The organism is Pseudoalteromonas sp. SA25, from assembly GCF_011378705.1.
Classification (GTDB): Bacteria; Pseudomonadota; Gammaproteobacteria; order Enterobacterales; family Alteromonadaceae; genus Pseudoalteromonas; species Pseudoalteromonas arctica.
On the sequence record NZ_WTKV01000002.1, the window covers coordinates 57,672 to 115,342 of the forward strand.

56 protein-coding genes (2 of these 56 cut by a window edge) are annotated in these 57,671 nt (G+C 39.3%); 27 read left to right on the forward strand and 29 right to left on the reverse strand.

The window, feature by feature from the left end; translation table 11 throughout:
* A protein-coding gene (locus tag GQR45_RS01755) for a TonB-dependent receptor (RefSeq protein ID WP_165724933.1) crosses the window boundary here: on the forward strand, window positions 1-1,466 show its 3' end. Its footprint begins 1,684 nt before the window's first position; only the last 1,466 of its 3,150 coding nucleotides appear in the window; its start codon lies off the left edge, out of view; its stop codon occupies window positions 1,464-1,466.
* Between the two features lie 52 nt (window positions 1,467-1,518).
* On the opposite strand, the gene GQR45_RS01760 is transcribed toward GQR45_RS01755, so the two are convergent.
* Window positions 1,519-1,950, reverse strand: coding sequence for a MarR family transcriptional regulator (locus tag GQR45_RS01760; protein ID WP_165724934.1), 432 nt, complete (start codon window positions 1,948-1,950; stop codon window positions 1,519-1,521).
* A 152-nt stretch (window positions 1,951-2,102) separates the two neighbouring features.
* On the opposite strand from GQR45_RS01760, the gene hmgA reads away from it, so the two are divergent.
* Both hmgA and maiA read left to right on the forward strand, forming a co-directional pair.
* Window positions 2,103-3,404 (forward strand): homogentisate 1,2-dioxygenase, encoded by a 1,302-nt coding sequence (hmgA, locus tag GQR45_RS01765; protein WP_165724935.1) that lies wholly within the window; start codon window positions 2,103-2,105, stop codon window positions 3,402-3,404.
* A gap of 2 nt (window positions 3,405-3,406) precedes the next feature.
* A complete protein-coding gene (gene maiA, locus GQR45_RS01770; RefSeq protein WP_165724936.1) occupies window positions 3,407-4,036 on the forward strand; it encodes a maleylacetoacetate isomerase in 630 nt (209 codons plus the stop codon).
* Window positions 4,037-4,048: 12 nt separating this feature from the next.
* On the opposite strand, the gene GQR45_RS01775 is transcribed toward maiA, so the two are convergent.
* Complete coding sequence (locus tag GQR45_RS01775) at window positions 4,049-4,282, reverse strand: TIGR02647 family protein (protein ID WP_165724937.1); 234 nt, start codon at window positions 4,280-4,282, stop codon at window positions 4,049-4,051.
* 138 nt (window positions 4,283-4,420) lie between these two features.
* Here GQR45_RS01775 and GQR45_RS01780 point away from each other — a divergent pair, with 138 nt between their 5' ends.
* Both GQR45_RS01780 and GQR45_RS01785 read left to right on the forward strand, forming a co-directional pair.
* Entirely contained in the window at window positions 4,421-4,723 is a 303-nt protein-coding gene (locus GQR45_RS01780; protein WP_008134362.1) for a DUF1496 domain-containing protein, read from the forward strand.
* A 54-nt stretch (window positions 4,724-4,777) separates the two neighbouring features.
* Window positions 4,778-5,086: a VF530 family protein gene (locus tag GQR45_RS01785; protein WP_010553962.1), complete on the forward strand. Its 309-nt coding sequence runs from the start codon at window positions 4,778-4,780 to the stop codon at window positions 5,084-5,086.
* Between the two features lie 50 nt (window positions 5,087-5,136).
* Here GQR45_RS01785 and GQR45_RS01790 read toward each other — a convergent pair whose 3' ends face one another.
* Window positions 5,137-6,756 (reverse strand): diacylglycerol kinase family protein, encoded by a 1,620-nt coding sequence (locus GQR45_RS01790; protein WP_010553963.1) that lies wholly within the window; start codon window positions 6,754-6,756, stop codon window positions 5,137-5,139.
* A 349-nt stretch (window positions 6,757-7,105) separates the two neighbouring features.
* Between GQR45_RS01790 and GQR45_RS01795 the strand changes: the two genes are divergently transcribed.
* The 6 genes from GQR45_RS01795 (at window position 7,106) to GQR45_RS01820 (ending at window position 12,770) form a co-directional block, all read left to right on the forward strand.
* Entirely contained in the window at window positions 7,106-7,630 is a 525-nt protein-coding gene (locus GQR45_RS01795; protein WP_007582398.1) for a sigma-70 family RNA polymerase sigma factor, read from the forward strand.
* Complete coding sequence (locus GQR45_RS01800) at window positions 7,627-8,310, forward strand: anti-sigma factor (protein WP_165724938.1); 684 nt, start codon at window positions 7,627-7,629, stop codon at window positions 8,308-8,310. Before GQR45_RS01795 ends, GQR45_RS01800 begins: the two co-directional genes overlap by 4 nt.
* Before the next feature lie 158 nt (window positions 8,311-8,468).
* Complete coding sequence (locus GQR45_RS01805) at window positions 8,469-10,061, forward strand: DUF4331 domain-containing protein (protein ID WP_165724939.1); 1,593 nt, start codon at window positions 8,469-8,471, stop codon at window positions 10,059-10,061.
* An 11-nt stretch (window positions 10,062-10,072) separates the two neighbouring features.
* Window positions 10,073-10,582: an Ig-like domain-containing protein gene (locus GQR45_RS01810; RefSeq protein ID WP_165724940.1), complete on the forward strand. Its 510-nt coding sequence runs from the start codon at window positions 10,073-10,075 to the stop codon at window positions 10,580-10,582.
* A 53-nt stretch (window positions 10,583-10,635) separates the two neighbouring features.
* A complete protein-coding gene (locus GQR45_RS01815; protein WP_007582394.1) occupies window positions 10,636-11,661 on the forward strand; it encodes a hypothetical protein in 1,026 nt (341 codons plus the stop codon).
* The gene (locus GQR45_RS01820) at window positions 11,658-12,770 is read left to right on the forward strand and encodes a HupE/UreJ family protein (RefSeq protein WP_007582393.1); all 1,113 of its coding nucleotides are present in this window, start codon (window positions 11,658-11,660) and stop codon (window positions 12,768-12,770) included. Before GQR45_RS01815 ends, GQR45_RS01820 begins: the two co-directional genes overlap by 4 nt.
* 66 nt (window positions 12,771-12,836) lie before the next feature.
* Here GQR45_RS01820 and GQR45_RS01825 read toward each other — a convergent pair whose 3' ends face one another.
* From GQR45_RS01825 to GQR45_RS01855, 7 genes are all read right to left on the reverse strand, one after another.
* On the reverse strand, window positions 12,837-13,463 hold the full coding sequence (locus tag GQR45_RS01825) for a TetR/AcrR family transcriptional regulator (RefSeq protein WP_007582392.1): 627 nt from the start codon (window positions 13,461-13,463) through the stop codon (window positions 12,837-12,839).
* A 96-nt stretch (window positions 13,464-13,559) separates the two neighbouring features.
* The gene (locus GQR45_RS01830) at window positions 13,560-14,978 is read right to left on the reverse strand and encodes an efflux transporter outer membrane subunit (protein WP_165724941.1); all 1,419 of its coding nucleotides are present in this window, start codon (window positions 14,976-14,978) and stop codon (window positions 13,560-13,562) included.
* Window positions 14,975-18,109: an efflux RND transporter permease subunit gene (locus GQR45_RS01835; protein WP_165724942.1), complete on the reverse strand. Its 3,135-nt coding sequence runs from the start codon at window positions 18,107-18,109 to the stop codon at window positions 14,975-14,977. The genes GQR45_RS01830 and GQR45_RS01835 overlap by 4 nt, the downstream gene beginning before the upstream one ends.
* A 12-nt stretch (window positions 18,110-18,121) precedes the next feature.
* Complete coding sequence (locus GQR45_RS01840) at window positions 18,122-19,291, reverse strand: efflux RND transporter periplasmic adaptor subunit (RefSeq protein WP_010553970.1); 1,170 nt, start codon at window positions 19,289-19,291, stop codon at window positions 18,122-18,124.
* A gap of 289 nt (window positions 19,292-19,580) precedes the next feature.
* On the reverse strand, window positions 19,581-20,882 hold the full coding sequence (locus GQR45_RS01845; protein ID WP_007582388.1) for a hemolysin family protein: 1,302 nt from the start codon (window positions 20,880-20,882) through the stop codon (window positions 19,581-19,583).
* Between the two features lie 147 nt (window positions 20,883-21,029).
* Entirely contained in the window at window positions 21,030-21,719 is a 690-nt protein-coding gene (locus tag GQR45_RS01850) for an amino acid ABC transporter substrate-binding protein (protein ID WP_165724943.1), read from the reverse strand.
* A gap of 129 nt (window positions 21,720-21,848) precedes the next feature.
* Entirely contained in the window at window positions 21,849-22,958 is a 1,110-nt protein-coding gene (locus GQR45_RS01855) for an arginase family protein (RefSeq protein ID WP_165724944.1), read from the reverse strand.
* A gap of 454 nt (window positions 22,959-23,412) precedes the next feature.
* Here GQR45_RS01855 and udp point away from each other — a divergent pair, with 454 nt between their 5' ends.
* Entirely contained in the window at window positions 23,413-24,168 is a 756-nt protein-coding gene (udp, locus tag GQR45_RS01860; protein WP_007582384.1) for a uridine phosphorylase, read from the forward strand.
* A gap of 68 nt (window positions 24,169-24,236) precedes the next feature.
* Here udp and cdd read toward each other — a convergent pair whose 3' ends face one another.
* Window positions 24,237-25,163 carry a cytidine deaminase gene (cdd, locus tag GQR45_RS01865; RefSeq protein ID WP_165724945.1) on the reverse strand — a complete coding sequence of 309 codons (927 nt, stop codon included), beginning with the start codon at window positions 25,161-25,163 and terminating at the stop codon, window positions 24,237-24,239.
* Between the two features lie 135 nt (window positions 25,164-25,298).
* The gene (gene ppc / locus GQR45_RS01870; RefSeq protein WP_165724946.1) at window positions 25,299-27,944 is read right to left on the reverse strand and encodes a phosphoenolpyruvate carboxylase; all 2,646 of its coding nucleotides are present in this window, start codon (window positions 27,942-27,944) and stop codon (window positions 25,299-25,301) included.
* A gap of 120 nt (window positions 27,945-28,064) precedes the next feature.
* Between ppc and GQR45_RS01875 the strand changes: the two genes are divergently transcribed.
* The 8 genes from GQR45_RS01875 (at window position 28,065) to GQR45_RS01910 (ending at window position 34,081) form a co-directional block, all read left to right on the forward strand.
* Window positions 28,065-28,463: a DUF393 domain-containing protein gene (locus tag GQR45_RS01875; RefSeq protein WP_165724947.1), complete on the forward strand. Its 399-nt coding sequence runs from the start codon at window positions 28,065-28,067 to the stop codon at window positions 28,461-28,463.
* The gene (locus GQR45_RS01880; protein WP_165724948.1) at window positions 28,460-29,182 is read left to right on the forward strand and encodes an SDR family NAD(P)-dependent oxidoreductase; all 723 of its coding nucleotides are present in this window, start codon (window positions 28,460-28,462) and stop codon (window positions 29,180-29,182) included. Before GQR45_RS01875 ends, GQR45_RS01880 begins: the two co-directional genes overlap by 4 nt.
* 9 nt (window positions 29,183-29,191) lie before the next feature.
* Entirely contained in the window at window positions 29,192-29,800 is a 609-nt protein-coding gene (locus tag GQR45_RS01885; RefSeq protein WP_024605704.1) for a flavin reductase, read from the forward strand.
* 101 nt (window positions 29,801-29,901) lie between these two features.
* Window positions 29,902-31,122, forward strand: coding sequence for a Xaa-Pro peptidase family protein (locus tag GQR45_RS01890; protein WP_165724949.1), 1,221 nt, complete (start codon window positions 29,902-29,904; stop codon window positions 31,120-31,122).
* Window positions 31,123-31,236: 114 nt separating this feature from the next.
* Window positions 31,237-31,896, forward strand: a complete 660-nt coding sequence (locus GQR45_RS01895) for a DsbA family oxidoreductase (protein WP_165724950.1) — start codon at window positions 31,237-31,239, stop codon at window positions 31,894-31,896.
* Window positions 31,897-32,754: 858 nt separating this feature from the next.
* Window positions 32,755-32,994: a type II toxin-antitoxin system ParD family antitoxin gene (locus GQR45_RS01900; RefSeq protein ID WP_165724951.1), complete on the forward strand. Its 240-nt coding sequence runs from the start codon at window positions 32,755-32,757 to the stop codon at window positions 32,992-32,994.
* On the forward strand, window positions 32,994-33,287 hold the full coding sequence (locus GQR45_RS01905) for a type II toxin-antitoxin system RelE/ParE family toxin (protein WP_165724952.1): 294 nt from the start codon (window positions 32,994-32,996) through the stop codon (window positions 33,285-33,287). Before GQR45_RS01900 ends, GQR45_RS01905 begins: the two co-directional genes overlap by 1 nt.
* A gap of 50 nt (window positions 33,288-33,337) precedes the next feature.
* Entirely contained in the window at window positions 33,338-34,081 is a 744-nt protein-coding gene (locus tag GQR45_RS01910) for a DUF2971 domain-containing protein (RefSeq protein WP_165724953.1), read from the forward strand.
* 143 nt (window positions 34,082-34,224) lie between these two features.
* On the opposite strand, the gene GQR45_RS01915 is transcribed toward GQR45_RS01910, so the two are convergent.
* The 6 genes from GQR45_RS01915 to GQR45_RS01940 form a co-directional block, all read right to left on the reverse strand.
* Window positions 34,225-34,503, reverse strand: a complete 279-nt coding sequence (locus GQR45_RS01915) for a peptidylprolyl isomerase (protein WP_008171402.1) — start codon at window positions 34,501-34,503, stop codon at window positions 34,225-34,227.
* A 102-nt stretch (window positions 34,504-34,605) separates the two neighbouring features.
* Entirely contained in the window at window positions 34,606-35,028 is a 423-nt protein-coding gene (locus GQR45_RS01920) for a DCC1-like thiol-disulfide oxidoreductase family protein (protein ID WP_165724954.1), read from the reverse strand.
* Window positions 35,029-35,052: 24 nt separating this feature from the next.
* Window positions 35,053-35,580: a response regulator gene (locus GQR45_RS01925; RefSeq protein ID WP_165724955.1), complete on the reverse strand. Its 528-nt coding sequence runs from the start codon at window positions 35,578-35,580 to the stop codon at window positions 35,053-35,055.
* A complete protein-coding gene (locus GQR45_RS01930; RefSeq protein ID WP_206008497.1) occupies window positions 35,577-36,818 on the reverse strand; it encodes a sensor histidine kinase in 1,242 nt (413 codons plus the stop codon). The genes GQR45_RS01925 and GQR45_RS01930 overlap by 4 nt, the downstream gene beginning before the upstream one ends.
* Window positions 36,819-36,879: 61 nt before the next feature.
* Entirely contained in the window at window positions 36,880-37,284 is a 405-nt protein-coding gene (locus GQR45_RS01935) for a DUF4440 domain-containing protein (protein ID WP_165724957.1), read from the reverse strand.
* Between the two features lie 8 nt (window positions 37,285-37,292).
* Window positions 37,293-38,600, reverse strand: coding sequence for an amidohydrolase family protein (locus GQR45_RS01940; RefSeq protein ID WP_010553986.1), 1,308 nt, complete (start codon window positions 38,598-38,600; stop codon window positions 37,293-37,295).
* A 153-nt stretch (window positions 38,601-38,753) separates the two neighbouring features.
* Between GQR45_RS01940 and GQR45_RS01945 the strand changes: the two genes are divergently transcribed.
* A complete protein-coding gene (locus GQR45_RS01945; protein ID WP_165724958.1) occupies window positions 38,754-39,833 on the forward strand; it encodes a ketoacyl-ACP synthase III in 1,080 nt (359 codons plus the stop codon).
* A gap of 70 nt (window positions 39,834-39,903) precedes the next feature.
* Window positions 39,904-40,290, forward strand: coding sequence for a VOC family protein (locus tag GQR45_RS01950; RefSeq protein WP_121953611.1), 387 nt, complete (start codon window positions 39,904-39,906; stop codon window positions 40,288-40,290).
* 38 nt (window positions 40,291-40,328) lie between these two features.
* Here the strand turns inward: GQR45_RS01950 and GQR45_RS01955 are convergent, their stop codons facing one another.
* Entirely contained in the window at window positions 40,329-41,693 is a 1,365-nt protein-coding gene (locus GQR45_RS01955) for a leucyl aminopeptidase family protein (RefSeq protein WP_010553989.1), read from the reverse strand.
* 87 nt (window positions 41,694-41,780) lie between these two features.
* Window positions 41,781-42,203: a hypothetical protein gene (locus GQR45_RS01960; protein WP_007582356.1), complete on the reverse strand. Its 423-nt coding sequence runs from the start codon at window positions 42,201-42,203 to the stop codon at window positions 41,781-41,783.
* A gap of 112 nt (window positions 42,204-42,315) precedes the next feature.
* On the opposite strand from GQR45_RS01960, the gene GQR45_RS01965 reads away from it, so the two are divergent.
* The 3 genes from GQR45_RS01965 (at window position 42,316) to GQR45_RS01975 (ending at window position 47,063) form a co-directional block, all read left to right on the forward strand.
* Window positions 42,316-42,486, forward strand: coding sequence for an oxidoreductase-like domain-containing protein (locus GQR45_RS01965; protein ID WP_010553991.1), 171 nt, complete (start codon window positions 42,316-42,318; stop codon window positions 42,484-42,486).
* A gap of 310 nt (window positions 42,487-42,796) precedes the next feature.
* The gene (locus GQR45_RS01970; RefSeq protein WP_165724959.1) at window positions 42,797-45,379 is read left to right on the forward strand and encodes a TonB-dependent receptor; all 2,583 of its coding nucleotides are present in this window, start codon (window positions 42,797-42,799) and stop codon (window positions 45,377-45,379) included.
* A 250-nt stretch (window positions 45,380-45,629) separates the two neighbouring features.
* Window positions 45,630-47,063, forward strand: a complete 1,434-nt coding sequence (locus tag GQR45_RS01975) for a sulfotransferase (RefSeq protein WP_165724960.1) — start codon at window positions 45,630-45,632, stop codon at window positions 47,061-47,063.
* Here GQR45_RS01975 and GQR45_RS01980 read toward each other — a convergent pair.
* Window positions 47,011-47,964, reverse strand: coding sequence for an alpha/beta fold hydrolase (locus tag GQR45_RS01980; RefSeq protein ID WP_165724961.1), 954 nt, complete (start codon window positions 47,962-47,964; stop codon window positions 47,011-47,013). The genes GQR45_RS01975 and GQR45_RS01980 overlap by 53 nt on opposite strands.
* A 128-nt stretch (window positions 47,965-48,092) precedes the next feature.
* On the opposite strand from GQR45_RS01980, the gene rlmF reads away from it, so the two are divergent.
* Together rlmF and ltaE are read left to right on the forward strand one after the other, a co-directional pair.
* The gene (gene rlmF, locus GQR45_RS01985; protein WP_165724962.1) at window positions 48,093-49,025 is read left to right on the forward strand and encodes a 23S rRNA (adenine(1618)-N(6))-methyltransferase RlmF; all 933 of its coding nucleotides are present in this window, start codon (window positions 48,093-48,095) and stop codon (window positions 49,023-49,025) included.
* A 40-nt stretch (window positions 49,026-49,065) separates the two neighbouring features.
* Window positions 49,066-50,070 carry a low-specificity L-threonine aldolase gene (gene ltaE, locus GQR45_RS01990; protein WP_165724963.1) on the forward strand — a complete coding sequence of 335 codons (1,005 nt, stop codon included), beginning with the start codon at window positions 49,066-49,068 and terminating at the stop codon, window positions 50,068-50,070.
* On the opposite strand, the gene GQR45_RS01995 is transcribed toward ltaE, so the two are convergent.
* The 8 genes from GQR45_RS01995 to GQR45_RS02030 form a co-directional block, all read right to left on the reverse strand.
* Window positions 50,044-50,637, reverse strand: coding sequence for a thymidine kinase (locus GQR45_RS01995; protein ID WP_007582344.1), 594 nt, complete (start codon window positions 50,635-50,637; stop codon window positions 50,044-50,046). The two genes, ltaE and GQR45_RS01995, sit on opposite strands and share 27 nt — an antisense overlap.
* A gap of 82 nt (window positions 50,638-50,719) precedes the next feature.
* Window positions 50,720-51,448 carry an amino acid ABC transporter substrate-binding protein gene (locus GQR45_RS02000; RefSeq protein ID WP_240920110.1) on the reverse strand — a complete coding sequence of 243 codons (729 nt, stop codon included), beginning with the start codon at window positions 51,446-51,448 and terminating at the stop codon, window positions 50,720-50,722.
* Between the two features lie 138 nt (window positions 51,449-51,586).
* Complete coding sequence (locus GQR45_RS02005) at window positions 51,587-52,057, reverse strand: methylated-DNA--[protein]-cysteine S-methyltransferase (RefSeq protein ID WP_024591856.1); 471 nt, start codon at window positions 52,055-52,057, stop codon at window positions 51,587-51,589.
* Window positions 52,057-53,409: an AlkA N-terminal domain-containing protein gene (locus tag GQR45_RS02010; protein ID WP_165724965.1), complete on the reverse strand. Its 1,353-nt coding sequence runs from the start codon at window positions 53,407-53,409 to the stop codon at window positions 52,057-52,059. The genes GQR45_RS02005 and GQR45_RS02010 overlap by 1 nt, the downstream gene beginning before the upstream one ends.
* Window positions 53,410-53,483: 74 nt before the next feature.
* On the reverse strand, window positions 53,484-54,095 hold the full coding sequence (locus GQR45_RS02015; RefSeq protein ID WP_165724966.1) for a superoxide dismutase: 612 nt from the start codon (window positions 54,093-54,095) through the stop codon (window positions 53,484-53,486).
* Window positions 54,096-54,110: 15 nt separating this feature from the next.
* Window positions 54,111-54,617 carry a hypothetical protein gene (locus tag GQR45_RS02020; RefSeq protein WP_165724967.1) on the reverse strand — a complete coding sequence of 169 codons (507 nt, stop codon included), beginning with the start codon at window positions 54,615-54,617 and terminating at the stop codon, window positions 54,111-54,113.
* 79 nt (window positions 54,618-54,696) lie between these two features.
* Window positions 54,697-55,179, reverse strand: coding sequence for a GNAT family N-acetyltransferase (locus GQR45_RS02025; RefSeq protein ID WP_165724968.1), 483 nt, complete (start codon window positions 55,177-55,179; stop codon window positions 54,697-54,699).
* Between the two features lie 12 nt (window positions 55,180-55,191).
* Window positions 55,192-57,671, reverse strand: the 3' portion of a protein-coding gene (locus GQR45_RS02030) for a PAS domain-containing protein (protein WP_165724969.1). The gene runs 2,284 nt beyond the window's last position; the window shows 2,480 of its 4,764 coding nt (coding positions 2,285-4,764); the start codon falls outside the window, past its right edge — the gene reads right to left on this strand; the stop codon is at window positions 55,192-55,194.

Here is a 57,671-nt window from a genome sequence, read left to right on the forward strand (position 1 = left end):
TTACTGATTTTGATGCAACTATTCAGTTCGGTTTACGTTACGACAAGTACACAAGTGACGATGTACCAAACGCTAATGCAAACTTCACTAATCGCTATGGCTTTAGCAACCAAGCTACATTTGATGGTATTGACTTACTACAACCACGCGTTGGTTTTCAGTGGTATGCAACAGACGAACTTGAAGTACGTGCTGGCGTAGGCTTATTCTCTGGTGGTAACCCTAACGTATGGCTTTCCAACTCTTACTCGAATGACGGTTTTACACAAATCGCCACAAGAGAGGATCAATTAAGTAATTATGATTCGGATTCAGAAACTATTGATTTATTTAATACGCCAAATGTAAATGGCGGCACTCCTGGTTTTGAAGTTCCACAAGAGCTATTCGACATTATTGGTGATACAGAAGTAGGTTCTGGTGATGGTCCAGTTAATGCTGTAGATCCTGATTTTGAAATTCCTTCAGAGTGGAAATACTCAATTGGTGCAACATACACAACTGAAAATGAGTATGTTATTTCACTTGATTACCTATATTCTAAGAAGAAAGATGCTGCAGTATTGCGTGATATCTCAATTCAAAATAGCGGTGTAAACACATTTGATGGCCGCCCGATTTATGAAAAAATTGATGGACGTGACGGCGACCTTTTACTTACGAATGTAAGTGGTGACAGCGGCGATTCATCAGTTATCTCATTAGCTGTTAGCAAAACGTTTGATAGTGGTGTTAGCATGAACTTCGGTTATGCCTACACAGATTCTGATGATGTCAACCCAATGACTAGCTCTACAGCAAGTTCTAACTACGGTAACATTGCACTGACTGATCCAAATAATCCAGGTGTTGCTTCATCAGATTACGAAATTCCACATCGTTTTACTATGACGCTTGGTTACTCTCATGAGTTTGTAGATGGTTTCGCTACCCGCTTTAACCTATTTGGTGAAGCATACAAAGGCTTACCTTACAGCTTCACATTTGATGGCAGCGACGAAGATACATTCGGTGATATTAATTCAAATGATTCTCGCCAACTACTTTACGTACCATTAGTAAACGATCCTAACGTTGTTTACGACATGAGTGCTGCTGATATCAATGAATTCAATGAATTCATTGCATCAAATGGTTTAGAACGTGGTCAAACGACTAGCCGTAACGCTGAAAACTCTGATTGGTTTGTTAAGTTTAACTTTAAGTTAACACAAGAGCTTCCTGGTTTTATGGACGGACATAAAGGTGAAGCATTCTTTGTAATTGATAACCTTACAAATCTGTTAAACGATGATTGGGGCGTACTGAAAAAAGGTCCTTTTGTTGGCGCTAGCATGATTTCAACAGATATTGATGACCAAGGCCGTTACGTTTATTCAAACTTTAACGCAAATAACGCAAGCACTACAGTTCAACGTGACGCATCTGTATGGCAAATGCGTGTAGGTGTTCGTTACACTTTCTAATTTAGAACTGTAACCTAAAACATATTTTAAAAGCCCACTTTGGTGGGCTTTTTTATGCCTTTAATTTGTTATTTAACTTTTCAAAAATACTCACTAGCACTTCGTATTCTTCGGTGGTTAAAGTGCTCAGTAACTGTTTTTCCCAATTTAGTGCATCGGGCGCTATTTGCTCATATAAGCTTTGACCAGCTTTACTCAGTACAAGTAAGGCTGCGCGTTTGTCTTGCTTATTTAGCTCACTTCTCACTAAACCTTTATCTATTAAAACTTTTACCGCGCGTGAAACAGTCGACTTGTCCATATTTGCTTGCGTGCATAAATCCTTTGCGTTGCTTTGGCCATACTGCGCTAAATTAGCAAGTATTCGCCACTGGGGAATATTTAAACCGTATTTAGTTTGATAAACCTCGGCAAAGTCGTTACTTACACGTGTTGCTACATTCGTTAATTGATAAGGTAAAAACGTTGCTAAATCAATTTTCATTTTTGGTTATCCCAGCTTTATAAGGCTTACTTTGGTGTTCATTAATATTTACACAGGTGCATAGTTGCACATTTGATATTAGTCTCACTTGAGAGTATCTTAACTGAAATAAAAATAATATTAAACCAACCCCCCTCTCACAGGAGTCAGTAATGGCGACACTATTAAGTTATATGACAGGTTTTGGTAATGAATTTGAAACACAAGCGCTACCCGGTGCACTGCCAATAGGACAATTTAGTCCACAAAAGGTTAAATACGATTTATACACCGAGCAATTTAGTTCGACTGCATTTACGGCTCCTCGCGCTTCAAACCGTCGCACTTGGTTTTACCGCCTTCGTCCTTCGGTAGTACAAGGTGATTACCAAGCAATTGATAACGGCCTAATAAGAACAGCCCCAATCACTGAAGCCGTAACACCACCAACAATGCTACGTTGGAATCCTATTGATATGCCTTCACAGCCTACTGACTTTATTGATGGCTTGGTAACGATGGCTGCTAATGGCAGTGCTAATGGGCAATCTGGTATTGGCATTCATGTATATGTCGCTAATAAGTCAATGCAAGGACGTTACTTTTGCAATGCCGATGGCGAAATGTTGTTTGTTCCTCAGCAAGGTGAGCTATTAATTCACACCGAGTGCGGTAAGTTAAGCATTAAACCAGGTGAAATTGCTGTAATTCCCAGAGGAATTAAGTTCTCTGTGGATTTAATTGACGATACAGCCCGTGGTTATATTTGTGAAAATTATGGCCATGCGTTAGAGCTTGCAGAGCGAGGACCTGTTGGTGCCAACGGTTATGCCAACGACAGAGACTTTCAATACCCTGTAGCTGCCTTTGAAGATAAAGAGGGTGACTTTGAACTTGTTTCTAAATTCAACGGTAATTTATTTAGCTGTGAAATTAAGCACTCTCCTTTTGATGTAGTTGCATGGACAGGGAATAGCTCACCCTACAAATACGACTTATCGCGTTTTAATGTAATGAATACAGTGAGTTTTGATCACCCCGACCCGTCTATATTCACTGTGCTAACCTCTCCTTCTGCTACTGAGGGTATGGCAAATGTCGATTTTGTGATATTTCCACCACGTTGGATGGTAGCCGAAAATACATTCCGCCCGCCTTATTATCACCGCAATATTATGAGTGAATTTATGGGCTTGATTGAAGGTGTGTATGATGCAAAAGAGCATGGTTTTGTACCTGGTGGTGCAAGTTTACACAATTGTATGTCGCCACACGGACCTGAAGCAGACGTATTTGAAAAAGCGTCAAACGCTGAGCTTACACCACAAAAATACGAAAATACACTCGCCTTTATGTTTGAGTCGCGCTATATAATTTCACCGACAAAATATGCATTAGAAGGTAGGGAACGCCAACCAAACTACACCGATTGCTGGCGTACTATTAAAAAACAATTTACAGGTTCACAGGATTAATTATGAAATTATACAGCTACTTTCGCTCATCAGCGGCCTATAGGGTGCGTATAGCGCTTAACTTAAAAGCAATTGATCATGAACTTGTTATTGTTAACCTTTTAAAATCGGAGCAACTTGGGGAAGAATACTTAGCTACGAATTCGCAAGGGTTACTACCTGCACTTGAAACCGATGATGGTGTTTTAGCACAATCGCTTGCAATACTGGAATGGCTTGATGAAATTTATCCGCAATCGCCATTAATTACAGGAACTGCATGGCAAAAAGCACAAATAAGAAATTTAAGCTTTGCCATTGCTTGCGATATTCATCCTGTTAATAATTTACGCGTGCTGAAGTATTTATCGAACGAATTAGGTGTTGATGACGAGGCTAAAAATAAGTGGTATCGACATTGGATAGAAATTAGTTTTGAAAAAATAGAACTGATGCTGAACGAAAATGATGACTACTGTTTTGGTAACCAACCAACACTTGCTGACATTTGTTTAGTGCCGCAAGTATTTAATGCAATTCGTTTTAACGTAGATATGAGCGCTTACCCAAAAATTGCAGCTATTTACGAACACTGTAATAAATTAGCTGCATTTAATGATGCTGCACCGCAAAATCAACCCGATGCAAATTAAGCTAATTCAAAACTAACTTTGTAGCGCACTATGAATAACCGTAATGAGCTCAATTAAATCTAAGCCCAGATCAGTTAAATACCCGCCATCTGGGCTATCTATAATCCCTTTTTCAAATAAGCGTTGCGCTGCACTAAGTAAGCATGGCTCTGCGTCTGAGTGTAATTTAATACCCTGCATTTTGCTGTCGCGAGGAAACTTTGCTAATAGTGTGAATTCTTCGATCATTGTTTGATTAAATTGCATTGTGTGCACCTTTTTATTTGAATCCAAGTTGTTCTGTGAGTAACTAAGTTTATAATTAAAATCACTTTGTGTACTTTACACTAGCACGTTTTTTAGCTTAATGTATTATTTTTAACCCTCCCTATTTAAAGGCCTCTAATGCGTAACTTTTTAATTCTATGCTTTTGTTTTAGCAGCTTATCGTATTCAATACTTAGTGAAGCAACAACCCTTAAAACCCATTCAATTATTGATGCAAACCAGTTTGTAAATGAAGAATCAAACTGTTGGTACGACAACAAACGCTATAGCGAAGGCGCATTAATACAAATTCACTCATTTACACTTTTGTGCGGTGCTAAAACACCCCAGCACAGTAACAGCCAACTCATTTGGCTTAAAATAGATAAACAGGGTAATGCTATTTACCCAACAGCTCCTAAAACAATCACTGTGAATTAGCGCTAAAAGCTGATTTGAGCTACAATGCACGCAGTTTAAATAAGTAGTATGGCTATGGATAATCAACCTAAAAACCCTTTACATGGGGTAACGTTAGAACAAATACTTGTTGAGTTAGAACAGCGACTTGGCTGGAGAACACTTGGCGAGCAAGTAAAAATCAAATGCTTTACTGATCAACCGAGCATTAAATCGAGTTTAAAGTTTTTGCGTAAAACGCCTTGGGCTCGCGATAAAGTGGAAGCACTTTATATTCACACTATAAATAACAAACCTATTCGTAGACCAAAAAGTGCGCCGAGAGAAACATCTTCTCAAGCGCCGGATACAACAGGGTTTGTTTGGCCATCAATTAAAAAATGATGTAAAAAAGGAGCTAATTTAGCTCCTTTTTTGATTGTAATTAGCGCGATTTATTGCTCTTTGCAAATCACATTTAATGAGGCCGGCTCAATAGTAATAACGAGTTTGTGAGCAGTTTTAACTTCACCGTCAAGTACGTACTTAAGCTCTCCTTCGCCTGTCACCTCGACTCTTTTAGCATTTGTATGATGCGAATTTATAGCTAAATGTGTTTGCGTTAAACTGCTAAACATCAGTTCTGCAATGCTCAATATTGTCGTAGAATTTTCATTATTTGGTGTTAGCCAATTCACATCAAGAAGCCCGTCACTATGATTTGGCTGCCCACCACCTTGAGCCAATAACGTTGTAAAAGGCGCAGCATTAGCCACAATAAAGCTATTTGTACATATTTCTTTCGGCTCATTATCATCGAGTTTCACACTAAGTAACTGTGATTTTTGCTCGCCAAACGCTTCAAAAAAGCCATTTAAATAGGCAAGTTGCCCCGACTTATTTTTCGACTCTCTATCTGCTTTTTCTATCATAGATTGCTCAAAACCAATACCCGCGAGTAGTAGTACTAATTCGTTATTACAATAAGCGGTATCTATTGTGCTTGTTTGACCATCTATAATTAAGTCACAAGCTTGTTCAACAGGAATAAATTTAGAGCTAATCCCCATCAACACATGCGCAAGTGCGTTTGCAGTCCCCATTGGTATAATACCTAGCTTACATTGTGTATTTACAAGTACGCTTGCAACTTCGGCCACTGTACCATCGCCTCCACACGCTATTATCATGTCTGGTTTTTGCGTAATCGCTTGTTTAGCCAGCTCAATACCGTTTACGTCTTGTGAAGTAGTAAGTACTTTTAAATCGTAATAGGCCGATAACCGCGCAACAATTAAGTGCTCTTTTTCTTGCCATAATCGTGTACCAGATACTGGATTTGCAATTAAAACTGCTTTGTTTTTAATCAGCAGCTCGCCTTTTTTATGACGCTTAGCTAAATGACGAAGCTGATGCTTATTTAAGTTTGCGGTTTCGCGGGTTTCCTTTATTTGTGCAAGTACTTCATGTACATCTGCATTTTTGTTTTGACTCAATAAATAAGCCGCCATTACAAAAACAGAGCGCCCACGGCCTAAAGCACAATGTACAACTACGCGACGGTTTTCTTTAATATGATGATGTATCCAATTAATAGCCTGATTTAACTGAGAATGGGTAGGAATACTATGATCGAGCACCGGAATGTTTAAGTAATTTATATTCTCTTGTGTTGAACTCCACTCGAGTCCGTCGAATTCACACGTAACGTCTAAAATTGCAGTAATTCCGTTATCTTTTAATGTGTCTATGTCTGAGGGAAATAATCGGCAAGCTAAAAATAGGTTTTCGTTTATTTTTTGAATTGGCGGCACTTTATCGCGCTTACGTGACCAGGCATTATAAATTTGCACACCAAATAAAAATGGCACAAACGCCCAACGTATATAAAATGGGATCACCCCATTTTCACGTTTTCTAAATATTTTTGCTGTATTAAAAATATATGCGGTACTCACTAATAAAAGTGACAGTGCAGTCCAATAAAAAACAATAGCAAAGTAAACAGAGTTTACTTCCCAACCAATAAAAATAAGTAGTAATGCTAAAAGTGAATAACCAATTGCAGCCCACATAGTTTCTCCTTTGTGTAAATAATTCCGATTTTCTAATTTTAATTTAAACGGCTTTATGTACTCTTTTGCAAATATCACGCCATATAAATGGCATTTTAAATTCAAATTAAAATAATAAGTTATTGATATGTAATGTTAATAATAAAATAAATTTAAGTGCAATCTGCTCTTTGTGCATTTTTTACAAACATGTGAATAAATTATACTTACACGTCTAAATTTCAAACACTGATCGGTTATTGCTTGTACTAACGTATAAAGCAGCTAATCTAAAAATCAATTAAATTTTTTGCATCCAAATCACACTCTCAACCGTTTACTCAATGATAATAAGAAAAACAGGACCCCTATGGATAACGATGATTTACTCCCTCTTTTGTGCGCAACAGCACAAGGAGACAAAAATGCTTTCTCAAGTTTATATCAACAAACTAGCGGCAAACTTTTTGCTATTAGTTTAAATATGCTCACTAACAGAGCTTATGCGGAAGAGGCACTACAAGACGCTTTTATAAAAATTTGGCATAACGCATCTGAATATAACGCCTCTAAAGGCACCGTTATTAGTTGGATGATAAGTATAGTTAGGTATAGAAGTCTTGACTCACTGCGCTATCACAAAGTACGAAAAGAGCAGTCGTTAGGCGATGACGAATATGAAAATGAAAGTGTTGACGTTAATTACGATGAAGAAACGAAACTGGTTAATTGTATCGAACAGCTTGAGCCGCAACAAAAACAAGCTATTCACTTAGCTTATTATAAGGGGCTGAGTCATAGCGAGTTAGTGGATCATATAGAAACGCCATTAGGTACAGTTAAAAGCTGGATCAGGCGTGGGCTTATGCAGCTACAAAGGTGTTTAACATTATGAATTATAATAAACCCGAACTATTAGACGCGCTTGCTGGGCAGTACGTGCTTGGCACACTTAGAGGGCTTGCCCGTAAGCGTTTTCAGCGTCTGTTACTTAACTCAAATCAAGCACGTGAAGCAACAAGTCTATGGGAGCAAAACCTAAACAACTTAGCGAGTGCTATCACACCGCAAACGCCACGTGACGATGTATGGGTAAATATACTACAGCGTATTGAAAACAGGCCACAAACAAGTAAAACAGTCATACATACCAAGCCTTCAATTTGGCGTACATGGTCTTTTGTGGCAACTGCTGCGTGTATTGTTTTAGCCTTTTTGGTTATTCAACCTAGTACCAATGTTATGCACACGCAACAAATTGCTTTGGTTCAAAATCAAGATAAACAATCATTATGGTTTATTGATGTTAACGAGCAAGGGCTCTCAATTAAAGCCAGTAGCCAATTGGTTGCCCAAACTAACAAAGATTATGAGTTGTGGATGATTTTAAAAGGGCAAGATGCACCTATTTCACTGGGTTTACTTCCCAAGCAAGGCAGTAAAATATTATTAAAAGATAACCGTTTTAACGCAAGTGATATTGCATTGCTAGCCATAAGCTTAGAACCTATTGGCGGCTCGCCAAATGGATCTCCTACTGAGGTACTATACACCACAGAGCTGGTACTTTTATAACCCTACTATTATGACCAAAGTTGGCTGCTTAAATAAAGCAGCCAACCTTCTTCAAAACTTTTTTAACAAAAAATAAAAATAATTTAACTTTTTTGCATCCAGTTTAAATCCTGCCCCGTTATTAGCTATGACTTCAATCAAAACTAAAGGACAAAGTCATGAAAGCTTTAACTCCATCAATACTCGCAGTAGTAATATGTAGTACGTTTGTAAGTGCACCAAGTGAAGCATCAAGCCACAGAGAAGCGCCAAATATAAGCCGTTTCCCGACTTTAGACTCAACCGATTTTTATGTATTTAATAGTTACGAGCAAGGTCGTGATGATTTTGTAACATTAATTGCTAACTATATCCCACTGCAAGACGCATACGGCGGTCCTAATTACTTTGCAATGGACCCAGATGCTACCTACAGCATTCATATAGATAACGACGGCGATGCTGTTGAAGATATTACATTTGCGTTTAACTTTAAAAGCATGCTTCCTAATGATAACCAAGGTGTGCAATTAACTGTTGGACCTGAAGGTAATCAACGCACCGTGTCTGTACCGCTTAAAAATGTAGGCGGTGTATCTGCCGGTGATGACAGCGCTGCAAATTTTAGTGAATCATACACAATGAGCATGATTAGCGGCGCGCAGCGTACTGGCGAAACAACGGTATTAAACAACACAGCATCAAACTCAAGTACATTTTCTAAACCACTTGATTATGTGGGCAATAAAACATTTGGTTCAATGAGCGATTACCAAACTTACGCTGACCAATTTGTGTATCAGGTTTCAATTCCTAACTGTGAAAGCATGGCACAAGTTTTTGTAGGACAACGTAAAGACCCATTTGTAGTTAACCTAGGTAAAACATTTGATTTAGTTAACTATGTACCTGTAGAGGGTGATAGCGCCCCTGGTACTGGTGACGGCGGTGGTTTTCCAGGTGGTATAACACAATCAGCTGATAACGACGACCTTGCAGATAAAAACGTAACATCAATTGCTATCGAAATACCTAAGAGCTGTATTGTTGGTGAAGGTAACGGCGTAATAGGTTCGTGGACAACAGCAAGCCTACCTCAAGCTCGCGTATTAAACCCTAATGCTAAATTTGCTAATAACGCCGTTAATGGTGGTGCTTTAACACAAGTTTCACGCTTGGGTAGCCCGCTTGTAAACGAGCTTGTAATTGGCATTAAAGACAAAGACACATTCTCTACTGCTCACCCTAAAGATGATGCACAATTTTTAGATTATGTATCTCATCCAGCACTACCAGAGTTATTAAACATTTTGTTTAAAGATGCTGTTAATACGACCCTTGGCGCAAACTTAGAAACACTGGCACCCACAAACTTCCCGCGTACTGATTTAATCACTGCATTTTTAACAGGTTTTGCAGGCGTTAATCAACAAGCAACTGTAACACCTTCAGAAATGCTACGTTTAAATACAGGCATTGCAGCAACAGCGCAAGCTGTTCAATCTGCATTTGGTGTAGCGGGTAATGATTTAGCCGGCTTCCCAAATGGTCGTCGCCCGGGTGATGATGTGGTTGATATTGCACTTCGTGTTGTGATGGGTCGTTTATGTCATCCTATTCCTGTAAATGGTGAAGACACTGATTTAGGACTTTGTGCACCAGAGGATGCTAATACAGGCACAGTGCCATTTACAGACGGCGCACCTATTGATGCAACAATGATGGATTCATCATTCCCATACCTTGCAACACCGCTTGCTGGCTCTAAATAAGGAGTAAAATAATGCGTAATTTAAAAACTACCCATATTTGTGTTCTCCTCAGTGCATTAACATTGGGAGCATGTAGTAGCGATGATGATAAAAAACAGCCTACTCCGCTTGTAAACACAGCGCCTACAGCAAGTGATGCAATACTAACTACACAAACTGAAGTAAGCATTACCGATATGCTTAGCGCAACCGACAATGATGGCGATTCACTGACTTACTCGTTAACAAGTGAGCCAACTCTTGGAACTGTTACCGTTAATAGCGATGGTAACTTTACCTACACACCGAATAAAGAAGTGACAGGTTCAGATAGTTTTATGTTTGGTGTAAGTGATGGCGTTAATTCGCAAGTAACTGCAACAGTGAACATTACAATTGACGCACTACAAGTCGACTTTGCTCAATTTGCAACCGATGCATTTAATCAAGCCCCAAATGCAGAGCCGTTAACTGTTAACGGTCGGGTGTTTACAAACACCGATACCGATGTTGATGGATTAATTTCAACAAACGGTAACTAACCAAGTAATTAAGCTGACAGGCCATGGATGGCTTTTTTCAAAGGATATTTATAATGCATTTATCAATTTTTAAGTCCGTCGCATTTATTACTTTATGCCTAACACCCCTTGCGTTAAGCGCTGCGCCTTTTACCCCAAAAGATGATGCAGTTATTGCTAAAAGTAATTCAACGCTTAGTGCTTCCCTCTCTGTTGACGAGATAAATACATTAGTCACTAACAGCCAATATGCAGGCCAAACAGAGCGCTTACAGGGGCTACTTAAAACCCGTTTAGCCCAGCTATATAAACAAACACCCTCATCTCAAATTGGTTACTTATATGCTCGCGTTTTACAAAAAGAGCACCTTTTCAACGAAGCTATTGATATTGCTAACAACGTTTTGATTAAAGAGCCACAGCATAGTAATAGCCATTTATTGCTAGCCAATATATTTATGACTCAAGGTAAGTTCGCACAAGCAAAAAAACACTGCGTAGCCTTAATTGGGCAAGTAAGCACTATTACTGCTAGCACCTGTGTACTCGATGTACAAAGCCAACATGAAAGCGTTTTAGACAGCTACCAAGCATTAGTAAAAATTATAAATAATAATCAAACTAGCCTAGCTACAAACCATGTTTTAAGTGAAATGAGCTATCGTTTAAATAACTACAAACAAGCATTGTCTCACTTACAAAGTGTAGATTTAGTTCAAGCCCCTGTGAGCCTAATTGTTTTATGGGCCGATATTCAAATTGCTCTAAATCAACCACAACAAGTATTAAATACATTAAGCGTACTGCTTCCTGATAAAAGTAATTTAGAGGATGCTATTTTGCTAAGACTTTCAATCGCAGAAAAAAAACTAAATAAACGCGATAAAAAATGGCAAAATACAATGGCGCAAAGAGTTACACTACGAGAGCTTCGGAAAGATTCTTTTCATGCAAGTGACTTAGCTAAATATTACCTTGATGTACAACCAAATCGCGAAAAAGCACTTTACTGGGCTCATATTAATTGGCAACAGGCTAAAATGAGCACCGATGAGCAATTACTTATTCAAGCAAAAGCGATGCAACGAGACACACTATGAAAACGCCTTATCTATTTATACTCACTTTAATGCTGTGCATTTTTTCAACTTACAGCTTTGCCCATCAACTAAGTACAAGTTATATAACCTTAAATAGCGAGAACAATAACGACACCAACAAAAACCAATACACGGGTACCTGGCAAATTAATATAGCCGACTTAGAGCACGCAGTTCCTCTGGATTTAGATAAAAACGGGCAAATTTCGTGGACAGAAATAAAAGCAAAACGCAGCTCAATTAATAACTTCATTGAAGAAAATTTAAATATCACGCAAAACGCGCAATCATGCCCTTTAAAAAGTGAAGGTATCTATCAGCTAGATAACCATTTTAATCAGCCTTATTTGGTTATTCCGCTGCTGTTTAGTTGTGATGACAATGAAGCAATTTCTCTTTCTTATTCTGCTTTTTTTAATACCGATGCCAATCATAAATCCATCGTAAATATAAACGGTGTATCTCGTGTATTTAATATCAACGAGGCACAACAAACGTTCAGCTTTGAGCAAACAAGTTATTTAAGTACGTTTAATCAATACGTGTATCAGGGTGTTTTACATATTTGGATTGGTATTGATCATATTTTATTTTTAATCGCCCTGTTACTTACCTGTGTTTTAAAACGCAGCGATAAAGCATGGCAAGGTATTAGCTCTAAAAAACAAATTATTAAACACACAGCATGGATAGTAACCGCGTTTACGCTTGCGCACTCTATTACGCTTACCGCAACAGCTATGAACTTAGTCTCACCAAATAGCCGCTGGGTAGAGCTTGGAATTGCTATATCGGTTTTATTTGCAGCATTAAATAATGTGTGGCCGTTGGTACTTCGTTTAGGTTGGCTTACTTTTGCTTTTGGTTTACTACATGGGATGGGATTTGCGAGCGTACTTGGCGAGCTTGGCTTGTCGAGCGACTATCAACTGCTTAGTATATTGGCGTTTAATTTAGGCGTCGAAATCGGTCAACTTAGTATCTTACTAGTAGCCTTACCAATACTCATTTATGTACGACACTACACTTGGTATAAAAAGTGGTTAATGCCAATGGGCTCCGTTGCTATCGCAATCATTGCACTTCAGTGGTCAATCGAGCGATTTTAAATAGACTAAAATAAAAAAGCTAGCCAAAGTATTGGCTAGCTTACTTTTGGTTATTTATTTTGAGCGTTACTGCGCTTTATCAAATGGCATCAGTAATGTTTTCATCGCCGGGCGAAGCGCTATTAGTACTGTTTCTTCGGTTAACTCTGGGTAGAGTAACTTTCTAAGTAATAACCCTGCCATCATCGAAAAAATAACATTAATTCGACTTTCAAGTTCAAGCTCATCAATGTCTTTGAGCGCACTTCGCTCGCTAGTTAAAAGCTGTCTCATGCGCCCGCGTGCTTGAGTATCCATATCACGTAGCAATGAAGCTACTTTAACATTTCGACCTGCTTCAGCCATCATATCTAAATCAACTACACATGCCCCTGTGTCCATGTGCCTTTGCACACCAATGTTTAAGCCATCTAAAAGAGCTGCTAAAACATCACCTGGGTGATCTTCAAACTGTTGGAAGATAGAAAACATTTCTTCCATGTCTTTTTCAATAATGCTTTCTATAATGGCTTCTTTACTTTCAAAGTAATTATAAATATGGCCTGCACTCATCCCTGCCGTTTTAGATATTTCAGCCATGCCTGCACCGTGGTAACCTTTTCGGCGAAAACACTCTGCAGCAGCTGTTAGTATTTGTTCGCGCCTAGCCAGTGCTATCGCGGGATCTGTTTGCCTTTTTGCTTTAGGCTTCATGTTCAACTCCACTACCAAGTCATAAACTCAGTAAAGCAAGAGCTATAAATAGTCTCGCTATATAAATATGTAATGCGGCTTTAAAAGCCGCAAATATTATTTCTCTTCCTGAGCTGTTTCACTGGTTACGTTCCATCCGCCACCAAGCGCTTTGTACAAGTTAATTTGGCTTGCAAGATACGCTTGCTGACCCGAAATTAACTGTTGCTGCGCGCCGTACCATGTACGCTGAGCATCAAGTACTTGCAAGTAGCTATCTGCGCCTTTTTCGTAACGCATTTTTGATAAATCAAATGTGATTTGTCGGCTACTTATAAGCATATCAAGGGCACTTAATTGCTCTTGGTAACCTTCTCTATCAGCAAGTGCATCGGCAACTTCGCGAAACGCATTTTGAATTTTTTGCTGATAAGTAGCCACTGCAATTTCTTGATCAGCTTTTGCTACATCAAGATTTGCTTGGTTACGTCCCATATTAAAAATAGGTAGGCTAATTGACGGCACAAAACTCCATGTACCCGAGCCTGAATCAAACAAGCCACTTAAATCACTTGAAGCAGACCCGGCATTGGCTGTTAAGCTAATACTTGGATAAAACGCTGCACGTGCAATACCAATATTGGCATTTGCAGCAAGCATTAAATGCTCAGCGGCTTTAATATCAGGGCGTTGCGATAACAGGTCAGACGGTAAACCGACCGGCACTTCTGGCATGCTGATCAAGTTAGTCAGGTCTTTACTAGGCAGTAAATCAGCTGAAACAGATTTACCCACTAATAAATCTAGGGCACTTTTATCACGCTTTAACAAACGTTTGTACGTTGCTATGTCTACTTTTGCTGTAGCAACTGTACTTCTAAGCTGCTCAAGGGTAATTGAAGAAGTTGCACCTAAATCAAAACTTTTTTGCGTAAGCGATAATGACTCTTGCTGAGAGGTGAGCGTTTCTTTTGCAAGCTCTAGCAGTTGTAAGTCCGTCGCGTAACTAAGCCACGCATTTGCCAACTCTGAAATTAAAGACACCTGCGTACTGTATTGGCTAAGCTCTGTAGAGTATAAATTTTGGAGTGCTTGCGCTGATTGATTGCGTACTTTGCCCCAAATATCTAACTCGTAAGACGTAATGCCCACTGTTGCACTGTATTGCGAGCTAATAGCTGCATCGCCAGTACCCGACAAATCAGCCGGTAAACGCTGGCGCGTACCAGAAGCATTTAAATCAAGCGACGGATACAAAGCAGAGTCTTCGATTTGGTACAAACCACGAACACGCTGCACATTAAGCACTGCAATTTGCATGTCTTTATTGTGCTCAAGGCTTTGCGTAATTAAGGTTTGTAGCTTTTCATCATTAAAAAACTGCTGCCAATTTAATTGCTGCGCAGCGCTTTGCTCAGTACCTGATGCATAAGCATCAGATACTGGTAGAGCAAGGTCTTTTTGCTCTGGCGCTAATTGACAACCACTTAGCACAAATAAAGCAATTGCACTTAGGCTGAATGTTTTAATGCTCATTCTGCGCTCTCCTTTGTTGTCTCGTTAGTTTTACCAGGGAATACACGGCGAACTAACACAAAGAACAACGGTACAAATACAACAACTAATATTGATGATGCGAGTGTGCCGCCAATAATCGAAATACCTAACGCATTTTGCGCACCAGAACCCGCACTTGAGGCTATTGCAAGCGGTAAAACACCACAAATAAAGGCCATCGAAGTCATGAGTATTGGACGTAATCGTAAGCGTACAGCTGCAATAGCCGCATCAACTAAGCCAAGCCCATCATCCATTTTATGAATTGCAAACTCTACAATCAGTATCGCATTTTTAGATGCCAAACCAATGGTGGTCAACAAGCCTACCTGCAAGTAAATATCGTTAGATAAGCCACCGCCTAGCGCTGCCATAATTGCACCAAATATACCCAGTGGCACAATCATCATTACCGCAAACGGTACCGACCAACTTTCATAAAGTGCAGCTAAACATAAAAATACAAACAACAGCGATAAGCCATATAGTAAAGGTGCTTGACCACTACTTGAGCGCTCTTGGAATGAAATACCGGTCCACTCAGACGAAATACCATTAGGCAGCTGTTTAACTAAACGCTCCATTTCATCCATTGCTTGGCCTGTACTATAACCCGGCGCTGCACTACCTTGAATTTCCATTGCTGAAAAACCATTGTAACGCTCTAAACGTGGCGAACCATACGTCCAGTAAGCACTAGCGAACGCTGAAAACGGCACCATATCGCCATTATTATTGCGCACATACCACTTATTTAGGTCCTCAGGCACCATGCGCGATTGTGCATCACCTTGCATATACACTTTTTTAACTCGACCACGGTCAATAAAGTCATTCACATAACTACTACCCCATGCTGTCGAAAGTGTACTGTTAATATCGTTTTGCGACACGCCAAGCGCTTCGGCTTTTGCCAAATCTGTATCAAGTTGTAGTTCTGGCATATCTTCTTGTCCATTTGGACGTACGCCCGCTAAAATTGGACTTTGGCTTGCTAAACCTAATAACTGATTTCGCGCAGCTAAAAGTGCGTCATGGCCAAGACCTACACGGTCTTGTAAAAAGATATTAAAACCATTAGCAGTACCCAGTTCAACAATTGCAGGTGGCGGGAATGCAAACACAAACGCTTCTTTTATCGTTGAAAAGTAGCCCATTGCTTTACCTGCAACACCTTGAACAGATAACTCGTCACGCTGGCGCTCATCCCAATGTTTAAGGTTAACAAAGGCAATGGCTGAGTTTTGGCCAGAACCTGCAAAACTAAAACCAGTAACGGTAAAAATACCGTTTACGGCTTCAGATTGATCGTTTAAAAAGTGATTTTCTACCTTTTTAACAACCTCAAGCGTTTGTTGTGTTGTAGAGCCCGCTGGCAGTGAAACTTGGTTAAACAAAATACCTTGGTCTTCGTCAGGTAAAAATGCCGTTGGCAAGCTTGAGAATACATAAACCATACCGCCCACAATCACGCCATAAATAAGTAAGTAGCGTTTAGAGTGCGTAAGCATACGGCCTACAAAGCTTTGTGCACCTGAATTTGTTTTATCAAAACCACGATTAAAGCCTGTAAAAAATCGGCCAAATAACGTCTCATTGTTATGTACATGGCTTGGTTTTAAAAGCGTTGCACACAATGCAGGCGTTAAAATAAGAGCAACTAAAACAGATAACCCCATCGCCGATACCAGTGTTATAGAAAACTGACGATAAATAATACCGGTAGAGCCACTAAAGAATGCCATTGGGATAAATACCGCAGAAAGCACCATGGCAATACCTACCAGCGCGCCTTTAATTTCATCCATAGATTTACGCGTAGCTTCAAGTGCCGAGAGTTTTTCCTCGGTCATTAAGCGCTCAACGTTTTCTACAACAACGATTGCGTCATCTACCAATAAGCCTATGGCAAGTACCATCGCAAACATCGTTAGCGTATTTATTGAATAACCAAAAGTGTACAAAATACCAAACGTACCTAGTAAAACCACTGGCACTGCTATTGTTGGTATAAGTGTTGCCCTAAAGTTTTGTAGGAACAAATACATAACTACAAAAACAAGTACAACAGCTTCAATTAAGGTGTGAATAACTTTTTCGATAGATAACGATACAAACGGCGTTGTGTCGTAAGGTATAACAGCATCTAACCCTTCAGGGAAAAACGGTTTTAGCTCTTCAATTGCTTTTTTAACTCCAGCGGCAGTATCAAGTGCGTTAGCACCACTGGCTAATTTAATACCTAATCCTGATGCAGGTTGCCCATCGTAACGAGCAACAACGCGGTAGCTTTCACCGCCAAGCTCTACTCTAGCAACGTCCTCTAGACGTACAAAAGAGCCATCTGGATTGGTTTTAACTAATATTTGTTCAAATTGCTCTGGCGTTTGTAATCGACTTTGCGCTGTTACTGTTGCATTAAGTTGCTGACCATCAACGGCAGGCATACCGCCAAGTTGACCAGCAGATACTTGTGCATTTTGCGCACTAATTGATGCACTAATATCAGCAGGTGTCAGCTTATAATTTTGTAACTTTGAAGGGTCTAACCAAATACGCATCGCGTACTGAGAACCAAACAGCTGCACTTCACCTACGCCTTCAACACGCGAGACAATATCTTGCACGTTTGATGAAACATAATCGCCAATATCAATATTGGTCATGCTGCCATCTTTAGACACAAAAGCATAAACCATTAAAAAGTTACGCGCTGACTTTGCAACTACAACACCTTGCCTTTGAACGGCTTCTGGTAATAGTGGAGTCGCTGTCGCTAGTTTATTTTGCACTTGAACTTGTGCAATATCAGGGTCAGTTTCAGCGCTAAACGAAAGTGTAAGCGTAGCAGAACCACTCGACTCAGACGTAGATGACATATAAAGCAGGCCATCAAGTCCTTTCATTTTTTGCTCAATAACTTGCGTTACCGTATCTTCAAGTGTACGTGCAGATGCACCAGGGTACGTTGCAGTGATACTCACTGCAGGTGGTGCAATTGAAGGATACTGCGAAATAGGTAAACTCCTAATCGCCAAAATACCTGCAAGCATCACTACAATAGCGAGTACCCAAGCAAATATCGGTCTATCGATAAAAAATCGTGACATTAAAACTCTCCGTTATTGCGCTTGATCGGCTTTAGTAGACGATTGAATTTCAGATGGATTCACTGGTGCACCAGGGCGGATTTTTTGTAAACCTTCAACTATTAACTTATCGCCATCCATTAAGCCATCAGTAACAAGCCAATCAGAACCAATCGTTCTATCTACTTTTAATACGCGGCTTTCTACTGTGTTGTCTTTGCTGACAACCATTGCTGTTGGTTCGCCTTTTGAATTACGGCTAACACCACGTTGCGGAGCTAAAATAGCACCCGCCTTAACACCTTCCACAATAGAAGCTCGGGCATACATGCCTGGCAGTAATAATTTTTCTGGGTTTGAAAATTTAGCACGTAGTATTACTGAGCCAGTACTTGGATCAACTGTCACTTCAGAAAACTGCAATGTGCCTTTATGAGGATAAACAGAGCCATCTTCCATAATAAGTTCAACGTCAGTTTGGCTAGTCGAATCAACACTTAGAGCACCTGATGATATTGCTTTTTTAAGTTTGGTAAGCTCATTACTTGATTGTGTTAAATCGATATAAATTGGATCTAACTGAGTCACTGTAGCAAGTGCAGTACTTTGATTGGCACTTACTAATGCACCTACAGTTACGCTTGATTTACTAATTTGACCACTAATTGGTGACGACACATGGCTGTAATCAAGGTTAATTTGCGCCGATTTTAACTGCGCTTTAGCCGTTAATAATTCTGCTTTTGCTTGTTTGTATGCAGCATCTGCTTCATCAAAGTCTTGCTGACTTACCGCTTTTATTTTTAAAAGCTCGCTAAAACGAGATGCTTTAGCTTTACTACTTGAAATACTCGCCTGAGCACGTGCAACACTTGCTTCACTTGCTGCTAAGTCTGCTTCAAATGTCGCAGGGTCTATTTGATACAGAGCCTGGCCTTGTTTAACCTCTTTACCTTCAACAAATAAACGAGATTGCACAATACCACTTACTTGTGGGCGAATTTCAGCAATTTGAAATGCACTGATACGACCAGGAAGTTCTTTTTTGAGAGTAAGCGCTTGGCTTTTTAATGTAAGTACACCCACTGGTACAGCTTTAGGAGCTGAAGCTTGTGACTGCTCAGCAGCCTGATCGCAACCAGTTAAAGCAACAGAACCGACGAGGGCTGACAATACAAATAAAGCGATGCGGGAACGCTGCATGTTAAATACCTTTTAGTTTAGAGTGAACGATCATTCTAAATTAAAACGCGCTGATAATGAATCTTAATTAGAAGAAATTTACACAAACTTACACTCCTCAGTACAATATACGTCTTAGGTTGCATTTAATGTTAATTAGATGAAAATAGAATCAAGACTGTATGAAAATAAAACAACTTAACATATTGAAATAATATCTCATTTTAGAAACGAAGTTTTTAACAGACACAAAAAAGCCAAGCAAATACAGCTTGGCTATTTATATAAAAACTAAAGCGCACACCTTATTTTAAAGGATATTAGCACTCTGCGGGTTAATAACCCTTGAAACTAACAACTGCTCTACCCTAATTCCTTCTACATCAACAACTTCAAACTTAAAGCCTGAAAAAGTTAAATGCTCCGCGCGTTTAGGTATTCGCTTCATATTGTAAATTAAAAAGCCAGCGACCGTTTCATAGTGCATCTGATCAGGAAATTCTTCTATATCAAGTACTTTTGCTAAATCGGTAATTGGGGTTAAGCCATCTACAAGCCATGAATTTTTATCGCGTTCTATGATTAATTCGTCGCCTTGATGAGTAATTAAATCACCCATAAACCCTTTCATTAAATCTTTTACCGTTACAATGCCCACCGAAAGCGCATATTCGTTTACGACAACAGCAAATGGTTTTGCTGCGCTTTTAAACGCATTTAAAGCTTCTGATAGGCTTAATGTTTCCGGTAAGTAAAAAACATCTTTATCAATGAGATCATCGTTTATATTGGCAGCTTCGCCCTTTAGTACTTGTCGTAAAATATCTTTAGATTCAACAGAGCCATGCAACTTATCTAAATTTCCTGACACCACTAAAAAGTGGTTATGAGGATGGTCAATAATTTTAGTCGCAATATCATGGCTAGATTCGTTTAAATCAAAATATACAATTTGGTCGCGTGGCGTCATTACGCTTGATAAAAATCGCGCTTCTAGGTCAAACACATTGCCAATTAATTCATACTCTTGCTTTTGCAAACTACCGTATGCAGCACCTGCTTCCATCATGGCAACAATGTCCTCAGTTGTCACATTGTCTTCTCGCTCAGCGGGCACTTTAAATAAGCGCAGCACAAAGTTAGTGACACCATTAAAAAACATCACCAGCGGGGTTAATGCAAAGGTAACCCAGCGCATTATTGTAACCACTCTAACAGCGACCGCTTCAGGCATGATCATCGCTAAACGCTTTGGCATTAAATCGGCGAACAATATAAACAAGGATGTAATAGTAAAAAACGAGAATAAAAAGCTAATTTTTTCTAAATGTGCACCTTGATAAAACAGTACCAACACACTTTCAACATAAGGCGATAAGGCCTGCTCGCCCACAATACCACCCAATATCGCTATCGCGTTGAGTGCTATTTGGATCATGGCAAAAAAAGCCCCTGGATTTTCTTGTAGCTTTAGTACCGCTGCTGCCTTTATATTCCCTTCATCTGCCATTACTCGCAGTTTTATTTTACGCGACGCTGCAATTGCTATTTCTGACATAGCAAACAACGCACTGATCAAGATCAATAAGCTAATCCCGATTAAATCACCCATTTAACGCTCCAATAAGTTAGCGCTTTTTTAAACAAAAAGCAGCTGGATTATAATCGGTTTTTTAAACGCAGCAATTTATATTTACGAAATATATTTAAGCTATTAATTTTCAATTGGTTGAGAGGTAAAACAGTAAATTTAAAGTGCTTAAATTTTATTAAAGGCGACTTTTAATTGAGAAACTAAAGCCGGATCCATATTTATATTACAGGCAAAAAATAACGGAGACTGAGTTGTATTTAGATTTAGTAATGGTTCGAGTAACTCAAGCTTAGGCTCTGTTTTAACTCGGTAGTTAAATTGCTTTTTGTTGAGGATAACAAAATCAAGTATATGGTGACGAGTGCTTATGAGTTTATCTATTTTATCTAAGCTATCGATGAGTAATAAATGCTTGTTCTCACTAAAGCCCCTCTCAAGCAAATAGTGATGACTAAAATTATCACGCAGTACTGCTATTTTATATTTTTTAGCATCATTGAGGGTATTTAACTTTATACCTCTGGACTTTAGACCATAAATGGCAGAATCAAAGCTTTCCAGTTCACCTACCCAGTTAAACTTACTTTCTCTATTAGGTAATCGAACAATTGAAAATATACAGGTATTTTTATCGCGTAGCGCTGCATTGTAGGAAATGGCCCAACTATGCGCCAACATAGTGTATTTTATATCAGTACCTTCTAGCGCTTTATGAACTTTCTCGACAGAGCGGCCAACGAGTTTATTATCTTCATTGAGATACTGAAAATCCGGAAATACTTCCGTTACTATTGTGATTTCAGTTGCATCAACTTTAATACAGCTAATGAACAATAAAAAGATCAATAATTTCATTTAGCAAGGCCTCAACTAACTCATTATAAGTATTTAATAAATATAGCTGAGGCTTTATGAACTGCTAGTTTTTAGTCATGTAATGCACACTTATACGCTGATAGTGCTAGTATTTATAGCTCATACAGCTTACTTGTTCATCGCACTAATTAAAAAGGCTGAAATTTTAGCGCCTTCTCTAAGTGTCGTTTCAGAGCTTGATTGACCCACTAAAGAGCTGTCGGTAAATGGCGCTATTTCCATCATATCAGCACCCGTAATCGGAAACTCATCCGCAATAGCTGATAAAATATCAAGCGCATGCTGTGGTGTTAAACCATTATGTTCTGGCGTACCTGTGGCAGATGCAAACTCTGCATCAAGCGCATCAATATCAAAGCTTACGTATATTTCATCAACGTTATCAGCTTTTAATTGTGCAATAGCGTCGGCAGCAACCGCTGCTGCGCCGCGCTCAATGATTTCATGTGCCCAATGTTGCTTAACGCCAAAGGTACTTTCCCAGTGCGCTTTAGGCTTGCCACTTGAGCGTATACCAAATTGTATTAAATGATGTGGTGCCGGTAAAAACTCTAAAATATGTGTACACCAAGAGCCAAAACATAAATCTATGCCTAGGCGCTCAACAAGTAAATCGGTATGCGCGTCAAAGTGAATAATAGCGGTACGCTTACCTTGCTCACGTTTTGCTTTTAAGTACGCTTTGGTAAGTGGGTAACTAATTGAGTGATCGCCACCAATACCAAATATCCCTTTATCTTTAAATGTCGCGTAAAAGCTGTCGCATACATCCTCTGTGATTGATAACGGACTTACGTAATAGTCGTTATCTTCATTACCGTATAGGGCTTTTTGGCAATTAGAAATGGTTGCATCATTTAGGTATTTATCATGAAGTAAATGTGGGATTACACGTACATCGCCTAAATCAAACGAGTGACACTGCGGTTGCTGATCAATTAAAGCTGAGCGCACAAACAGTGGTCCCCAGTTTGCACCGCGTAAAATACCACCGCCACAGTCTGAGCTAATACCTAACATAACGGCTTTATGTGGAGAATTTGGTAATTCATTTAAAGACTCGCGCCACAAATTATCAACGTTTTCAGTTTGTCCATAAAGTTTATTACGCAGTGCGGCTTTGCGCTCCTTTGCAGTATTTACTGTGTATACGCCATCACCTGGTGCGCACAAACAGTGCTCAACTTTGTTTTTAAATGCTTCAAATTGTGTGCTCATAATAAACTCCTTCGATTTTTATTCTGTACGTAGCTAATTACTTTTGATTAGTTATGCAAAATCACCAAAAGTGCCTAAACTTCAAATAAATTCCACTTTGCTAAATAAGTCTGTGCCTAATATAAATAAACACGTTATCTTTTACGTGCTTAATACAAATTTAAGCCATTGAATTAATTTAATATTAATGAATATTTACCATAAACTATTTAATTGTAGTTACGCGCTTGGTTGATACTTATTATGTCTGCTTGAACATGTCAACAGCACAACAAGGCTACTTGTATAAGCACTTGATTGAATATTCATAGTTGATGAATAAATCAAATTAATCCTTAAAATTATTAAGACTTAATTGGAGGAGTTAAGATAAAACGGACAATCGTCCTGTACTTGATAAACGTTTCTAGCAATGATGCTAGATTGACACAATTTATTATAAAAAGGCTTAGCTATGGAAAAGGTATTTCACTTAGGACTATGTATTGACGATCTTAAAGGTGCAAAACTTGCGATTGTACCGGGCGATCCAGATCGTGCTGCACGCATTTCACAATTCCTAGACAACCCAACCTGCCTTGCTCAAACTCGTGAGTTTCATGTTTACTTAGGTCAACTAAACGGCCATTCGGTGGTTGTTTGTTCTACGGGTATTGGTGGTCCATCTACGTCGATTGCAGTAGAAGAATTAGCACAACTTGGCGTGCGTAAATTTTTACGTATTGGTACAACAGGTGCGATTCAGCCACATATCAACGAAGGCGAAATTTTAATTAGCCAAGCATCTGTACGTTTAGACGGTGCAAGCCAGCATTTTGCTCCTCTTAGCTACCCTGCTGTGTCTGACTTTTATGCAACACAAGCTATGGTACAAGCATGTAAAAACTTAAATATCGATTTTCATATTGGTATTACTGCATCAAGCGATACATTTTATCCAGGACAAGAGCGTTACGATACGCATTCTGGTTACGTTCCTAAATCACTACAAGGTAGCTGCGAAGAGTGGCAAAAACTGGGCGTGATGAACTACGAAATGGAATCAGCAACATTATTTACTATGTGTGCAGCCCTTGGTTTACAAGCAGCATGTGTTGCCGGCGTACTTGTTAATCGTACTCGACAAGAAATACCAAATGTTGACCATGGTGAAATTGAGCGTAAATCTGTAGCGGTAGTATTAGAAGCGGCTAAAGTATTACTTGATTAATACCAAGTAAACTCAATAGATAAAATTATAAAGCACAGCTCTGGCTGTGCTTTATTGTTTTTAAGAGGTTATTTTAGCTGAGCGCTAATTACTTCTATTGCCGGTAGATTTTTAAAACTTGCAAGTACAGCACGTGCTACACCCGCTTGGTTTTCATGGCCTGCGGTTTCTAAAAGTGTAATTGATTTTACTGTACTTTCGTTAAAGCTAAGCCCTGCGATAAATAATTGGCTAAGTGCACTTTGTAGTGGCGACAAGCTTGGGCTGTACGCTGCGTTTTCTGCGTAACTTCCGTAAAAATCACCATTTTCAAATGTACTAATTTTTACTGCACTAAAGTTTTTACTATAGGGTACGTATGCGTTTAATGCTGTACTTGCTAGTTTTTCATCTAGTTGATCATTTGCAAATACTTGCTGGTGAGGCTCTGGATTAAACAAGCTAAACGCGTTACCTAAATCAGTCGGCCCAAACGAGTGCGGCAGTAATTCTGCCAACTTAAAGTGTTGCTCTGGCAATAAAATATCAAACTCTTTCGCATCAGCGAGTTCGTTCATAAACTGGCGGCAATACCCACACGGTGCATCGCTAATCGCTATTTTAACTATTTTTTTAGCGCCGTTTAACCATGCGTTATTTATAGCCGATTGCTCTGCATGAACCACTAAACTCAATGCTTGATGATCAAACTCTACATTTGCACCAAAGTAAAATTTTACCTCATCGTTTTCATCAAGTGCTTTAACAATTGCGCCTACATGAAAATGCGATACCGGTGCAACAGCAAACTCAGAAGCTAAAGGCACTAAACCTTGTAATAATGCATCATCAGATACATTAAGCTGCGTGCATAACTGTTTAATATTATTAGAATTTAATATGCCACGTTGTGATTTTAATTGACTACGTAATGACGCTGTTTGCGCTACGTTTAATGTGATGTGCGAATTTGTAAGTGCTGTATCTTGCTGTACAGTAAAAGTTGCTGAAGCCATAACATTTTTTCATTATTCAATGGCTAAGTAGTTTAAAAGGTTAAGCCGCTAATTGCTAGGTTATTAAACGCAAAAAAAGGGAGCACATCGCGTGCTCCCTTTAATTTTAACTGGTATACCTAATAAAATAACATGTTAGCCGGTATTACGCATACCTGCTGCAATACCTGTCATTGTGATCATTAATGCATTATCAATGTCACCTTCGTTGCGTTTTTCCTCTGAGCGAGCACGGCGTAAAAGCTCAACTTGTAATAAATTAAGTGGATCGGTGTACGGGTTACGTAAACTAATCGACTCTTTAATCCAAGGCTGTTCGGCTAAGAGGCTTTTTTGCGGGCTAAGTGATTGCACTAAGCTAATGGCTTCTTGAAGCTCTTTACGAAGTGTTACACCCAGTGGTTTGTACATATCTTCCACCAGCGCATTGTCGTAATGCTCACTCAACCAGCAATCGGCTTTACTAAATACCATTTCTAGCATTTCTAAGCGCGATCTAAAGAACGGCCACTGTAAGCTCATTTCGTTTAAGGTTTCTGCGCCATATTTATCAAGCGCAGCTTTTAACCCTGTTAACGCACCTAACCATGCTGGAAGCATTAAACGGTTTTGGCTCCAAGCAAAAATCCATGGAATAGCACGCAGGCTTTCAACGCCACCATTAGGATTACGTTTTGCAGGACGCGAGCCAAGCGGTAGCTTAGACAGTTCAAGCTCAGGTGTTGCCATTCTAAAGTAAGGTACAAAGTTTTCATCATGACGAACTACATTACGGTAATGCTCACATGACTCCTCACTTATTAGCTTCATTACTTCGCGCCACTGCGGTTTTGGCTCTGGTGGCGGTAATAAGTTACTTTGCAGAACTGCGCCTGCGTAAATATTTAAGCTTTGCAGTGCTACATCGGGTAAACCAAATTTAAAGCGAATCATCTCGCCTTGCTCGGTTACACGCAAGCCACCTTTTAATGAGCCAGGTGGTTGTGAATGCAGCGCTTGTGCAGCGGGTGCACCACCACGTCCTACTGTACCACCACGTCCGTGGAATAAAACAAGCTCAATACCGCGTGCATCAGCAAGCTGTACTAGCTTATCCATTGCTTCGTACTGCGCCCAACCTGCTGCCATCATGCCGGCATCTTTAGCTGAATCAGAGTAACCAATCATTACGTTTTGAGTGTTTTTAATGTGCCCGCGATACCAAACATTATCAAGCAGTGTGGTAATTACATCACTGCCTGCGTTTAAATCGTCGAGTGTTTCAAACAACGGTGCTACTGGTAAATCAAAGCTACAGCCGCTTTCTTTTAGCAACAGTTGTACTGCTAAAATGTCTGACGCTGTTCGCGCCATCGAAATAATATACAAACCAAATGTTGCTTCGTCTTGCTTGGCAATTACATCAAAGGTATCAAGTACTTCTTGTACATCTGGGCTTGGTTGCCAATGCTTTGGAATAAGCGGTCTGCGCGAGTTAAGCTCTGCAAGTAAAAATGCTTGTTTGTCTTGCTCTTGCCATTGGTTGTAGTCGCCTAAACCTAAGTAACGCGTCAGTTCTGAAAACACATCGCCGTGGCGAGACGAATCTTGGCGCACATCAAGTTTAGCTAAACGCAAACCAAAGCTATTAATACGGTGCAGTAAATCAAGTAATAAGCCATCCGCAACTACTTTCATATTACATTTTAATAACGAGCGATAGCACACTTCAACCGGGTGTTTAAGCTGATTAATATTAGTAATTAAATCTTGTGAATCGCTGCGCTTATTTTTAATTTTAGCACCTAAGTGCGCCACTGTTTCTGCAACCTGATTTTTGAGCTTTTTGATTACCGCTCTGTATGGTTCAAACTCTTGCCCTGCAAGCTCAACAAGCTCATCACTGGCATCTGACATAGAGAGTTCAGCGCACAACGTTTTTAAGTCTTGAATGTATAAGTTAAGTGCCATCCAACGACCATGATCAAGCACTTCTTTTGTTACCTGCGATGTTACAAATGGATTACCATCACGGTCTCCACCCATCCACGATGTAAACTCAATTGGGCTGTAATCTATTGGTAACTCTAAGCTCAACTGGTCTTTAACATTCGCTGAAAATTCACGTAAAAAGCGCGGAACCGCATGCCAAAGGCTATTTTCTATTACTGCATAGCCCCATTTGGCTTCATCAACTGGCGTTGGGCGAGAGCGACGAATATCGTCGGTATGCCAAGCTTGGCTAATCAGCTGTTCAATACGATTTAAAATATTGTCCCGCTCTTGCACTAAGTTATCTTTTCGCTCTAATGACGCTAAGCAATCACTTAGTTCAACGTGTTTGTTAATAATAGTACGGCGCGTAACCTCGGTTGGGTGAGCGGTCAATACTAAGTTTATGTGGAGTTTTGAGAGTGTTTCGGCCAAATGATTACTGTCTAACTGGCCTTGTTCTGCTTTTGTAGCTAACGTTTTTAATGTTTGAGTGAGAGGGTTTTGTTGACCAAGGCCAACGTCATTAAAACGCGAAACGGTATGAAATTGCTCTGCTACATTAGCAAGGTTTAAAAAATGATTAAATGAACGGGCAACCGGTAAAAGCTCTTCATCACTAAGCGCATGTAAAACATCTATTAGCGCTTGTCTGTCGTCTTCGTTACCACTGCGAGATGATTTTGATAAAGCACGAATTTCTTCCACTTTATCTAAAATCGCTTGACCTTGGGCATCTTTGATTGTTTGTCCTAGTAGTTGCCCTAGTAAATTTACATTACCTCGCAAGGCGGCGTATTGTTCACTCATTTATCAGTCTCCATTTTTTCGTAGGACACTATTAATATCATCATGAAGAGATATTTAATAGATCCATTTGCAATGTCTTGTCGTAAAAAAGTATATATAAAATAATCACAAAGCATTCACATGATCATTTTTTACGATGGTAACTGCCCTCTTTGTAGCACCGAAATGCAGCAACTAAAACACGCTGATAACAAAAACTTTATTACGCTTGAAGATCTTAACGCGAGCGACTTCAGCGAGCGCTACCCGTATATTGATAAAGACAAAGCAATGAACTACCTTCAAGCTCAAAAGCAATCAGGTGAAATGATTTATGGGCTTGATGTAACTTACGAAGCATGGAAAATAGTGGGTAAACACAGCTGGTTGAAAATTTTTCGCTTGCCAATAATTCGCTTCTTCGCTGACTGCGGATACCTATTATTTGCTAAGTATCGGCACCCCATCAGTCGCTTTTTAATGCCAAATACTCAGTGCAGTAACGGCCAATGTGGACTAAAAGCAAAAGGTGATAAATGAAAACTATTGTTTTATTCGGCGCAAGCAGTGCCATAGCAAATGCATATATAGAACATCTACAAATAAACACGCCTACTCATCAGATCGTTTGTATCAGTTCAAAAAGTATTGAATCTGGCTCAAGTGTTGTCCACCTGCATACTGACTACACAAAACAAAGTTTAGCGCGCGTTACTAATTACCTAAAAGAGCAAAATGCCGATATACAACAAGTTATTATATTCAATGGTACACTGCACAACGAAACCCATATGCCTGAAAAAAAGCTGGAGGATTTAGACGCTGAGTATTTTAGCCAACTTCTAAATTCAAACACCCTAACTCCCCTACTTTGCTTGCAGAGTATTTTGCCGCTGTTAACCCACAAAACGCAGTGTACTATTACTGCATTAAGTGCGCGCGTAGGCAGCATAAACGACAATAAATTAGGTGGTTGGTATACTTACCGCGCATCTAAAGCGGCGCTTAACATGCTATTTAAAACCGCTGCTATAGAGCTTTCACGCCGAGCTAAAAATACCAAACTTATTTTGTTTCACCCTGGCACTACCGATACAGCACTTTCAAAGCCCTTTCAAAGAAATGTACCCGAAGGCAAATTATTTACGCCTGAATTTGTAGCCAAGCAACTATTTGAATTAACAAACAATAACCCTGATTTAAAACTAAACGGTGAGCCTGCTTATTTAGATTGGCGAGGCTCTACAATACCGTGGTAAGGACTTCTAATGCATTTTACTAAAGCGCGTATAGACGCACTTGAAAAACATACCCGTACACATTTAATTAATTCTCTTTCGGGTTTTAAAAGCGCTAATTTAATTGGCACGCAAGACTTACTCGGCAATACCAACTTGTCGATTGTAAGCTCGGTTATTCACCTTGGGGCTAACCCACCTTTAGTCGCAATGATTATGCGCCCTCACAGTGTGCCGCGTCATACGTTTGAAAATATTTTACAAACGGGCACTTACACCATTAATCAAGTGAATAAGTCGATTTATAAACAAGCTCATCAAACTTCAGCCCGTTACGATAAAGACGAGTCTGAGTTTGATGCTACAGGCTTAACACCTGAATACTTAAACGACTTTGCAGCCCCTTTTGTAAAAGAAAGCCGCTTAAAGTACTCGGTTAAATTCGTAGAAAATCAACATTTAGCCATCAATGGGACTGAGCTCGTTATTGGCGAAATTATGGATGTTTTTGTTGATAAAGCCGCGCTGCAAAGCGATGGTTTCCTAGATTTACAAGCAATAGAAACAGTCGCAGTAACCGGGCTTGATAGCTACCACACAAGCAATAAACTCACGCGTTTACCTTACGCTAAAAAATAATATGACCATTTAAGAGGCTATAAACTATTAGCCTCTTATCGCATAACATTGAATTTTACCTTGGTATTAATCACACTAGCTAAAAATCCAAGGAGAAAAATATGACTACCATCGGTATTGGTACACAATCAAGCGAGCAAGCGTTGGCAAGCCTAAGTAATATGACGCAAACGCTAACCCCTATTGCAGCTGACGAACATTTAGAGCGCATAGCCAAAGCGCAAGCTTATATGCTTGCAAACAACATAGATGCAATTTATTTAAACGCTGGCACCAACCTAACCTACTTTACAGGTATGAAATGGTACGCGAGCGAGCGCATGGTTGGCGCAATATTACCGGCCCTTGGTGAAGTACAATACATTGCGCCTTATTTCGAAATTGGTTCACTAAACGGGTTTAAAGTAATAGAGGGACCTATTCATGGGTGGCAAGAGCACGAAAATCCTTATGCACTTTTTGTCGAAGTACTAAAAAAGTTAAATATTAATGAAAACGCAACCATTGGCATTGATGAAAGCGCACAGTTTTTTATATTCGACGGCATTAATAAAGCGCAAACGGGTTTAACACTCATAAACGCACAACCTGTAACGGCGCATTGCCGTATGCATAAATCAATTCACGAGCTTAGCTTAATGCAGCGCGCGATGGATATGACCTTAGCCGTACATCAAGCCACAGCAAGCATGCTTTATGAGGGAATAACCACCACCGAAGTAGAAGCCTTTATTAAGCAAGCACATCAAAAAGTAGGCGCGCCAGGTAACTATTTTTGTATTGTTTTATTTGGTGTTGCAACGTCTTTTCCGCACGGTGTTAAAGACGCCCAAGTACTTAAAAAAGGCGATATGGTATTAATTGATACCGGCTGTAAAGTACACGATTACCTATCAGATATAACCCGTACCTATGTATTTGGCGAACCAACAATGCGCCAACGCATGTTTTGGGATCATGAAAAAGCAGCGCAAATGGCGGCGTTTAATGCAGCTAAAATCGGTGCTACGTGCGAAGACGTAGACGCTGGCGCACGTACTTATTTAGCGGCGCAAGGGCTAGGTCCGCAGTACCAAACACCGGGTTGCCCGCATCGAACGGGCCACGGCATTGGGCTAGATATTCACGAATGGCCATATTTAGTTGGCGGTGATAAAACCCCACTTGCCCCAGGCATGTGCTTTAGTAACGAGCCAATGTTAGTTATACCTGATGAATTTGGCGTACGTTTAGAAGATCATTTTTACATGACCGACAACGGCCCTCATTGGTTTACAGAGCCTAGCCATAGCATTGACGACCCATTTGGGCTTAACGCTTAAAACTGAATACCTTCAAGAGCAGCTGTTTAGCTGCTCTTTTTAGTTTGGTATTGATAAAGTGCAGTTCATCCCAATATCCCCTGTTATACCAAAGCAATCCTCAAAAGGATAAATATGAAAAACTTTAAAATTGATATCGTTTCAGACGTAATGTGCCCTTGGTGTGTAGTGGGTTATAAAAACCTAGAAACTGCACTAGAGCAACTTAAAGACGAAATGAGCGCAGATATTACGTGGCATCCTTTTGAACTAAATCCAGATATGCCAATTGAAGGTCAAGACTTAAACGAACATTTAATGCAAAAGTACAACCTAAGTGAAGAACAAGGCGACGAAAATCGTAAAAACATGTTCGAAGCCGGTCAGCGTGCTGGGTTTACCTTTAATTTTGATGGCAAACGCATCATGATCAACAGCTTTGATTTGCATCGTTTATTAATGTGGGCACGTGAAGAAGGTAAGCAAACGCAGCTTAAACTCGCCTTTTTTGAAGCGCACTTCACAGATTTAAAATACTTAAATCAAGAAGAAGCGTTGCTCGACGTTGTTGAAAAAGTGGGTCTTGATAAAGAAACAGCTCGCGGTATCCTACATTCAGACAAATACGTACAAGACGTACGCCAAGAGCAAGACAACTTTAAACAGATGGGTATTACTTCAGTACCTACGTTTATCATAAACGATAAATATGCGCTTACTGGCGGACAACCAAGCGACTCATTCATTCAAGCACTAAAACAAATTAGTGAAGAAGAAGCCAAGCAAGACGCTTAACGAGTAAAATTGTTGTTTAATACTTAAAAAAGGCTGCACATTGCAGCTTTTTTATTACGTATAAGTAAGCGAACAAGAATTATCTTACTATAAACTTATTTAATATTTCATCGTCGACATACAGTGCTGAATGCGTGTGATTATTTGTAAAAGCATAAGTAATCCGCCTTCAATCCTGCCTCTACAATTCTCGTAAATGATCTTCACCGTATAAAAATCAGGATGGGTATCTGTAGTGTTCAACTAATTTCGGCTGATGAGCAGAACGCTCAGGCAACGCTATTTTCGTCTGCGTAAAAATTTAAGTTAAACCCACCGAATATTTAATATTAGACAACTAGCCTGGCAGAGAAGGTAACCACCACTCTTCAAATATATTTAAAAACGGTGGTCGGATAAGCAAAGCGCTATCCGACACAGTAACTTATTTGAGTGTCGACGCACATAAACAGCTAATTTATATAGCAAAATCAAACAGAACACTCCTTAATTGAACAAGCAAAGCTATCCCAATTAAGATGGGTGTCATGTTAATTTAGTCACGTTAATTTATTAACCTCGCCAGTCAGATCTAATATTTATCGGAGCGATACCAGCACTTCAGAGCCACGATAGCCCCTATGGCCTACATAATTCTCTGTGTACGCTTCACCAATATTGTTCGTGTGATGCAGTCCTCACTGCTGAAAAGCATTTGCTAATCCCACACTCCGTCAAAGGCGCAACTCTCGATACAGGTGGTTGGTTAAAATAAGCGACGCAGGAGCAAAAACCAATTGTTATTTGTCCTTTTAAGTGACTTGTTATATTTTTTATACCATAATATATTATATCTAGGTACTTATGAGGTTTTATATTATGGCTAAAAATACAAGCGTAACATTAGGCGATCACTTCGATCAGTTTATAAACCAACAACTTAACACTGGTCGTTATGGCTCTGCAAGTGAAATTGTTAGAGCTGGATTAAGAGCTTTGGAAGACCAAGAAGCTAAGTTATTAAATTTACGTAATATGCTAATCCAAGGTGAACAAAGCGGTGTTGCCGAGTACAGCTATGAGAACCTATTAACTGAATTAGATAAAGATAACCATTAATGGATAAGTTTGTATTATCGTCGAAAGCAAAAACAGACTTAATAAAAATAGCTAAATATACTCAAATAACGTGGGGACTTTCCCAGCGAAATGATTATCTTAAAGTATTAGATAATACGTTTCATTTATTGTCGATTGATCCCGAGCTAGGCATTAACTGTGATTACATTAGAGAAGGCTATAGTAAATATCCGCAAGCTAGCCATGTAATTTATTACAAAGAATATAAGAACAACCAAATATTTATAGTGCGGATATTGCATAAAAGCATGGATGTTAATTCCGCACTCTAAGAAAAATATAACGAGCCTGTAGATTAACTCGTTATGTGTTTTAGGAAATTATGAGCGATATTCAGCCAAAAACAATATTTAGATATAGAGATATATCTGTAAACTCGTTATTAGAAATAACTACGTCTTCATTTTATGCATCTAAGCCTTCGGCATTTAATGACCCTTTTGATTGCGATTTTTACTGGGATGGACAATTAAATGAAGATTTAAAAAATCATTTAGTGAGTATTAATAATACGCAAGGGCAATTAAAGTTTGATAAAGTTGAAATGTCTTCTTTAGAGGAGGGGATAAAAAATGACGTTCAAAATTTGGGAATTGTATGTTTTACAACTGATCCATTAAATCCTTTAATGTGGGCACATTATTCAAATAGTCACCGTGGCATTTGCATTGAGTATAAGGTTGAAGGTGTATTAGAATCTGAAACTTTTAGAAAAGTTAAATACAATAGAGCTGATAAAGTTATAGTAAATTCATTTGAGTTAATTAAAAATGGATACGATATGGGCTCTTTCTTTGATGATATAGTTTATAGCAAGTTAAAAGAATGGAAATATGAAGAAGAATGGCGCTTAATGCTTATCCAACCAACAAAAAGGTTAATTTCACTAGCATCTCCTATTGAATCCGTAACATTTGGCTTAAAGTGTCCTGATGCAGAAGTAATCAAGGTTTTGAACATATTAAAATTAAATTTTCTGTCTGGCATTACAAAAGCGTTCAGGGTTAGGATTACCAATAAAGGAACTATGGAGCGTGAGGAAATAAACTTACCAGTGTCTGAATAAACACATAATCGGGTAGCCGGAGGTCTCTAAAATTAAGATGACACCCATCCTAATTCTTAGTTCGTCAAAGTGTAAAGTTTTGGATAGGTGATGAGATGGACGCTCCCCAATACGGCGTCAATTCGCCAAACTGCTCAAGTATACTAAGTACGATAAAGTACTTTAATTACATGCCAGCCAAATTTAGTTTTAACTAGGTGTGGCTCTAAAATTGCGCCTTTAAATGCAATTTTATCAAACTGTGGGACCATTTGTCCGCGTCCAAATTCACCTAAGTCTCCGCCTTTTTTGCCCGATGGGCATGACGAATACTTTTTAGCTAGGGTTTGAAACTTTGCACCTTTACCTAATTGCTTAATAATATCTTCTGCAATTTCTTTGTGCTTAACCAAAATGTGAAGTGCATGTGCTGTATTTGCCATGAAAAAAGCCTTTTATACCGTTAGCTAAAATTAAACGTGGCGATTTTAACACAACCCTATAAACCTAGCATCTACTTATACTGCAGTGTATTAACCACTAATTTATAAATAATGTTTAGCATCATCAGGGTTGGGAATTCTGCAATACTGATATTTTCCAAATAAGGTATAGCGGTTTAAAGCAACCCTATCGTATAACCAATTATTAAACCTATTTGGCAAAATACTAAATACGTTTGCTAGTTTATATGGGTAACCTAGCTGCTTAACAACGTTAAAAAAAGCATGGCTTTGCGTATGCACTTTGCCATTTTCAACAAGCACCATTGAAGCGTACTCAATTGTTGAAAAACCAAAGTATGTTAACAACCGCTCCCCTTTTGGAGATTGCACGCTGCATAATTTAAAAATGGTATTGGCATCGTTGTTAATAATAAAATTACACCACGCGCTGCACAGCTTACATTGCGCGTCGAATAATATAATTTTTTGATTAAGCATTAATATAGTTGCATCATCGCTCATAACACCTTCCTTAAATTAAGTACTTTACTGCTGCACGGGCTTTTTTTGTAATTTACGCTGTAACGTGCGCCTATGCATATTAAGTTGCCGCGCGGTAACCGACACATTGCCATTATTGCTGTGAAGCACTTGTTGAATATGCTCCCACTCTAAACGCTCTGGCGACATAACCGCATCATCAATAACACTCGATGCCGATGCCACAGGCTCGGTGTTAAGCGCTTTTAATAATGTTGCCATATCAACCGGCTTAGTAAGGTAGTCGTTTGCGCCTAAACGCATTGCCTCTACTGCGGTTGCAATACTTGCAAACCCAGTTAGTAAAACAATATGAGCTTGGGGGAGCAAACTACGCAGCGGCTTTATGAGTGCAAGTCCGTTATCGTCTCCTAGTTTCATGTCTAACAAAACAAAGTCCGGTAATAGTTTGCGTGCAGTGAGTAACGCATCACTTTGATTATGTGCCACCTCGCAGATAAAGCCTTGTTTAGTTAAGCGCCTTGCCAGTGTGCTGGCTAAATTAATGTCGTCTTCAATTATAAGTAACTTCATGAGGCTGTTTTCTCGGTGTTTACAATAGCGAGTTTAACTTTGGCGACAGCGCCGCCATCGGTATGGTTAAACAAGGTAAGTGAGCCATTTAAACGCTCAAAAGTAACGTTTGATAAAAGCACAGCAAGCCCCATTCCTTTATCGCTTGGCATAAGTTGACCACCCAGCTCTGCTAATTGCGATGATGAAAAGCCAGGGCCAAAATCGCGAATTAACAAGTAAACGCATTCACTATGTAAGTTATCTTGCTGCCAACTCAGCTCTAATTGAGTTTGACCTTGTTTTTGATTAGCGAGCGCGGCGTTTTGCAATAAATTCAAAATAGCAGGCAATAACATCGCATCACTTATCAATGTTGCTGCAATAGGTGGCGTAATCCATTTAATGTGCTGATCAGGGTATTGCAGTAAAAGCGTATCTGTAATTTGCGTTTGCAGTTGCTTTACGGTGGTATGCTCTTGCGAATTTTTAAGGCGTAATTGCTCTGAGAGTTTTCTAAAGTCATTAAGTTGCGTACTACACTGAGTAAGCGGCGCTTGCATGTGCTTAACAATAGGGTTGTTTGGTTGGTCTTCTAATAACTCTTCAAACAATAGCTGTAAATTTGCAATTGGGGTCGCTAGTTGATGGGTTATTTGTGCAGCAGCGCCATCTAAGGTAACAAGCTGTTCGTTACGTAATTGTTTTTCACGCACGTTTGCAATAATTCGCTCTCGCTCTTTAAGTGCCCTACTCATTGCGCCAATAACAAGTGCAATTACACTAGCACTTAAAACAAAATTGACCCACATACCAATAAAGTGACCACTCATATTCATTTGATGCATACTGTGATCGGGCATCTTTATCAGTAAAAAACTGTATGCGGCAATGGCGAGTACTGCAATATAAGCTAATCCTTTTTCTCGCAGCGTAACAGCAGCGATCATTATCGGGAGCAATAACAACGATACAAATGCATTGGTTGCACCGCCGCTTAGCGAAAGCAAAACCGTTAAAAATAATACATCTGCAGTTAGCTGCATCAACATACCCAAAGGTTTAGCCTGGCTTACATTACGATAAGCAAACAGGCTAATAAGCTGAAAAACAGCCTCAACGGCAATAACAATCAGTAAAGGCAGTAATGCAATTTGATGTTCAAGTAAAAAATAAACGCTAAGCACCGCGATTAATTGCACCGCAATAGCGCCGCTTCGCAGCATTAATAGTCGACTAATGGTGGGGTCGGTACGCATTAACAAGAGGTAATTGCCCAATCAAATGTTTAATATGGTTATTTTAACGGTTATGTAATTTTTAATCATCATCCATCGAAATTGAAAACGGTGCACAAGGCGTTCCTTGATGAAACACCATTTTCCATTGTTCGTTAGTTTGGCGCCAAAGCGACATACGCAATGAATAATTAAATTCACTGCGAGCAGAGCGCCTATAAGCTGCTTGATAACTAAGTTGCACTACATCATCGCTCAGCATTCGGCCCTTAAAATGCTGATTATAAAACTGTGGCACAACCTCGGTAGGTAAGCGGGTAAGTACTTGGTATTTATTAAATGTAGTGCCGTTGGCAGCAATTTCGATAAATTCATCATCGAGTAAAGCATCTAATGCGCGCTCAGATTGGCGAACGTCTGGGTCTAGTAACTGGCGCTCAGCGTCAATCAAATGATTAAACAACGACACTTTTATTTTGCTGCTCATAACCTTCCCTATTGTTTATAAACTTGCCCGGCTTTCATAACAAATTGCACGTTTTTAAGTACGTCGATATTTTTAAGCGGTGAGCCATTCACACTGATAATATCTGCTTGTTTACCAACACTCAAGTCGCCAATGAGTGCGCTTTGCCCCAGCAGTTTAGCTGCATGTATAGTTGCTGATTTAATAGCTTGGGCTTCGCTCATTCCATTGTTTACCATTAAACTAAATTCGTTAGCATTGAGCCCATGACGCGACACCCCAGAGTCTGTTCCAAAAGCTATATTAACCTTGTTTTTTAGTGCAAGTTTAAACGAAGCCTGCATTTTTGGAGTAACTTCACGCACTTTGTCGGCTATTGCCGGTGGCATATTTGGATTTGTAAGCACCTCTTCACTTACCGTTGCACCCGCTAAAAGCGTCGGTACTAAATAAGCTCCCGTTTTTTTAAATAACTTTATTGCCTCTTTATCTAAATAAGAGCCATGCTCAATAGAATCTACACCGGCTTTTAAGGCCGCTTTTATACCTTGTGTACCGTGTGCATGCGCTGTAACTTTACGCCCCAAGTGATGAGCAGTATCAACAATTGCAATCAGCTCTGCATCTGTAAGTTGTTGGTTAACACCAGCAGCGGTATTACTTAGTACTCCACCCGTGGCAGTAATTTTAATTACATCAGCGCCACTTTTAATTACCTCGCGTACCGCACGGCTACAATCATCCGCGCCATTACATATACCAATCCCGCCTGTAACCGCATCTGTAATATCTTTTCGATAACCGTGCATATCTGCGTGTCCACCGGTAGGCGATATTGTATTACCCGCTGCAAAAATGCGAGGGCCGTTAATATCATTTCGCTCAATAGCACGTTTTAGCGGAAATATAACTTTGTGATCGCTACCTAAATCTCGCACTGATGTAAAACCCGCATCGAGCGTACGTTGTAAATATTTAATTGAGCGCAAAGCATAATCGGCATCATATTCAGTTGCCCAGCGGTGAGGGTTTGCTTTAGCATCTCGCTCAAACGTAACGTGAACATGCATATCAATAAGACCAGGCATTACAAATTGATTTTTAAGATTTATAATATCGGCATCAGGTAGGTTAAGTTCTGCTTTTGTGAGGTAGCCGTTTTTAATGGCTGTTATTGTATTATCTGTTATGACTAACGTTTGCTCTGTTTTTACTTTTTGATCCTCGGATGCAAGTAAACTGCCCGCATAAATAATTTTATGCTGTTGAGCAAAAGCCCCATTTGCTATTAATGCCAGCGTTATTGCAGTGAATGTTGTTATTAGTGTTGTTTTCATACTTGCTCCTTTTTTATACTAGCATTACCTTAAATAACCTGTAATTGCGAATATTTACGACACAAAGCATGCTATAAACTAGTCTTGAAAGCCGTTTTTTGGTATAACTCACCCATTAGTAATACATGTCAGACCACCTTAAGAGAACATACTATGCCTTACGCACATATCACTGGTTGGGGTAAATGCATTCCACCAGCAAGCATTAGCAACGATGAAATTAGTGAAATAGTTGATACCACCGACGAGTGGATAACCTCGCGTACAGGCATTAAATCTCGCCGAGTGAGCCATGTAAGTACCGCCGAGCTGGCAACCGTTGCTGCTAAGCATGCTATTGCGTGCGCAGGCGTTGATCCTAAAGATATTGATTTAGTAATATTAGCAACCTGTACACCTTCTACTGTTGTGGCAAATACCGCCTCACAAGTGCAAAAAAACATTGGTGCAACAGGCGCTGCCGCAATGGATACAAACGCGGCATGTTCGGGCTTTTTATATGCATTGCAAGCTGCTACAGCACAAATTCAAGCGGGTATGATCAAAAAAGCAGTGGTCATTGCCGCTGAGCGTATGACCTGGTACGTAAACTGGGCACGTCGCGATAGCGCTGTTTTATTTGGCGATGGCGCAGGTGCAGTAGTACTTGAAGCGGCAGATACGCCAGCTGGTTTACTAGCAACCAAAACTGGTTGTGACAGTGAAGACCGCGATATTTTACACATCACTAACTTTGGTAGTGATTTAAATAAATATGAGCCAATTGGTCCATCTGATTTATTATTCGAAGGTCGTGAAATTTTCAAACGTGCTGTTAAAGGCATGAGCGAAGCGTGCGACGATGTACTTAAACAAGCCAATTTGAGCCTTGATGACATTAATGTACTCGTTCCACACCAAGCTAACTTACGTATTATTCAGGCTATTCAGCATCGTTTAAAAGTACCTGACGAAAAAGTAATGGTTAACATTGGTGAGTATGGTAATACCTCTGCTGCTACGATTGCTATTGCGTTATGTGAAGCCGTTGAGCAAGGGTTAATTAAACCGCATTCAAACATTATGTCTGCTGCATTTGGTGCAGGCCTTACCTGGGCTGCAAGTTACATAAAATGGGGCGAACGCGTAACGCCTATTAGTGTAAGCGATGCCGCTTTACCGCCATGTGATAAAACCGGTTTAGAACTTGTAGCACCGGCCGTTAAAGCATGTAAAGAAGCGCAGCCAAGCTAACACAAGATGTAATAAGCCACATTTAAAACGCACTTATTTAAGTGCGTTTTTGCTTTTTAAGGAATTAAATTTGAAACTTTTAGGGATTCATCACGCTGCGATTATTTGTAGTGACTATGCGCGTTCTAAACACTTTTATAGCAATGTACTTAAACTTAACGTTATTAATGAGCATTTTAGAGCTGATCGTAATTCATATAAATTAGATTTAGCCATGCCCGATGGTAGCCAAATAGAGCTATTTTCGTTTGATGGATCGCCCGCAAGACCAAGCTATCCCGAAGCACAAGGCTTAAGACATTTAGCTTTTAAGGTAGCGGATGTACAGATTGCAAAAACGTATTTAGAGTCGTGCGAAGTAAATGTTGAGGATATTAGAGTGGATGAAATAACCGGCAAAAAGTTTACCTTTTTTGCCGATCCAGATAACTTGCCACTTGAGCTTTATGAGGTTTAAAACTCATAAGCTCAAGTTCTTACTATTGAATCAAAAACTTATTTATTAAAACGATTTTGTAAGTAGTTAAATACAGCACGAATACCTAATGCTTCACCACCCGTTGGACGACCTGGTAATGCACGTAAGTTCCACGCCATTACATCAAAATGTACCCACGGTGTTGTTGGCTCAACAAATTCTTTTAAGTAAAGCGCTGCAGTAATAGCACCACCAAACGGTGTACTTGCGCAGTTTGCCATATCGGCTACATCACTTTTTAGTAAGCTTTTGTATTGCTCAAACAACGGAAGTTGCCAAACAGGATCATGGACACTTAAACCTGCATCAATAATACCGTTTGCTACATCGCGCTCTGTTGAGAAAAAGCCCGGAAGCTCCGTGCCTAACGCAACACGACATGCACCCGTGAGGGTAGCAAAATCAATAATTAGCTCAGGATTATCGTTTTGTGCTTCGCTTAATGCATCACACAATACTAAGCGCCCTTCTGCGTCTGTATTATCAATTTCGACCATAATGCCTTTGCGTGTTTTAACAACATCGCCAGGGCGAAATGCATTGCGCGATACTGCATTTTCAACAGCAGGTACAAGTACACGTAATCTAATTGGTAAGTTAGCTGCCATAATAAGCTGCGCTAGTGCAATTACATGCGCGGCGCCGCCCATGTCTTTTTTCATGTTACGCATGCCAGAGCTCGGTTTTAAATCAAGTCCGCCTGAGTCAAAACATACGCCCTTACCTACTAGTGTAATTAATGGAGCATCTGTTGCACCCCATTTTAAATCGAGTAAACGCGGTTTATTTTCGCTTGCACGGCCCACCATGTGAATAGTCGGGTAGTTTTGCTCTAGTAACTCATCGCCAATCCACTGTGAAAATTCGCCATTGTAAGTTGCAGCTAAATCTTCCATTACTTGCGATAAATGTTGCGGCATCATGTCTACCGCTGGCGTATTAACTAAATCACGTGCAAGTGTAATGGCATCAGCTTGTTGGCTAATACGCTCAAACAACGCTTTATCGCTAATGGCTAATTGCGCTTTTGCTGTTGGTTTTTCTTTATATTCACTAAATTCGTAACCACCAAGCACAAACCCTAAAGCAACTTGCTCTACAAAAGCGCTCTCGCCTTGAATTTGATAAGTACCAGTAGGAAGTGTATTTGCTAAATTACCCGCAGCCCAAAAATCATCGCTACTTTGCATTAAACAAAATACCTGGCTTAACTCGCCCGTCTTAGCATCAGGGATTAAAGCAACACCTTGCTTTTCGAAACCTGTATTAGTTAACCAATTTTGTATAAATGCAGGCTGCTGTGCTTGCCAGTCAGATAATTCGTTTTTAAGAATAAAAGATAAAGGAATACCAGAAGATGTATGACGTAGTAATGCACTCATTAAAAAGCTCATATAATATAAAAATGGTACTTAAGAGCATATCAATAAGCGCACCTAAAAGGTATCGCTAATTTGAAGGGATTTTAGCTACTTTTTTAAGCTATTTTTGGATTCTTGCTTTTGATTTTCTTGATCTATTTTAGCATCAAGTTCTTTAATAGATTTGTTCATATTAAACGAACTTGGCAGTACATCAACTCCCACTAAACTCCCTAATTTAACAACTAAAGGAATTGTAAGCGGGGCAAAAGGTAATACTGCAAACACACCGAGCCCTAACCCTTTTAAAATATCAACAAATTGTTCATTAGCGCGTTTTAACTCCTCTTTACTTGTTTGGCCTTGAGTGTAGCGCCTATAAATAGAGAGCATTTCTTTGGTTTCTTGTTTTTCTTGCGCAAGTGCAATTTTGAGCGCCACCATAGCACGGCGAAAACGCAGCTGTTGGCGTTTTTTACTAATTTTAACTACCCGCCAAGGTGCACGGTGAATAACTTTATATAATCGCATAACTTTTATTTTCACACAGCAGCACGGGTTCACAAAGAATAATTTACTTACAACATCCTTTAACTTATCCTTTGCACCAAATTAGTATTAAATACATACAACAACACTGAATATGACAAACCAACTACCGCAAAAACCTGAAAAACCAAAATCTGATGAATGTTGTGGTGGCGGCAGTTGCTGCCCCTGCGTGTGGGATGAATATAAAGAAAAATTAGCAACTTGGCGATGCGCACAAAACATTGAAAACCCCACCAAAAAGAAACAAATAAATAACATTTAAATACTGATAACGCATTAATTTTCCTCTCAACAACCCTATTTGCACTTATTTAGTTCATTTTAGCTTTACTTTGCACCATTGTTGCATTTTTTCTTAAATTGAATCTTTTTGTTATCAAATGGTTAATTAGTAATTGCCCTTCCCGTTTTTTACCTATAGTCTGTAAATAGGACTTCACAAAAAGTAAGCTTAATTGATTAGGCTTTTGAGCTAAACCCTCAAACTTATGTGAAACAAAAAATTAAGTTAAAAATAAATGATGTGAAATTAGCATCAAAAATAAGAATTATTCTAACTGGGGAAAATTAGAATGAAATTAAAAAATAATGCGCTAAACCAAGCAATCAAATTTGCTTTAGCTACAACCACTGCAGGGTTGTTTTTTTCGGGTTCTGCTATTGCAGCAGACGAGCAACAGCAAACTAAAGTAAATAAAAACGTAGAGAAAATTGCCGTAGTAGGTACGCGCTCAGCTCCACGTTCAATCGGTGACTCACCAGTTCCAATCGATATTATTGGCGGCGAAGAATTAGAAAGATCAGGCAATACCGACATGCTTGAGCTTTTAAAAGGTGCCGTGCCATCTTTTAACGTACATCAAAATCCTATTAGCGATGCGGCCTCTCTTGTTCGCCCAGCTAACTTACGTGGTTTACCATCAGACAGCACATTGGTTCTTTTAAACGGCAAACGTCGTCATCGTGCTTCTGTAATTGCATTTTTAGGCGGTGGTATTAACGATGGCGCGCAAGGCGCAGATATTTCAGTTATTCCAAGCATTGCTATTAAACAAGTAGAAGTACTTCGTGATGGCGCAGCTGCACAATATGGTTCTGATGCAATCGCGGGTGTAATGAACTTCCAACTAAAAGACGCTTCTGAAGGTGGTAAATTAGAAATCCGCCATGGTCAATTTTATGAAGGTGACGGCGATACAACACAAGTGTCGGGTAACGTGGGTTTACCGTTTACCGACAATGGCTTTGCTAATTTAAGCTTTCAATATAAAACAGCTGATGCAACAAGCCGCTCAGTTCAACGTGCCGATGCCGCAGCACTTTCAGCTGCCGGTGTTCCTGATGTATCTTCTCTTGCACAAGTATGGGGCGCACCAGAAGTAAACGACGATATTACAATTTTTGGTAACGTAGGTTTAGAGCTAACAAACGATTCTGAATTTTACATGTTTGGTAATTACTCTGAACGTGATGTACGTGGTGGCTTTTACTACCGTAACCCGCAAACACGTTCTGGCGTTTACTCAAATGATGGTGGCGAAACACTACTTGTTGCAGATTTAACACCTGATATGAGCGCTAACTGTCCTACTATTGCAATAACAGATGGCAACGTATTAGATGATCCTGCTTATATAAATGGTGTAGCGAACAACCCAGATTGTTTTGCCTTTAACGAAACGCTTCCAGGTGGCTTTACACCTAACTTTGGCGGCAACATTACTGATACTTCTTTAACTATTGGTACTAAAGGGCGATTCACTGGTGGTTTCTTAAAAGATACTTACTATGACTTAAGCGGTACTGTGGGTTTAAATGAATCACGTTACTTCATCTATGACACGGTTAATGCTTCTTTAGGTGCAGATACGCCACGTGATTTCAGTCCGGGTAAATATGAACAGCTAGAGAAAAACTTTAACTTTGATTTATCAAAGGGTGTCGACTTTGGTTTAGCTTATGATGTAAACATTGCCGGTGGTTTTGAATGGCATGAAGAAACATTCACTATCATTTCTGGTGATGAAGAATCTTACACAGCAGGCCCTTTAACAGAGCAAGGTTTTGGTATTGGCTCTAACGGCTTCCCTGGTTTTAAACCATCACAAGCAGGTGAGTTTTCTCGTCGTAACTATGCAGCGTATGTTGATGTTGAAGCACCCTTTACTGAAGATTTCTTAATGGGCGTAGCGCTTCGCTTTGAAGACTACGACAGCTTTGGTACTACAACTAACTACAAAGTAATGGCTCAATACCATTTAACTGAAGATTTAAATATTCGAGGTTCTGTAAGTAGCGGTTTCCGTGCACCTACAGTTGGTCAAGCTAACGTAAGTAACGTACAAACAAGCTTAGACAGCGGTGTATTACAAGATTCAGCGCTTCTTCCGCCAACAAACCCAATTGCAGTGCAATTAGGTGGTACAGAGCTTGAGCCGGAAGAATCACAAAGCTATACACTTGGTGCTGTATACACAATCGGCGAGTTATTTTTAACGCTTGATTACTACAACATTCAAGTAGATGACCGTATTAGCCAATCAGATAAAATCAACTTAAGCCAAGCAGATAAAGATACACTTACAGCCGCTGGAGTTCCTAATGTACAAGGTCTTGCTCAGGTAAGCTTTTTTACAAATGACTTTGATACAACAACTCAAGGTATCGATTTAGTTGCAAACTATACTGCTGAACTAATGGGCGGTAGCTCTACATTTAGCCTTGCTTATAACTGGAATGATACTGAAGTAACTCAATTTAGTGAAATTACAGGTGCGTTTAAAGTTAAACGCTTAGAAGAAGATTTACCTAACCATCGTGCAACGTTCACATTGTCTCAACAATGGGAATCAGTTTCTGCATTTGCTCGTGCAAACTACTACGGCGAATACCAAGGTGTTCACGTTGATTATGATGCAACAGCTAAAACAGCAGATGCTGCAGTCACTATTGATGCTGAAGTAACTTACTTCTTAAATGAATCAGTTAGCTTCTCTGTAGGCGCTCAAAACTTATTCGACCAAGATGCTGAAAAACTTGATTTTGCAGATGCAACGGGTATCCCTAATAACAACTGGGGTGGTCAGTTCTACGAAACATCTCCGTTTGGTATTAACGGTGGCTTTTACTACGCTAAAGCAACATATACTTTTTAAACTATTTTCATGAAGAACCAAAGGCGAAATGTTAAAGACATTTCGCCTTTTTAATTTTATAGTTAATAAAAATAATAATGAACAATACCAATTGCATTGAATAAGTGTTCTATTATAGCGCTCAGAAAATAGCGTAATAACAAGGCGAAAACTATGATATATAGTTGCTCTATATGAATAATTTTTAACGCAGTGAGTACGCTATTTAATGCGATAGAATGATTATTTTTTTAATAAAATTGGTATAACTATGCTACTTAATAAAGCCAACCAACTACTGCAACAAAATAAACTCAAAGAAGCTGAGTTTCATTTTAAAACGCTATTAAATAGTAATCCCGAAAATGGTGAAGCTTTATTTGGCTTAGGCAGAATTGCCCTACGATTAGAGCGTTATGACGCTGCCGTGTACTTACTCCAAAAAGCGTGTGAGCGCATGCCTCATATGCTTGAACCATTACATGCCCTTGCTGATGCATTTAACGGTGTTAATTCGCCAAACGATGCGTTAACGGTGCTCGAATACGCAAAAAAATTAGCAAGTCATAACCCAGAGCCTCATTATTACTTAGCACAGCACTATTTAACACATGGCGAGTTAGATAAAGCCCATACAACCTTTGCTCATGCACTCAGTATTGGGGTATACCCTGTAACAGCTTATATTTTATTTGAACTTGTGCAGTTAGGCCGCTTTGATAAAGAGCATAATTATGTAAGTAATTTACACCACTTACTAACTCAAACGAGCAATTTACGTTTAAAAATGGTGTGTTACTACGCATTAGCAAACAGTTACGATGCACTGGAAGATACCGAGCAAGCATTTAATTATTTTATATTGGCAAATAAATTACAAAAAAAATTAAGTGAATTTAGCACTAAAGATTTAATCCCTTTTTACAATGAAATAATAAAATACAACACCGAGGAATTTATTGCCTCTGCCGATAAAAAATTTACAGGTAATATTACACCTGTCTTTATTATTGGTATGCCTCGTAGTGGCTCTACCCTCCTGGAGCAAATATTGGCAAGCCATAGTCAGTTTTCGAGCCTAGGAGAAAGTACGAGTATTAGTAATAACGCGGTTGCTTTTATCGAACAAAAAACGGGAGTTGCTTACCCGCAATGCTTAGCGCATTTAACGCCTGACTTAATCAAAAAAGCCCGCGAGCTGTATATCACAACATTAAAAACAGCATCGCCCATCAGACCTTTTATAATAAATAAACTGCCGAGTAATTATCAGTCGCTCGGACTAATATATATCCTATTTCCAAATGCCAAATTTATAAATTTAAGTCGTAATTTTAATGCTACTGCGTTTTCTATTTTCACTAATTACTTTGCCGAAAACGAGCCTTATTTTTGCTCACTACCTGAGTTTAAGCTTTACCATAGTGTGTATGAAAAACTGATGAGCCATTGGCACTCCTTTAAAGGTATGCCAATTTATGATGTCAGTTACGAAGATTTAGTGAGTAACCCAAAAGAGCAGCTAACGCAGTTACTTGGTTTTTTAAACTGTCATTTTGAAGAGCGCTGCTTAGCGTTTTATAAACAAAAAACACCGGTAACCACGTTGAGTAAACATGCTATTCGCCAACCTATTAATAACGCCGCAATCGCTAAGTGGGAGCGTTACAAAACACCTCTTTTAAAGTTACTTGATGAGAATTAATCGGATGTGCTTTAAACCAATTAAGTAAATCTTTAAATTGATCATCACGCGCACTTGGGTGGGTAAGCATATTAATATGATCGTAATCAAAATTATGCCCGTGTTTACGACCGTAAATTCGCATTTGTTGAATGCCAGGCCCTGATTCGTCCATAAATTTTTGAATATCGATTGGTTGCGCTAATGCTTTATCTTTTACCGCAGCAATATGAAGCGTTGGCGGTAAATGCAGGTTGTTTAGAGCTTTTGCATAATCAAAATTATCATCAGAATCTATCCATGGCTTCTTTTTAGCCCATTGCATACTTTGATAATGCGACTTTTGAGTTTCGTTATCGCTTCCCCACTTATAACCTTTAGCATTTAAATAGCCGTGTTTTTTAGCAAGTAAAGGTGCCATAAAATACCAAATTAAATTGGCTTGTAATAATTTTTGAGGATGATTATTAAATAAAGAGCGCTTAGAGCCAAAATACACACACGCTTTTACATCATTAATATATTCTGGAAAACGTGCAAACGCGCTGTTCATCAATACCCCGCCCCAAGAGTGAGCGACCCAGTAGTCAGGCTTCTTGCCTTCAATCAACTCTATTTGCTTAATAAAGGCTGGAATATCTTCTAAAATGGCCTCGGTTTGACCGTACTTAGCGTCACTTGAAATAATCGGCTTACTATCACCTCGGCCACGTAAATCAGCCACATAGCATCGGTACCCATGCTCAGCCAAAAAAGGGGCTAGTCCTTTATTAGAATGGGTGTAAAAAATTTTACCGTTTTCTACAGCTCCATGCATAAAAAATACGACAGGCCCTTGCTGATTTTCATCGCTGATACGGCGTAAATGAAGTGTTTGTTGATCAGCTAAATTGATAATTATTGATTGCTGAGAAATCGCCACAGTTATTCCTTTTTATTATTTTCAACTCATCCTACCAGCAATATTAAATATACCAAAGGAAATGTCTGCACTTTACTCATCAGCATTTGTTACAATCACCACATCATATCTGTTGTTAAAATGAAGCCATGAAAGAAAATAAAGCACGTTCAAAATTACACCCTCGTAACCTACATAAAAATGGGTACGACTTCGATTTATTAACAACAGAGCACCCTGCTCTACTGCCTTTTGTTATAACCACACCTGCAGGTACTAAAAGTATTGATTTTAGTGATAACAAAGCCGTTAAAACACTCAATCAAGCCCTTTTGAAAGCACATTATAATATTGATTTTTGGGATATTCCCGAGCACAACTTATGTCCACCTATACCTGGGCGTGTTGACTACATTCATTACTTAGCCGACTTATTAAGTGATGATAACCAACAACAAATACCTTTAGGTAAGCAAATTAAAGTGCTTGATATTGGCACTGGCGCTAACTTAGTTTATCCGCTTACTGGTACAAGTGAATATAAGTGGCATTTTACAGGGACTGATATTGATGCAGCTTCGGTAAAAATAGCAAAGCAAATTGCTCAGTTTAATGGTTTAAAAATAACCCTAAAACAACAAAAAAACGCATCACATATTTTTAAAGGCGTTGTAAATCAAAAAGATTTATACCACTTAACGCTCTGCAACCCTCCGTTTCATGCAAGCGAAGAAGAGGCAAGTAAAGGCAGTGAACGTAAGTGGAAAAACCTAGGAAAAGCACCCAGTAGCACACTTAACTTTGGTGGCCATAATAATGAATTATGGTGTGAAGGCGGTGAAGTACAGTTTATCTCTAACATGATTAAAGAGAGCGAAGACTTTGCAGAGCAAGTACTGTGGTTTACGTCGTTAGTATCCAAAAAAGATAATATTGCAGCTCTTGAAGAAGTATTAAAAGCCCACCCAATAGCACAATATAAAATAGTTGATATGGCACAAGGTCAAAAAATCAGCCGCTTTATTGCATGGACTTACTTTGATAAAGACACTCGTGAGCAAATTTGTAGCGAGCTTGATTAATACCAATTTTATTAAAAACAATAAAAAGGATAAGGCAATCATGATAGATTTTCGCTCTGATACAGTTACAAAACCAACAAACACAATGCGCGATATTATGTACAGCGCACCGGTTGGTGACGATGTATACGGTGATGATGAAAGCGTTAACCAACTAGAAGCCTATGCGTGTAAGCGTTTTAACTTTAAAGCCGCACTTTATTGTAGCTCAGGTACACAAGCCAACTTACTTGCAATAATGGCGCATTGTGAACGAGGTGACGAATACATTTGTGGCCAAAATGCTCACAACTATAAGTTTGAGGGCGGCGGAGCAGCTGTTTTAGGGTCTGTGCAACCACAGCCTATTGAAAACGATGCTGATGGCAGTATACCTTTTAGTAAAATAGCTGCAGCAATAAAACCAGACGATTGTCATTTTGCAAAAACGCGATTACTTAGCTTAGAAAATACCATAGGCGGAAAAGTACTCCCGCTTGAGTACTTAGCCCAAGCTCGTGACTTTGTTAACACGCATAATTTAGCGCTGCACTTAGACGGCGCACGTGCTTTTAATGCCGCTGTTGAGCTAGATATTGATATCACTGAAATTACAAAACACTTTGATTCAGTTTCTATTTGTTTATCTAAAGGTTTGGGGGCGCCCGTAGGCTCTTTATTATTAGGCTCACCAGCACTTATTAATAAAGCAAGACGATGGAGAAAAGTACTTGGTGGCGGTATGCGCCAAGCCGGAATGCTTGCAGCTGCCGGGCAGTTTGCACTTGAGCACAATGTAGAGCGCTTAAAAGACGATCATGCAAATGCACGTTATTTGGCTCAAAAATTAAGTGAAATCAGTGGCTTTACTGTAGATATGAGTAACACCACTAATATGGTTTACGCAACATACACTAGCAGTATAAACATTGAAGAGATTGCTGAGGCACTTAAACAACAAGGTATACTATTTAGCCCAAGCAAGCAGCTTAGGCTAGTAACGCATTTAGATATTACGCGCGAAGATATTGATACATTTTTAAATGCTTTGTCGGCCCATATTTAACGCGGCTTTATAATGTTTGCGGCATACCGAAACATATCGGTCATTGCCGCCAATTTCTACTTGGTTACCATCGGCTATTGCTTCACCATTTTCATCGGTACGCAGTACATGGTTAGCTTTACGTCCGCAGTGGCATACAGTTTTAAGCTCAACTAACTTATCAGCCCACGCAAGCAAATATTGCGACCCTATAAATAGCTCGCCTCTAAAGTCGTTACGCAAGCCATAACACAATACCGGTATACCTAATTCATCAACCACATCGGTTAATTGCATTACTTGTTCTTTTGATAAAAATTGGCACTCGTCAACTAATACACAATGGCGTTTTTTATCATTGTTGAGTGATTGAATAAGATCAAAAACATCTTTGCTAGCATCAAATACATGCGCATCTGCTTGCAAGCCAATACGAGACGATACTTTACCCACGCCTTGTCTATCATCAATGGCAGCAGTAAGGATCACAGGTTCCATGCCACGTTCTTTATAATTAAATGCAGATTGTAATAACGTGGTTGATTTACCTGCATTCATTGCAGAGTAGTAAAAGTATAATTGAGCCATTGTGGTGCCATTTTATAAAAAGTGCGCTTATGCTACCTTAATATTAAATTAATACCAATTTACAAACGCGAATTTAACGAGGTTATTTAAATGTTTGTAAATATTTAATATAGATAGGTGCACTTTCAAACTTTGATAACCATTGCCACATTTCCAAGCTTAGATCGTTATTTTCTTCGTAGAATTTTTTTGAAAAAACAAGGTAACCATGGCTGGTTTCGTAAGGGGGATAAATAGGTTTAACATTATTACCCTCATACGGATAACTCGACACTTTTAAGCCATCAACTTGGCATAGATCAACGCTCGCCTGCACCACGCCCTTATCTAGCAACTCAAAAGCTTTGCTTTTAGAAAACGTATTATGAATAAAAAATGGTTCTTCTTTCAACGCGCTATTTAGTCCATAGCCATTAGGAATGGCTATAGTAAATGCTTTATTTTGAAATACTTCGCGAGTCTCCCATTCTTTATGAAATTTATATCGCCCTATAAGGCAGCTACTAAATTCACTTACTGCATAGTCATCTTGTAACTTACCTTGCTGATCAACAGGGTAAACAGCAACGTTTTCTCGTCCTTTGCGGTAACTGGCAATAACAGCATTAACTCGATTAAATTCTAAATCGCTTAAGCATCTACGCCATGGTTTTCTAACAAACTTAATCTCAACACCATCAATCGCTTTATCTAATAAACTTAAAACCTCAACTGAGGCATCAGGTTGATCAATAGGTAAAGCCTTATCAACACCTAAAAATAGTGGTGCTGCGTTTTTATCTTCATAACAAAAAAGTAATTCTTTGGCCATAACGCCATCGCAAAAAACAATACACTTCAAAACAAAAATATAAAGTAACGTTCTAATTTTCATAGTGATTTTTATTTATAAACTAAATCTACAGTGTAGTATGTAGAACTAAACATACAAAATATTCGTTAAATTAATTTACATTAATCCTTCGTGTTTCAGCAACCAAAGTTTCCTATCAAGCCCACCAGCATAGCCCGTTAACTTTGCATTTGCGCCAATAATTCGGTGGCAAGGCACTATAATACTAATCGGATTTTTACCATTCGCAGCACCTACTGCCCTCACTGCTTTTGGATTATTGAGTTGGTTTGCAATATAGCCGTATGTTTGCGACTTTCCAAAAGGTACCGTTAATAGTGCTTGCCATACGCTTTGTTGAAATGCTGTACCGTTTGTATCAAGTGGTACATCAAAAGTAGTGCGTTTTTTTGCAAAGTACTCATTTAACTGCGCAGCACAAATAAGCACCGCCTTGTTAGCGACTTGCTCAAATGGCGTATGAGGGTGCTCAACTGGAGGATAAAACCCAACGTAACTCACGCCTTTATCAGTCGCTTGAATAATTATGTCGTCTATAGGGCTCGAAATTGATGTTTGAATAATCATTATAATTGCTGCCAAAGTTGAAACGTTAAGTAAGAGCGAAAAGGAGCGCTGTTAGCAGGTACGAAAGGGTTTGCCGCCGCTTGAGCTTTTTTAACACCTAAGTCGCCATCAAGTAATATATCGGGCTGGCTTTGCCCTCGCAACTTTGCATAATTTACTGTCCAAGGACCAATTCCCTTTAAATTAAGCCATTCGTCTAAATCGTCATTTTCAGGATTTAGTGCACAAAACTGGGCTAAGTTGTGTAGCGCATTTTTGCGTGCTTGTGGCATTTTAAAAAATGCAATATCACTATTAGCGACAATTTTAGCCGTAGGGAAGTAAATAACATCGCCCTCTTTTTCGCCTAATTCATCAACTAACTTTGTTACTAAATTATGCGCCGCAGTAACACTCACTTGTTGTCCGAGTACCGCCCTTATACCGGCTTCAAAACTTGACCAAATCCCTGGAAGCCTGAGCCCTTCACATACTGTAAACGCATTGTTTATATTGGCGCTTAAATGCGTTTCAATTAAATTAATATTGGCATCTAAATCAAGCACACGGCGTATATTATTTATAACAGGTTGTAAGTACACCGTATTGTCTATATTGATAGATACACTAAAGTGGTTTTTACTCGCTATAAATTCAGCGGTAAAGCTTCCTTTATATTCCTCACTTGCAAAAGTACGTCCGTAGCTCGTTTGTGTCATCCACTCCATTGGTTTTATCAAGCGCCGTTGTAAAAAGCCCTGCAAAGCAGGCCAATTATAAGGCGGCCTAAATGGCAGGGTTAAAGTGAGTTTTGACGTTGGTTTTTTATCGCCACTGCGCAGCTTCGAGGGAGCTATATTTAACTGCTGTAAAAATGCATCATTAAAACGCCTAATGCTTTTAAAGCCTGCGGCAAACGCTATTTCGGTAAGGGGTAAATGTGTTTCTTGAATCAGTTTTTTAGCAAAGTGGCATTGGTTAAATAATCGATATTGCGTAATCGACACGCCAAAATACTGCTTAAACAACTGCCTTAAATAACGACTACTTATACCTAAACAAGCTGCTAATTTTTCGCAGTCGTGTTCATCATTTTGATCTATTAACTGTTTTGCTCTAAGTGCAGTCGTTTTTGTACCCTGCCATGCTGCGCTGCCAGGGGCACTATCGGGCCTGCAACGAATACAGGGCCTAAAACCATCTTGCGCCGCGTTATGGGCAAACTGATAATAAGCAACGTTTTTTTCGTGAGCCGTTGGTGCAGGGCAAATTGGTCTGCAATAAATACCGGTACTTTTTACCGCTACGTAAAAAAGCCCGTCAAAACGAGGATCGCGACTCTGACGTGCTTTTTGCCAATGTGAAGTGTCCATAAACGGCTCTATAAATTAATCTAATAGAGCCTAGCTTATAGAAAATAAACTGTATTACTAGCCATATTCGGCACTCAACCAATAGCCAATAAATAACGCCTTTGTACTTCTTGCCAATTAATTACATTATAAAATGCAGCAATATAGTCAGGACGCTTATTTTGATACTTCAAATAGTAGGCATGCTCCCATACATCAAGTCCCAAAATAGGGGTATTTCCCTGCATTAAAGGGCAATCTTGATTAGCACTATTTTCTACAATCAACTTTTTATCTGGGGTCACACATAGCCACGCCCAACCACTGCCAAATTGACTAATTGCAGCAGCAGTAAATTGGTCTTTAAACTTATCAAAACTGCCAAACTGTTCATTTATTGCCTGAGCTACACTACCTTCAGGTTCACCTCCTCCTTGAGGGCTCATTACTTGCCAAAATAAGCTGTGATTAAAATGCCCTCCTACATGCTCTTGTACTGCTTTTTGTAGATTACTAGGCAGGCTGTTTATTCCCTTAAGTAATTTTTCAGCATTTGCGGTTGCATATACAGTATCTGCTAAAGCAGCATTGGCTTTATTGATATACGTTTGATGATGCAATGTGTGGTGAATATGCATCGTTTTGCTGTCTAAATGAGGCTCAAGCGCATCATATTCATAATCAAGTGCTGGCAATTTAAACGCCATAAATTACTCCTTATTTTAATGTAGCAGGCTGTTTGTTGAGTCTTTAGAGCATAAGCAAAAATTCACTTGCTCTATTAGCTCAGGTAAAAAATGATAGCGTCTTGCAAATGATACAAGTTCAGAGGAAGTTTTAATGTAATGATGCTTACTCACTTTTTGTATATCGTAATGAGTATGCTTAATTAGTGAAGAGAGTGTTAAGTGTACTTCGCATAGCCATTTGCATGCATTTTCAGGCTGTTGCATAGCTATATAGGTATCAGCTAAATTATGTGACGCAACAACAAGTGCGGGTATACAGTGCTCAATAGCATGAATGACAGTGTTATTAATCTGAGCATATAAAAACTGCTGAAGAAGATGATCTGCAAGTGTTTTAGCTAATAAGTATTTATCGCGGGCTTCGAGAAGTGCACCTTGTTCAAATGCATAATTACCTTGCATTATATTCGACTGCCAAGGGCTTAATGCTTGATCAAGATAAAGTAAATCTGATTGGGGTTGTTTTTGACTTGAGATCATATAATCATCTGCACGTTTATTTATGAGTGTGTATTTAACTTACACACCCACAAAACTAAATGCAAATGATTTTCATTAACTACCTAGCGAAGTCTAATAATTCCTGCCCTGTTAAGCGATATATAATCCATTCGTTTTGTGGCTTTGCACCAATGCTATTGTAAAAATCGATAGCGGGTTTATTCCAATCAAGCACTACCCATTCAAAACGACCACAGTCATTACTAATGGCCTTATTAGCTAAGTGTTTCATAATGGCTTTACCTGCGCCATTGCCACGGCTATCTGGGCTTACGTATAAATCTTCAAGGTATAGGCCATTTTTACCTAACCAGGTAGAGTAATTATAAAAATATACCGCAAAACCAATTGGCTCATCACCTTCTAAACAAATTATGCTGTGCGCAGTTGCACCTTCACTAAACAGAGTATCTAAAATTGCCTGCTCGTCTGTTTTTACTGCATCAGGTTCTTTTTCATATATGGCAAGTTCGGTAATAAAGTGCAAAATTGTTTTTGCGTCACTTGGTTTTGCATCACGTATTATAACGGGTTGGCTCATTGTATTTTTACCTTAAATATACTGCTCTAATTTATCTTTTAAAATATCTAATTGAATAGGTTTACTCAAGTAGTCATCCATTCCAGCGGTTATACAACGCTCTTTATCTGAGTTCATTGCATTTGCGGTGATAGCGATTATTTTAATGTTTTTATGCTGTATGCCCGCCACGCCTTTACGAATAGCAACGGTTGCAGCAAAACCATCCATAACAGGCATTTGGCAATCCATAAGTACGAGCTTAAAGTATCCTGAATCATGCGCTTCTAATATATCAATCGCTAATTGGCCATTCTCAGCAATGGTAACGTCACAATTAAGCTTCTTGAGCATTAATCTAGCTACCTGTTGATTAATAGGATTATCTTCTACCAGTAATATTTGGGAAGATTCCTGCACCTTTTCTTTTTTAAGTGACGAAATATAGCCTGACGTAACAAGTGGGAGCGTCTCGCCTGCATCATTACTCGTTATAACCGACAGTGCAGAAATTAAATCGGCAGTGGTTACTGGTTTAGGGAAATATGCCTGAAAGCCAGCATCAGAATAACGCTGCGCGCCTTCCATACCAGCAATACTGGTCATCATTACAAGTGGCATTGATTTATAATGTTCATGTGCTTTTAGTGCTTTACACAGCTCTATACCATCCATTCCTGGCATTTGCATATCAAGCACTGCAATATCGTACATGCAACTTTTATCTTTATATTGCTGCGCACACATATCAAGTGCTTGATGCGCATCACATGCAAGTGCAACCTTAGCGCCCCAATGTTCAAGCTGTTGTGAAATTACAATTCGATTTGTCTCGTTATCATCAACAACCAGAACGGTTAGCTCTTCCATATTAATATTTGGAATATAACGTTCTTTTTGATCACCCGGAGTTAGCATTATAGTGGCAGTAAAGGTACTCCCTTTACCGGCTTCGCTAGTGAGAGAGATGGCTCCTCCCATTAGCTCACAAAGCTGCTTACAAATAGCCAGCCCTAAGCCACTGCCTCCATATTCACGCGTTGTTGATGCATCGACTTGAGAAAAAGGAGTAAATAATTGCTCTTGTTTTTCTAAACTTATTCCTATGCCTGAGTCCTTTATACTTACAACAAACTCTAAACCTTGAACTACTTTATTAATTTTCGCGCTTACAACCACCTCGCCTTTATTCGTAAACTTAACGGCGTTGCTCAATAAATTAGTAATTACTTGGCGAATGCGTCCAGGATCGCCGCATAACTGCGAAGGTTCCAGCGCTACCAGATCCAAAATAATTTCAATACCTTTATCTTGAGCTGTAAATGCTTGTGCAGCAGCAACTTCACCAATTAAATCACGTCCATTAAAGTTAATCTCTTCAAGCTCGATTTTACCTGCTTCAGCTTTAGAGAAATCTAAAATATCGTTAATTACACCCAATAAAGAATGTGCACTTTTTTTGGCTATATCTACTTTTGTTTCTATTGGTTTAGATAATGACTCTAATTGAACAAGTTCTAGCATACCGAGTACGCCATTCATTGGCGTTCTGATTTCATGGCTCATGGTTGCTAAAAACTGACTCTTAGCAATAGCTGCATCCTCTGCTTTCACAAGCGCAACTTTAAGCTCTTCACTAATTACTTTTCGTTTTTGAGAAACTAAAGTACTACCCACTAAAGTAGCTAATGATCGAAGATAGGTTTCTTCACTTTGCGTCCAATAGTGGTGCTCGCCAACGGTTTCAGCACATAAAATACCTAAATTACCATCGCCTGTTGCTATAACGGCACCAAGCATAGATTTAATGTTTAGTGGTTTTGCATACGCTTCTATAAAATCAACAGTTGCCGGGTGAGTATAAACATCATCAATAGCCACTAAATTATGCATATAGATGGCATCATAATAAGCAGGGTAATCTTTGGCTGTTAAAACAGCATCTGTATCTACAAACCCTTGACCATCTATATATAAACTTTGACACGCCATTGCGTCTCGTTGTTCGTTAAAAATCCATACCGAAGCACGTCCAACATTTAGCACTTCACACATAGATTTAACCGCTAGCTTTTTAACTTGCTCTACATCACTATTTTGTACTTCAGGTGCAACCGTAAGCGCGGCTAAGTTTTTGTTATACCTGTTGGCTTTTTCGCTTTCAAGTTCAAGGCGTTTATGTGCATCGATACTTTGAAATGAGCCAAAAACACGCACACATTTACCATCTTTAAACTCTGTTTGCCCCATCGATTTAACCCAGCGCTCCTGCCCTGTATAAGTTAAAATAATAAGTTCAACACTCCAACTCTCTCCAAGCGTAACAGCGCATTCAAACAGAGTATTTATAGTATCTTGATGTACGCCAGGTTTATAAAACTCAATGGCAGTATCTATATTCGGTTCAAAATCTTCAGGGACCTCATGAATCACCTTAACCTCATCAGACCAATAAAGCGTTTGCGCTTCTAAGTCTATTTCCCATGCGCCAATTTGCCCTTGTTTACTCATTG

Coding starts and splice junctions, on each gene's coding strand:
- GQR45_RS01760 (WP_165724934.1), bottom strand. CDS start 1,950: ATGAAAATTGATTTAGCAACGTTTTTACCTTATCAATTAACGAATGTA.
- hmgA (WP_165724935.1), top strand. CDS start 2,103: ATGGCGACACTATTAAGTTATATGACAGGTTTTGGTAATGAATTTGAA.
- maiA (WP_165724936.1), top strand. CDS start 3,407: ATGAAATTATACAGCTACTTTCGCTCATCAGCGGCCTATAGGGTGCGT.
- GQR45_RS01775 (WP_165724937.1), bottom strand. CDS start 4,282: ATGCAATTTAATCAAACAATGATCGAAGAATTCACACTATTAGCAAAG.
- GQR45_RS01780 (WP_008134362.1), top strand. CDS start 4,421: ATGCGTAACTTTTTAATTCTATGCTTTTGTTTTAGCAGCTTATCGTAT.
- GQR45_RS01785 (WP_010553962.1), top strand. CDS start 4,778: ATGGATAATCAACCTAAAAACCCTTTACATGGGGTAACGTTAGAACAA.
- GQR45_RS01790 (WP_010553963.1), bottom strand. CDS start 6,756: ATGTGGGCTGCAATTGGTTATTCACTTTTAGCATTACTACTTATTTTT.
- GQR45_RS01795 (WP_007582398.1), top strand. CDS start 7,106: ATGGATAACGATGATTTACTCCCTCTTTTGTGCGCAACAGCACAAGGA.
- GQR45_RS01800 (WP_165724938.1), top strand. CDS start 7,627: ATGAATTATAATAAACCCGAACTATTAGACGCGCTTGCTGGGCAGTAC.
- GQR45_RS01805 (WP_165724939.1), top strand. CDS start 8,469: ATGAAAGCTTTAACTCCATCAATACTCGCAGTAGTAATATGTAGTACG.
- GQR45_RS01810 (WP_165724940.1), top strand. CDS start 10,073: ATGCGTAATTTAAAAACTACCCATATTTGTGTTCTCCTCAGTGCATTA.
- GQR45_RS01815 (WP_007582394.1), top strand. CDS start 10,636: ATGCATTTATCAATTTTTAAGTCCGTCGCATTTATTACTTTATGCCTA.
- GQR45_RS01820 (WP_007582393.1), top strand. CDS start 11,658: ATGAAAACGCCTTATCTATTTATACTCACTTTAATGCTGTGCATTTTT.
- GQR45_RS01825 (WP_007582392.1), bottom strand. CDS start 13,463: ATGAAGCCTAAAGCAAAAAGGCAAACAGATCCCGCGATAGCACTGGCT.
- GQR45_RS01830 (WP_165724941.1), bottom strand. CDS start 14,978: ATGAGCATTAAAACATTCAGCCTAAGTGCAATTGCTTTATTTGTGCTA.
- GQR45_RS01835 (WP_165724942.1), bottom strand. CDS start 18,109: ATGTCACGATTTTTTATCGATAGACCGATATTTGCTTGGGTACTCGCT.
- GQR45_RS01840 (WP_010553970.1), bottom strand. CDS start 19,291: ATGCAGCGTTCCCGCATCGCTTTATTTGTATTGTCAGCCCTCGTCGGT.
- GQR45_RS01845 (WP_007582388.1), bottom strand. CDS start 20,882: ATGGGTGATTTAATCGGGATTAGCTTATTGATCTTGATCAGTGCGTTG.
- GQR45_RS01850 (WP_165724943.1), bottom strand. CDS start 21,719: ATGAAATTATTGATCTTTTTATTGTTCATTAGCTGTATTAAAGTTGAT.
- GQR45_RS01855 (WP_165724944.1), bottom strand. CDS start 22,958: ATGAGCACACAATTTGAAGCATTTAAAAACAAAGTTGAGCACTGTTTG.
- udp (WP_007582384.1), top strand. CDS start 23,413: ATGGAAAAGGTATTTCACTTAGGACTATGTATTGACGATCTTAAAGGT.
- cdd (WP_165724945.1), bottom strand. CDS start 25,163: ATGGCTTCAGCAACTTTTACTGTACAGCAAGATACAGCACTTACAAAT.
- ppc (WP_165724946.1), bottom strand. CDS start 27,944: ATGAGTGAACAATACGCCGCCTTGCGAGGTAATGTAAATTTACTAGGG.
- GQR45_RS01875 (WP_165724947.1), top strand. CDS start 28,065: ATGATCATTTTTTACGATGGTAACTGCCCTCTTTGTAGCACCGAAATG.
- GQR45_RS01880 (WP_165724948.1), top strand. CDS start 28,460: ATGAAAACTATTGTTTTATTCGGCGCAAGCAGTGCCATAGCAAATGCA.
- GQR45_RS01885 (WP_024605704.1), top strand. CDS start 29,192: ATGCATTTTACTAAAGCGCGTATAGACGCACTTGAAAAACATACCCGT.
- GQR45_RS01890 (WP_165724949.1), top strand. CDS start 29,902: ATGACTACCATCGGTATTGGTACACAATCAAGCGAGCAAGCGTTGGCA.
- GQR45_RS01895 (WP_165724950.1), top strand. CDS start 31,237: ATGAAAAACTTTAAAATTGATATCGTTTCAGACGTAATGTGCCCTTGG.
- GQR45_RS01900 (WP_165724951.1), top strand. CDS start 32,755: ATGGCTAAAAATACAAGCGTAACATTAGGCGATCACTTCGATCAGTTT.
- GQR45_RS01905 (WP_165724952.1), top strand. CDS start 32,994: ATGGATAAGTTTGTATTATCGTCGAAAGCAAAAACAGACTTAATAAAA.
- GQR45_RS01910 (WP_165724953.1), top strand. CDS start 33,338: ATGAGCGATATTCAGCCAAAAACAATATTTAGATATAGAGATATATCT.
- GQR45_RS01915 (WP_008171402.1), bottom strand. CDS start 34,503: ATGGCAAATACAGCACATGCACTTCACATTTTGGTTAAGCACAAAGAA.
- GQR45_RS01920 (WP_165724954.1), bottom strand. CDS start 35,028: ATGAGCGATGATGCAACTATATTAATGCTTAATCAAAAAATTATATTA.
- GQR45_RS01925 (WP_165724955.1), bottom strand. CDS start 35,580: ATGAAGTTACTTATAATTGAAGACGACATTAATTTAGCCAGCACACTG.
- GQR45_RS01930 (WP_206008497.1), bottom strand. CDS start 36,818: ATGCGTACCGACCCCACCATTAGTCGACTATTAATGCTGCGAAGCGGC.
- GQR45_RS01935 (WP_165724957.1), bottom strand. CDS start 37,284: ATGAGCAGCAAAATAAAAGTGTCGTTGTTTAATCATTTGATTGACGCT.
- GQR45_RS01940 (WP_010553986.1), bottom strand. CDS start 38,600: ATGAAAACAACACTAATAACAACATTCACTGCAATAACGCTGGCATTA.
- GQR45_RS01945 (WP_165724958.1), top strand. CDS start 38,754: ATGCCTTACGCACATATCACTGGTTGGGGTAAATGCATTCCACCAGCA.
- GQR45_RS01955 (WP_010553989.1), bottom strand. CDS start 41,693: ATGAGTGCATTACTACGTCATACATCTTCTGGTATTCCTTTATCTTTT.
- GQR45_RS01960 (WP_007582356.1), bottom strand. CDS start 42,203: ATGCGATTATATAAAGTTATTCACCGTGCACCTTGGCGGGTAGTTAAA.
- GQR45_RS01965 (WP_010553991.1), top strand. CDS start 42,316: ATGACAAACCAACTACCGCAAAAACCTGAAAAACCAAAATCTGATGAA.
- GQR45_RS01970 (WP_165724959.1), top strand. CDS start 42,797: ATGAAATTAAAAAATAATGCGCTAAACCAAGCAATCAAATTTGCTTTA.
- GQR45_RS01975 (WP_165724960.1), top strand. CDS start 45,630: ATGCTACTTAATAAAGCCAACCAACTACTGCAACAAAATAAACTCAAA.
- rlmF (WP_165724962.1), top strand. CDS start 48,093: ATGAAAGAAAATAAAGCACGTTCAAAATTACACCCTCGTAACCTACAT.
- ltaE (WP_165724963.1), top strand. CDS start 49,066: ATGATAGATTTTCGCTCTGATACAGTTACAAAACCAACAAACACAATG.
- GQR45_RS01995 (WP_007582344.1), bottom strand. CDS start 50,637: ATGGCTCAATTATACTTTTACTACTCTGCAATGAATGCAGGTAAATCA.
- GQR45_RS02000 (WP_240920110.1), bottom strand. CDS start 51,448: ATGGCCAAAGAATTACTTTTTTGTTATGAAGATAAAAACGCAGCACCA.
- GQR45_RS02005 (WP_024591856.1), bottom strand. CDS start 52,057: ATGATTATTCAAACATCAATTTCGAGCCCTATAGACGACATAATTATT.
- GQR45_RS02010 (WP_165724965.1), bottom strand. CDS start 53,409: ATGGACACTTCACATTGGCAAAAAGCACGTCAGAGTCGCGATCCTCGT.
- GQR45_RS02015 (WP_165724966.1), bottom strand. CDS start 54,095: ATGGCGTTTAAATTGCCAGCACTTGATTATGAATATGATGCGCTTGAG.
- GQR45_RS02020 (WP_165724967.1), bottom strand. CDS start 54,617: ATGATCTCAAGTCAAAAACAACCCCAATCAGATTTACTTTATCTTGAT.
- GQR45_RS02025 (WP_165724968.1), bottom strand. CDS start 55,179: ATGAGCCAACCCGTTATAATACGTGATGCAAAACCAAGTGACGCAAAA.